The sequence below is a fragment of the Pseudomonas sp. KCJK9016 genome (assembly GCF_046231795.1).
GTDB classification, from domain to species: Bacteria; Pseudomonadota; Gammaproteobacteria; order Pseudomonadales; family Pseudomonadaceae; genus Aquipseudomonas; species Aquipseudomonas bananamidigenes.
Genome location: NZ_JBJJMM010000035.1, coordinates 1 through 55,852, shown reverse-complemented (window position 1 = coordinate 55,852; position 55,852 = coordinate 1). Strand labels below are relative to the sequence as shown.

Below are 55,852 nucleotides of genomic sequence, written 5' to 3'. Positions count from 1 at the left end.
CTCGTAGTCTCTTATGATTATTTGGAATTTTGGTTGTTCTGAATAAGTACTAAAAACTGTCTCCCCCTGGGGCAAGCAGCAAGTGCACATGATTGGTCATCAGGCAGTAGGCATAAACTTTTATATCTAAGGCTTTCTTGAGCTCGCGCAGGTCAGAGAGATAGCGTTCGAAATCCGCCGGTTCGGCGAACACAACCTGCCTGTTGTGGCTGCGCTGCACGATGTGATGCAGGTAGTGCGGTAGCAGGATGCGTCCCGTTCTGGGGCGGGATGTGTCAGAGAATGTATCCGCTTGAGCTGTAGCCTCTTATAGTTGTTTAGAATTTTGGTTGTTCAGAATAAGTATTAAAAACTGTTATTTCTATCAGGCGTGGCTGTGGGTTTTTGTGTTGATACTTTGCTTGTGGATGCACAGAAAATAAATCTTGGACCTGTCCCCTTTTGTTCCTTTTGTTCCTTTTGTTCCTTTTGTTCCAGTCCCCTTTTGTTCCAATTTTCAAGGAGAAGTCCCCATGAATTGGCACGTTGCGAGTGCAATCGTTGTGTCTGTCGTCACTCTAGGTACACCGCTATGTCTACAGGCGGCGTCAATCAGTTGCGATGGAGTTGAAGCACTTCTGACGACCCCCGATGTACCGACGGGGTCGTCCATTCAAGTTGAAGTGACGGTGCGTGACGATCTGCTGGGAAAGGTTGGTGGTGCGGTGCAGTTCGTTGGTGAACAGGGGCCAAGTTCAATACTCACCTCAACTTACCAGACGTTCTCGGCGCCGAAGACCACCCTGACGCTGAAAACGAAACCCACGACCGTTGTCAGTAACTACAAGGGCACACTTTTGGGCGTTGTAAATGGCGCTCAATGTGATGAAAGGGTGGTGGGGGCGTTGGATTTGTATGCGCCCTGACTTGCAAGGAATGAACAGAAAAAGTGACGCGGGATATGCCCGCGTCACTTTTTTGATTACTCCGTCGGAACAACTTTATCCAACACCCGATTGACCGCCAGCTCCGCCAGCATCACAACCTGCGCAATGCCTTGCGCGGTCTTGCGATGAGGTCCCTGAAGGAGGTCGGCGAAGTTGTTGAGCATGACGTTGGCCGAGCCGAGGGTTTCGACGGCGTCGACCAGCAGGGATTCGTTGTTGCTGGCCGGGTTGGTCTGGTAGAGGCGGTTGGGGGAGTAGGGCGCGGCCATCATGTGCGCTGATATCGGGCCGAGGTGGTAGTCGAGGGCGCGGTTGGCGGCTTCGTGGAACCGCTTGGAATCAGGGCATTCGTAGGGGGAGATTGGGTCGGTGATGCTGGCCGGTTCGGTGACCGGGGGATTTGGCGTTACCTTGAACATGGGATGTCATCCTTCTGTAAGGCCGCTTCCATTTCGCTGCTAAACGAAAGGGGTGGCGGCTGTGTGCGAGTTAGCAGACCGGTAGACATCCCCAAAACCCGGCGCACCCGGGGGTGCCACGCACACAGCCACCATCAAGTGCAGGCGACCGCCTGACTGATGAGACTCGTACAACCGGGGAATATCTGCCGGGCTGCTAAACCCGATCACTGCGAATCAGTGACCCGATCAAAATTACCGGCCGACCCCAAGGCGCACAAGCCGGCGGATTCTGGCTTAGCCGTAGGCGCCGGCGCAAGGATTTGTAGGCTTCGAGAAGTTTCCTTTCGTGCCTTTAAACATCCCTTGTTTTCAATGTTTATCGAGCGCGACAAGGCTCAAGAAACAGACTTCAGACTTCGGCACCGACTTGACGCTGTGGCGAGGGAGCTTGCTCCCGCCGGGGCGTGAGGCCCCCAAACAAAGAGGCCTGCTGCGCAGGTCAGCGGGAGCAAGCTCCCTCGCCACAAAAGGCGTCGATATCCCTTCCAGTGTCGGGTTTGGCACAACCCGCCGCCCTGTCTGTAAACTGGCCGCCCGAAACGGCGCACGATGGCGCCGTCCTTACTGCCAGCGAAGGACTTTCCCATGGCCAACCCAGACATCACCTACACCCCGGATCCGGATGCAGACTCGATCTCTTCGGACGTGACCGAATTCAACGGCATCCTGATGTCGACCCAGATCCCGACCCGTGCCGACGGCAGCCTGGAACTGGGCGACGTCACCGCGCAGAGCGAATGCACCTTGCAGGCGCTGAAAGTCGCGCTGGAAAAAGCCGGCAGCTCGATGGACCGCGTGCTGCACCTGACCATTTACCTGACCGACATGGCTGATCGCGCAGCCTTCAATGAGGTGTACAAGCGCTACTTCGCCAAGCCATGGCCGGTGCGTGCAGCGGTGGGCGTGGCGGCGCTGGCGGTTGAAGGGATGAAGGTGGAAGTGACTGCAATGGCTGCGAAGGCCTGATTTTTAGGATAGCGGCTGTTTCAGATGACAGCATGGCGGCATTGAGTATCAATCGAACGACTCGGGCCGCCATTTGTAATTCAGATTTGAGATTCAATTTTTGCGGAGTTAATCAAGTTTTTAAGTTCTATGGCAACTCCGTATTTTCTCTTCAGATACTCATCGTGAGTAACAATAATCAAACAAGGGATGTTGGCAGTCAGCCAGTCCATAATTCTTATAGCCGTTAATCTGTCCAGTGCCGAGGTGGGCTCATCCAGTATTATTGTGGTTTTCTCTCTTAAAATCGCTCGCCCTATGGCAATTCTTTGTCGTTCTCCGCCGCTAAGTCCTCCTCCTGAAATGTCTATGCTGGTGGAGAGCAACGCTTCAATGTCAGCGTTGGCTCTAGAAAATCCCAAAAGCTCAAGAACCAGAGTCAATTTTTGTGTACTGACACTTTCAGTTCCATAAAGAAGATTTTCTTTTAGTGTTCCGGGAACCAGTGCCGGATTTTGTGGTGCAACAGAAACTTCAGACAGTATGTGCTCAGTTAATGATTCATCTATTGGGTGTCCTTTGTAGCAGGCTGTACCTTCATAGTTGTCTTCAAATCCTAGCAGGGTGTTTATGAGTGTCGTTTTTCCAGTGCCGGTTCGGCCAGATATTATGTGTACGCCTGATCCGAATTTATAACTGACGCGGCTTAGGATGGTCTTGTTGTCTTTTATGAGTGACACATCATTCAGGGAGAATAGATGTGCGTCCTTGTGCTTTTTTGGATGGTACGGTTTATTGATGTTTTCTTCGATATATTTAATCCCGATGTTCAATGATACGAGATTTGCCTGAAGATTGATTAACGTTCCGGCCAGTATATGTAGCTGCATGGTGAACATGGTGATGTAGCCCACAATCATGACGAAGTCGCCGGCGGTAAGACGAGCATGGTTGTTCATCCCTGACAGTATGACAAAAAAGGTTAACGTGACGCCGATCGCCAACCCCTGCAAGCCAAGGCGCATCCCCATGTGAAGATTTGCCTTTCTGATTGTCTTTACATATTTTTCGAAGAAGGATCGACCCGAAAGAAGTTCTTTCGAAAGGCTATTGTTGAGCCTTATGTCATAAATTCTTCCGAGCCTTTGAATGGTGTAGCTGGAAAGCTCGTTGTCAGCCTCAAATATGGACTTGTGAATGTGTGAACTCGATTTTGCTACGTGGACGGCTATCAAAATCAAACCAATGCAAAAAGCAAAAAACAGGATTGCGTAGAAATAGCCCATGGTCGTAAGCAGAACGCTCATTGCAATAATCATTTCTATCGCAATGGGAACGATTGTCCAAAAGATGCCTATGGTGACCATGCTGAAGCTGCCTGCTGATCTGTTTATATCGGCGACGATGTATCCAGGATCAAGGGTTTGCTGCTTTCGATAGGAATATCTAAAAACTCTGGAAATTATTTCCTCGTAAAGAGTTGCATCGCATTTTGCCAATATCCACGCTGAAAATACTCCGCGAACATTGATGAGGATCTGCGATGCTGTCCACAGGACTGCATAGGCACCGGCAAAAAAAAGAAATTGAGTCTCTGCGCTCTGTATTTCATTAATGGTGTCGGCTGCCTTTTTCAACAAGACGGGGAGGGTCGAACTCAAGGCACTGCCTGCTATAAATATCGAGGATACCCCGATGAAGCCCGTCGAGAACCATCGATAGTTGCTCGATATGATCTTGAAAGTTTTTAAGTAGTAACTGATCCAATTCACATGTGACCCTTTATTTGTAAGCAACTGCTCGAGCGGGTGTACTGCAAGCCAGTATGCACTTGATTAATCGATCAGTTCTTTTTCGTGGCCAGGAACGGTAAGGAACTTGCTCTAAACTCTCAAGTCGGCGTATTCCGGTGTAGTTGTAGGTAGCGGCGCAAGATTCTGTAGCCGGATTTATAGCAGCCACCCGGCACCCCAAACGTGCCGCCCACGCGTTTCGCGGCTACAATGCGCGCCTCGACCGTGACCGCCTGACTAAAAAACATATGTCCTTGCCCAAACATCACCTGGAACTGCTCAGCCCCGCCCGTGACGTGGCCATCGCCCGTGAGGCCATCCTGCATGGCGCCGACGCGGTGTACATCGGCGGCCCGAGCTTCGGGGCGCGCCACAACGCGTGCAACGAGGTGAGCGAAATTGCCGAACTGGTGGAATTTGCCCGTCGCTACCATGCGCGTATCTTCACCACCCTCAACACCATCCTGCACGACAACGAACTGGAGCCGGCGCGCAAGCTGATCCATCAGTTGTACGACGCCGGCGTCGATGCGCTGATCGTCCAGGACCTGGGTGTGATGGAACTGGACATTCCGCCCATCGAGCTGCACGCCAGCACCCAGACCGACATCCGCACCCTTGAGCGGGCCAAGTTCCTCGATCAGGCCGGTTTTTCGCAACTGGTTCTGGCCCGTGAGCTGAACCTCAAGGAAATCCGCGCGATCGCCGATGAAACCGATGCCGCCATCGAGTTCTTCATCCACGGCGCGTTGTGCGTGGCGTTTTCCGGTCAGTGCAACATTTCCCACGCGCAGACCGGGCGCAGTGCCAACCGGGGCGACTGCTCCCAGGCCTGCCGTCTGCCGTACACCCTGAAAGACGAAAAGGGTGGCGTGATCGCCTACGAAAAACACCTGCTGTCGATGAAGGACAACAATCAGAGCGCCAACATCCGCGCACTGGTCGAGGCCGGTGTGCGTTCGTTCAAGATCGAAGGTCGCTACAAGGACATGGGCTATGTGAAGAACATCACCGCCTACTACCGCCAGCGCCTCGACGACGTGCTCAACGACCGCCCGGACCTGGCCCGCGCCTCCAGCGGCCGCACCGCGCATTTCTTCATGCCGGACCCGGAAAAGACCTTCCACCGTGGCAGCACCGACTACTTCGTCAGCGAGCGCAAGATTGACATCGGCGCCTTCGATTCGCCGACCTTCACCGGTCTGGCGGTGGGCACCGTCGAGAAAGTCGGCAAGCGTGACCTGCAGGTCATCACCCACGAGCCGCTGTCCAACGGCGACGGTCTCAACGTGCTGGTCAAGCGCGAAGTGGTGGGTTTCCGCGCCAACATCGCCGAAGCCAAGGGCGAGTTCGAGGAAGAAGGCGAGAAGCGCTACCGCTACCGCGTCGAGCCGAACGAAATGCCGGAAGGCCTGTACAAGCTGCGTCCGAACCATCCGCTGAACCGCAACCTCGACCACAACTGGCAGCAGGCCTTGCTCAAGACCTCCGCCGAGCGTCGTATCGGCGTGAGCTGGCTGGCGAAGCTGCGTGAAGAACGTCTGGAACTGACCGTGACCAGCGAAGAGGGCATCAGCGCCAGCGTCGCGCTGGACGGCCCGTTCGGTGTCGCCAACAAACCAGAGCAGGCGCTGGAGACCTTGCACGACCTGCTCGGCCAGCTCGGCACCACCGAGTACCACGCGACCTCGATCAAACTCGATGCGCCGCAAGCGTTCTTCATCCCGAACTCGCAGCTCAAGTCGTTGCGCCGCGAAGTGATCGAAGCGTTGACCGCCGCCCGTGTTGCCGCCCACCCACGCGGTTCGCGCAAGGCCGAGACCACGCCACCGCCGGTGTACCCGGAAGCTCATCTGTCGTTTTTGGCCAACGTCTACAACCAGAAGGCTCGCGACTTCTACCACCGCCACGGCGTGAAGCTGATCGACGCAGCCTACGAGGCCCACGAAGAGGCGGGCGAAGTGCCGGTGATGATCACCAAGCACTGCTTGCGGTTCTCCTTCAACCTGTGCCCGAAACAGGCCAAAGGCGTGACCGGCGTGAAGACCAAAGTCGCACCGATGCAGCTGATTCACGGCGATGAAGTGCTGACGCTGAAGTTCGACTGCAAGCCGTGCGAGATGCACGTGATCGGCAAGATGAAGGGCCACATCCTGAACATGCCGCAGCCGGGCAGTGTGGTGGGGCATATCAGCCCTGAAGACTTGATGAAGACCATTCCTCGGGCGCCGCACTGATTCAGAGGCTGCTGTGTGATAAATAAAAAAACCGGTGACGAAAGTCACCGGTTTTTTTATGCCTGCCAGAAACTCAACTGGCTTCGTAGCGCGATCCCGTTGGCGGCGCCGCTTCGCCGCTCAACGCATCGACCATCGGCGGATGTTCCTGGGCCGCTTGACGCAAGTCTTCGGTCACCCGTAGCTCTGCGCCAGTTGGCGAGAATGTCGCTGCTGCCGCAAACGGCGCCGGGTTGGCCGGCACCGGACGCTTGCCACGACGCCAGAAGAAGAACGTCACCATGCTCAGGTTGACCAGCGCGAAGGCCCAGAACAGGCCGGTTTCGCCGTGGGCGTTCATCGCCGGGGAGATCAGCAGCGGGCTCATGGCCGAGCCCAGCGAGTTGATCAGCAGCATGCCCTGAATCATCGGCACCAGGGTTTCGACCGGCGCACGGTCGGCAGCATGGCTGACGGCCACCGGGTACAGCGCGAACACGCCACCACCCAACAGGAACAGCATCGCCGCGAGCATGGCCGAGGACAGCGGTACCAGCACGATCACCAGCGACAGCACGGTGCACGCGGCGCACAGCACGGTCAGCACTTGCAGGCGATCCTTGCGGTCAGACCAGCGCCCGACCGGGTATTGCAGCAGCATTGCGCCGAGGACCGTCCAGGCCATCATGCTGCCGACTTCGCCGACGTTCAGGCCGATACGTTGCAGGTACAGCGGCAGCAGGGTGTAGATTGCCGCGATGGTGACGCCGGAGCCGAAGCAGCCGACCAGTCCGGTGGGCGATACGCCCAGCAAGGCCCGTGGCTTGAGTGGTTCGACCTGTTCCAGCAACGGCGACACCCGCGGCAGGATAACGATCGGCAGCACCGACAGGGTCGCCAACATGCCGGCGACCATGAACGGCGCGGTGTCGCCCAGCCCGGTGATTTTCCCCAAAAATGCCTGACCCAGCACCCCGGCGCCGTAGAGGACGATCATGTACAGCGCCAGCAGACGGCCGCGAATCTTCGCGTCACCGGCCAGCAGCAGCCAGCTCTCGATCACCAGAAACACGCCGACCGTGGCCCAGCCGTTGATCAGGCGCAGCACGACCCACCCCCAGGTGTCATAAAACAGCCCTTGCAGCAGGATGGTTGCGGCGATCAGCGAGGCGAAACTGCTGTAAGCGCGGATGTGGCCGATGCGCAGGATCAGCCGGTCGTTGAAGATCGCGCCCAGCGTCAGGCCGATGAAATAGGCCGAGGACACGATGCCGATCATCGTCGCCGATTCGCCGGCAGCGCCCAGGCGCAAGGTGGTCAAAGAAGACAGAAAGCCGTTGCCCAGGGCAACGATGAACAGCCCGAGCAGGGGCGCCAGCGCCATGGCCAGCAAACGCGGTGTCATAAAAACCTCAAGTGATCGAACAGCGGAACGTGCGCCTCTGCGCAGGCGAGTGCCAAGCCGAAGTGTGTTGAAGACAAACGACCGCCGAACGGGCAGGACGATTGGGCCTGGCGCACTGGGTGAAAGTGGCCGGCTGTTCAAACCTGAGGGTTGTCATGGCTGCGGGCAGGCGCCGGTCTGGCGACTGCAAGAGGAGGCGCGATTTTAAGCCTTGTGCGGCGTTTGCCAAGGTGCCGGGGCTGCGACGTTGGGACGCAGGCTTGGGTCAAGTACGCTCGTTCAGGTTGGGGCTGATTGCACGCATGACCGAGTAATTTGCCGTCCCGGCGGTTAGCATGGCTGCATAACAAGTAACTGATGGACCGCATCTTGATCGAACGACGTCAATTCAGCGGTGGCATGAAGGGCAAGAACCTGCGCTACCTGAACGAGCCTTCCTCCGGGGCGGGGCGCATGACCCGTACCGGGTTCGTGTTGCTGGAGCATTTTTCCCTGCCGGCCTTCACCCAGGCGCTGGACACCCTTGTCACGGCCAATCTGCTGCGCCCCGATCTGTTTTCCACCCGCACCTTCGGCCTGAGCGACGGCGAGGTGATCAGCGATCTGGGGCTGGTGATCCGCCCGGATTCACGGCTTGAGGCGAGTGTGTTGCAGGAACTGGATCTGCTGGTGATCTGCGGCGGTTACCGCACGGAATTGAAGGCCAGCGACGAGTTCATCAGTCTGTTGAAAATGGCCGCCGAGGCCGGCGTGCTGCTGGCCGGGTTGTGGAATGGCGCCTGGTTTCTGGGGCGGGCAGGGGTGCTGGAAGGGTATCGCTGTGCGATTCACCCGGAGCATCGCCCGGCGCTGGCGGAAATCTCCAAGGCCACCCAGGTCAGCAGTGAGCCCTATGTGATCGACCGTGATCGCTTGACGGCATCGAGCCCGTCCGGGGCGTTCCACATGGCGCTGGACTGGATCAAGAGCCTGCACGACAAGGCGCTGGTGGAAGGTATCGAAGACATTCTGGCGTTCGAGGAATCGCGCTACCGGCGGATCAAACCCACGGAGAACATCAGCGTCAGCGCGCCGTTGCGCGAAGTGGTGAAGCTGATGGACGCCAACCTCGAAGAACCGCTGGAGCTGGAACAACTGGCGGTGTACGCCGGGCGTTCCCGGCGACAACTGGAGCGGCTGTTCAAGGAACAACTGGGCACCACACCGCAGCGTTATTACATGGAACTGCGCATTACCGAAGCCCGGCGTCTGCTGCAGCACACTGAGCTGTCCCAAGTGGATGTACTGGTGGCTTGCGGGTTCGTCTCGCCGAGCCATTTCAGCAAGTGCTACAGCGCCTATTTCGGTTATCGACCGTCCAAGGAAAAACGGCTCGTCAAATGACGAGCCGTTTTCAGGTGCGACTTCAGAGGTGGTCAGCGTCAATGATCGCCTTGGCGAAGGTCTGCGGGCTTTCCTGTGGCAGGTTGTGGCCGATACCGCCGCTGATCAGGCGGAACTCGTATTTGCCGGTGAAGCGCTTGGCGTAATCTTCGGGCGCCGGGTGCGGGGCGCCGTTGGCATCGCCTTCCAGAGTGATGGTCGGCACACTGATCGACGGCGCGGTGGCGAGTTTCTGCTCCAGCGCTTCATATTGGCTTTCACCCTGCACCAGCCCCAGGCGCCAGCGGTAGTTGAACACGGTGATGGCGACGTGATCGGGGTTTTCCAGGGCCTTGGCGCTGCGGTCGAACGTGGCGTCGTCGAGGGCCCATTTCGGTGAGGCGGTCTGCCAGATCAGCCTGGCGAAATCGTGGGTGTTTTTGGCGTAACCGGCGGCACCACGCTCGGTGGCGAAGTAGAACTGATACCACCATTGCAGCTCGGCCTTGGGCGGCAGCGGGTTTTTGCCGGCGGCCTGATTACCGATCAGGTAACCGCTGACCGACACCAGCGCCTTCACCCGCTCAGGCCACAATGCCGAGACGATGTCCGCCGAGCGCGCGCCCCAGTCATAGCCGCCGAGCACGGCCTGTTTGATTTTCAGTGCATCCATGAAGTCGATCACGTCACTGGCGAGCGCCGCCGGCTGACCGTTGCGCACAGTCTTGTCGGAAAGGAAATGCGTGTCGCCATAACCCCGGGCGTACGGCATCAATACCCGATAACCCTTGGCCGCCAGAATCGGTGCGACTTCGTCGTAGCTATGAATGTCGTAGGGCCAGCCGTGCAGCAGAATCACCACCGGTCCATCGGCCGGGCCGGTTTCGGCGTAGGCCACGTCCAGCACGCCGGCCTTCACATGTTTCAGCGCGCCGAAGGGCAGGTCGGCCTTCACACTGGCAGCTTCGGTTTTGACCGGCTCCGGCGCAGCCGATTGCGCGTTGGCGAATGCGCCGAATTGCATCAGGGCGGTGGCGAGAATCGACAGGCCCAGCAGGCGACGGGTTTTGCCGGCAGCGGTGGTGTGCAGTGCAGGTTTCATGGGGCGGCTCCTTTTGCAATCGACGGGGATGGGGTTCTGGGGGAACCCTTCTGAACTGGAGTCCAGTAAAGCCTGTCGGTGTATCCGTGCTGTTTCGGTTTGGCTCCCGAATTAGGCATGTGTGTATCCGCAGGCATTGCGTACACAGTGCGATACAAACCCGCCATCCATGAAAAAGCCCCGACTGATCGGGGCCCGGTTTATTGCATGCTTGGTGAGATCAGGTCTGGGTGACGTGCTTCGGCCCGGCCAGCGCCCAGGCGATCAGGCCCAGCAACGGCACGAACACGATCAGTACGATCCAGACGCCCTTGTTGCTCGATTTCCCTTCGCTCTTGCGCACCCGGTTGATTGCCCACAGTTCCACGAGCAAAAGAATGATGGCCAGCACGATCCACGTGGTTTCGATTTGCATGAGCTACCTCCTGATGGTCATTCGGTTAGGCGGCTGGTGAAACCGTGGGTTCATTAAATTTGCGTTTCGCCTGCGCGGGAGAACCTGCACAAATCTTCTAAACGCATCGACGTGAAGCGCGGTAACTTAGCCGTTGAACCCATTTCTGCGGAGTGTCGCGTGGACAAGCGCAACTGGATTGACCTGTCCCAGGATGCCGACACCGGCATCGAGTCGATCCGTGCCCATTTCCAGGGTCATGCCTACGATCCGCACTGGCATGACAGCTTTCTGGTGGGCGTCACCGAGCAAGGGGTGCAGCAGTTCGATTGCCGACGCGTGCGGCATTTCAGTACGCCGGGCAAGGCGATCATGCTGGAGCCGGGAGAGATCCACGACGGGCATGCGCCGACCGAAGAGGGTTTCACTTACTCGATGCTCTACTTCGATCCGAACTGGCTGGAACGCGAGTTGCTGGCGCTGTTCGAGCAGGCACCGGATAACTGTCAGCTCGGCTTCGCCGACACCCTGAGCCAGGACCAGCGCCTGGCCACGTCCATCAATCAGGCCTTTCACGCGCTGCATCACGGTGACTTGCGTATCGTCCGGCAGAGTGCGATCGACACTTTGCTCGGATCACTGACCGCTCATCTCGACTGGCGCAAGCGTCAGGCCTTCGATCCACGCCTGCCGCGCGTGGCGCAAGTTGCGCGGGACTATCTGCATGCCCATGCCTTCGAGGACATCGGTCTGGATGATCTGGCCCGGGTCTGCGGGGTGGACCGTTTTCGTCTGACCCGCGCCTTCAAGTCGGCCTTCGGGCTGGCGCCTCATGGCTACCTGATCCAATTGCGACTGGCCCGGGCCCGGCAAATGCTGGCGCGAGGCGAAACGCCCGCCAACGTCGCCAGCGCACTGGGCTTTGCCGATCAAAGCCATCTCGGCCGCTGGTTTCGCCGCGCCTATCACCTGACCCCGGCGGATTACCGCAAGCGCTGCTCAAACCTTCCAGACTGAACCTCGCGCAACCGCGACCATGGGCTCCTGTCCTGATCCGGAGTCCATGCCATGGAATCGCTGTTGCCTTTTTTGCTGTTTTCCTTCGTCGCCTCGATCACCCCAGGGCCGACCAATATTCTGGTGATGAGCCACAGCTCAAGGCGCGGAATGCTGGCCACGCTGCCGATCATCTTCGGTGCCTGTCTGTCGGCGGCACTGGTGGTGCTGGTGGTCGGGCTTGGTGTGGGCGAAACGCTGCTGCGCTATCCCCGGGTGCAGCAGGCGATGGCCTGGACCGGGGTGCTGTGGCTGAGCTGGCTGGCGTGGCAGATCTTTCGCAGTACGCCGCCGTCGTTGGACTCGACAGAGGCAAGTGATGGCGGCTTCAGTGTGTTTGGTGCTGCCGGCCTGCAACTGATCAACCCGAAGGTGTGGATGATGGCCGTGGCGGTGGTCAGTGTGTTTGGCGGGAGCGGCGATGAACAAACGCGGATGCTGTTGCTGGCCTTCGTGTTTCTGCTGGTCTGCCTGCCGTGCATGACGGTGTGGGCAGTGCTGGGCGTGGGCAGTGCGCGGCTCTTTGGCTCGCCACGGGCATTCGGGCGCATGAATGCCGGGCTGGCGTTTTTGTTGTTGCTGTCGGCCTGGTTGACGGTGTTGGTGTAGCCCCCCAGAATCGCGCCCCGATCCGGCCACAGGTGCCGGGCGTTGAAAGTAAAAGAGGTTGCGGTTGAACGAACAGACATTGTCCAGGCGCCTGGAACGGGTGGCGGCCCACGTGCCCGTCGGAGCGCGGCTGGCCGATATCGGCTCGGATCACGGCTATCTGCCGGTGGCGTTGATGCGTCGCGGCGCCATTGAAGCAGCAGTGGCGGGGGAGATGGCCCTGACGCCGTTTCGCTCGGCTGAACGCACCGTGCGTGAGAACGATCTGGGCGAACAGATGACTGTGCGCCTGGCTGATGGCTTGATGGCCATCGAGCCGGAAGATGCAATCACCGCAATCAGCCTCTGTGGCATGGGCGGCGAAACCATCCGTGACATTCTCGACGCCGGCAAGGCCCGCCTGAGCGGTCGCGAACGCCTGATCCTGCAACCCAACGGTGGCGAGCAGCCGCTGCGCCAATGGCTGATGGACAACGACTACCGGATCCTCTGCGAAGAAGTCCTGCGGGAAAATCGCTTCGACTACGAAATCATCGTCGCCGAGCGTGGCGAGCCGGTGAGGTACTCCGCCAAGGAACTCTACTTTGGCCCGGTGCATTTGCAGACGCGTTGTCCGGCATTCATTGGCAAATGGCAGCATCGCCTGCGCCATAAACAACAGACCCTGCATCACTTCGGGCGAGCGCGGCACGGGGTTTGTGAGCACAAGGTGCAAGATCTGGTCCGTCAGGTGCGGTGGATTACCGACGTGCTGGCTTGAGACCGGGCCAAGGCTGATATCATCCACCCATTTTCAAGCAGGGCAGAACCATGAACCGTCAGAAGAAACTGCAACAGCTCTTCAAGGAAAAAACCAGAAAGGCCAACGCCAAACTGGCGCCGAAAAGCAACAAGCCCAAGTACATCAGCAAGGCCGACCGCTTGAAGATGGAAATGGAAGCCGCACCCGAAGCAAATGTTGAGGGCTGCCCGGTTCCGTGACCGCTGCGGCGCTTACGGAACCGGATGCAGGCGGTTATTCCAACTCGATTGTCTTGATGACGGCTTCGCCCTCGGTACCCCCCGGCCAGCAAAGATCGACGCTGATCGAATCACCGTTTTTCACATGGAAAATGGCGAAGTTCTTGTCTTCCGAGTGGCTGAACAGGTGCTCGAACTGGACATTTTCATTACCACTCAACGTACCGGATTTGGCTATTCCGGCAAAGACAGCCAGCCCGGCGGGCATTCGCGAAATTGCACTCGAGGTAATCTGGTAAACGTTGGCCTGGCGATGGATTTTGTGTTGCAACCTGAAGGCGGCAGCACAATGAACATCGCCGCTCAAGAACACCAACGTTCGGCCCTGGGCATCGAAGGCCGCAAATATTTTTTCCAGCAGCAGGTTTCTTTCTACGTGATTGGACTCATGATCCCATTCATCCATGAAATCGTCCTTGAGACTGTTCATCAAAGTACCCGCCGTCAGCACGATGGATCGCCAGTGAACAACCGGAACGGAACTGACCACAAACACGATTTTTGATCTTTTGACAGGCGGCGTATCCAGCCAGCCTAGAAAGCGGGCAACCTGATCATCTCCAAGCAGCTTGTTCCGGGCTCTTTCCACATCATGATGCCCGCGCAGGTCGAGCACATAGAATGGGGTCGTGCCCTTTATGAAGCTGTAGTCCCAGACGCATTTTTCGGGTGTTTTCAGTAACGACCTGACAATGTTGGTGGGAGGGTTATGGCTATGGCCATATTCGAAATAGGCTGTTCTTGCCGCATTCCACATCGAGTCGATAAGTTGCTGGTCGATTTCAGGGTCGTCTTTCTTGAAATACCTTGAGAGAATTTCCAGGCGCTCCTCGTTGGTTCGCGATCCCCAGCCATCCATGATTTCATGGTCATCCCAAATCATGTATTGAGGCGTTTTCGAAAAGATCTCCTGCATTTGGGGGAAATTCCAGTACACGCGGTAGTACCAGCGGTAGAGACTCAGGAGGTAAGCATCAAGGCCCGCGGTGAGCAGTTTTCCGTCTTTTGTGAACGCCGCGATCAGATCGTCCTTGTTGTTCTGCAGCCATTCCCAGATGTCCGGAAAGTATTTGTTTTCCTGGCAGTCCACATAGACCTGATCGCCACCGCCAATCACGAATCTGACTTTCGCGTTATTGGCTCTGTTGAGAAACAAGGGCCACGCACCATTGCTGTTATTGGCGTTGAACGGGTCATGGCAGCTATAGAATCCGAAGCTGAAATCGGGCATGGATTGCGCCATGGTGGTAAAGGAATAGACCTTCTGATATCCGATTTCTGTCCTGCGCCACATACTCCTGGACGCTGGCTTCTGGCTCATCAAGTAATAGTAGTAAGTGGTGTTCGGTTTCAGATGGGTAATATCGAAGGTGTTGGTCAGGTCCGAGTCCTCACCGAACTTGTACGACAGGATGTTTTTCGGGTCACACCCCTGACCTTCGAGAAACAGCTCAATGGGTTTGTCATCAAGCGTGAACAGGTCCCCGACCAACGCTTTTTCGGACCAGACCAGCGCCCATTCTCCTGCCTTATAGACACGAACCCAGATTCGGGCACTGTCAGTGCTCACGTGACCGACGATGCTGGCAGTGCCCAGTTTTTTCACGTCGTATTCGTTGTTCCGCGGATCGACCAAGGCCATGACGTTCTCCATTTTCACTTGGGTTGTCAGGGGAACTGGAGTTCTGATCGAACACGGCCAACAGCGAACTTCTGACGAATTCCCATGAGTTGAGCGATGTGACTATAGATGGTATCGGGTCATTGGGCTGAAGGGCCTCAGCCGCTCGGCTGCGGTGGCTTGGCCAGCTCAATCCCTGCCGCCCCCAATTGCTTGAGAATCTCGAACAACAGATCACTCTTGGTCTTGCCGACAATCCGCGGGCTGTCGACATAACCGGTCACGGTCAGGGTGATGCCATCGGGCGAAAGCTTGCTGAAACGCACGAACGGCGCCGGTTTGCCGAGGATGGTTTCGTGTTCTTTGTAGGTATCGAGCAGCAGGCTTTTGACTTGTTCGGGGTCGATGTCCAGCGGGAACATCAGCTCCAGTGTCGCCACGCCCTGGGCACTTCCGCCGAGGGTGACGTTGCGCAGGTTCTGCGAGATCAGTTGCGAGTTGGGCACGATCACGATCGAGCGGTCACTGAGCTGGATCTCGGTGGCGCGCACGTTGATCCGCCGGATGTCGCCCTCGACGCCGCTGATGCTGATCAGATCGCCGACCTTCACCGGACGCTCGGTGAGCAGGATCAGCCCGGAAACGAAGTTCTTCACGATCTCCTGCAAACCGAAACCGATCCCCACCGACAGGGCGCTGACGATCCAGGCCAGATTGGTCCATTGCACGCCCAGCGACGACAGCGTCAACAGAATCACCACCGCGTAGCCGATGTTGGAGAACAGCGTACTGAGCGACGCACACATGCCCGGGTCCATGTCGGTCTTGGGCAGGAACTCGTTGTCCAGCCAGCGGCGCAGGGCGCGGATCAGGTAGATGCCGATCAACAGCGCCAGCGCCGCATTGAGCAGGTGCCCGGGAACAATGTGCAGTTTGCGCAGGCCGGCACCGCCGAGAATCGTACCGATGCTGGCGGCCAATTGGCCCAGCGTGGTACCGATGCCGCCGACGAACAAGGTGATCCCCGCCAGCAGCAACAGCGCGGCGCGGCCCACGCCGGCCAACAGGGTCGAGGCCTGTTCGAGGCGTCGGTCGCCGACACCCAGCAGTTGCTTCAAGGCCTTGCCGCTGGAGTGGCGGGGCGAGAAAAAATACTCGCAGCTGTCCTTGAGCAACTGCATCAACAGGTAGAAGCCGGACAGCACGATAAACGCCCACACCAGTTCATAGGTGATGAACCGCGCCAGCGAGACATAACCGGTGAGCAATGCACCCAGGGAAATGACCATCGCCAATGTGGTGAGGCTGTAAATCACACCGGCCAGGGTGTTGCCCGTCACTTGCGCGTCCCCGGCCGCCGCCAGCGCCTTGCGCACCTTGCCGACGCGCATCAGCAGCACGGTGACAATGGCCAATACCACCAGCGCGATCACGCCACGACCGGTGATCACGATCTGGCTGCTCATGCCGGACGAATTGCCGACCTGCACCGCGGTCACCAGCACCAGCAGCGTCGCGGCGAGGAGCCATGCGAAGGGCTTGAGCGCAAGGGCCACCGGTTCGGCAATCACCGGCAGTCGCCACGACGGATGTTCAGTGGACAGCAACGCCCGGCTCAGGCCGGTGATCATCACGCAGGCGTACACCACTTTCTGGAACTCGTCGGAAAAGGTTTCCAGCATCGGCGGCAGCGGCACATGCCGGGTGCAGGCGTAATACAGCAGTTCCAGGGCGATCGCAGTGGTTGCCAGTGTCGCCAGCGCCGAGGCGAATGCCAGCGAGCTGCGCCGCAGCCGGCCTTCGGGCATGCGATGAATGCAAACCCACGCCAGCCAGCGGTCGGCGAGACGCCGGCCCAGCGTCCAGATGACGAAAGACAACACCACCAGCACGGCGGTGTAGAACCGTTGCCCGGACTGCCAGGCCTCGGTGCCGGTTTCCTTGATCTGATCGACGAACTCCTGCAGGCGCTGGCGATCCTCGGGGGCGGGATCGACCACGGGCGACCAGAAATCCGGGCTCAGCACGCTGTCGGTGCGCAGGGTCAGTTCGCTTTCAAGCAACGTGCGGCGAATGCCGGCGATCTGGGTGATCAGCTCTGTGGCGCTTTGCTTGAGCGTGGCCAGATTCTTCAGGGCGGTGTCGACCTTGTTTTTCTGCTCGATCAACGTCGCCCGTTGCGCGGCGATATCGGCCTGTTCGGCGGCGACTGTTTCCGTCGGCGCCGCACCCAGCACGCCCAGTTGCACGGTCAGTTGCGCCTGTTGCGGCAACAGTGAGGCCGACAGCCGATCGATGTCGAGAATGAACGCCTGCACCCGATCCTGCGGACCTTCGAGCTGGTTGTAATTGTTGGCGGACGAGATCTGTTGCTTGAGGCCGTCGAGGCGTAGCTGCAAGGCTTGCAGATCACTTTGCGTGACACCGGGAAGCGGGGCACCTGTGTCGGTGACACCCGGCAGGTCGGTCGCCGACACCATGGTCAGGCCCGGGCCGAGCAGGATCAGGACGACCAACATCAATGACTTCAAGGCAGGGCGCATGGGGCTGACGGATTCCGGTTGAACACACAAACACTCAGGTTAGGTGATCGTTCGAGCGTTGCATGATTTTCCGTGGCTAATCCTGGCTTAATGTTCATCCGCTGATATCGCCGGCACTTGATTGTGAATCCCTTTTTTCGCCACTAGACTCACGGCCATGAAACGCTATCTGCGGTTTTGTCTTGTCTTCCTGATCAGCCTGGCGCTTCCCCTCAGCGGGATGGCGGGCGTGCAGGCACCGACGGAACCCTGCCCGATGCAGGCCATGGGCATGGCGATGATGGATGGCATGGGCATGGATTGCTGCAAGGACATGAAAAGCCCCACCGATCACGGCGCGCCTTGCAAGCCAGGCCAGGAGTGCAAGACCGGCGGCCTGCTGCAAGTCGCGATTCTCAAGCCCCCCGTCACCGTGTTCAGCCCCGTTGCGCACTCTTTCTTCAAGGATTCCCAGCCCGTAGCGACCCCGTCCGGGGTCTGGCGACCGCCCCGCGTCTGATTCCTGTCCCCCTTGAGAACTCATTCCGTTTCGGCGGAGTGGATTGGCTGTGCGCGTGTTTTACGCCGCGTGCAGCGGACGATCACAGGAATCGTAAACATGAAATTCAAGTGCACAGGTTGGCCACTCGTGGCCGGCCTTGCGGCAAGTGTGCTCGCGTGGTCGGGTTTCGCCGCCGCGCTGACACTCGATGAAGCGCTGCGGCTGGCGGAAACCAACGCGCCGTCGCTGAACGCTCAAGATGCAAAAATCCAGGCCGCCAGCAGCGCCGCCATTCCGGCGGGGGAATTGCCCGATCCGAAACTGGTGCTGGGTGTGCAGAACTATCCCGTTGGCGGGCCGGATCGCTATAGCCTCGACAAGGACTTCATGACCATGCAAATGGTCGGCTGGCGTCAGGACATGCCCAACGGCGACAAGCGCAAGGCGCGTATCGAAGTCGCCGAGGCGGGCGTCGAGCGGGCGGCGGCGGAACGTCGTGTTGAACGCCTCAAAGTCCGGCAAGCCACGGCGCTGGCGTGGATCGGCAGCTATTCGGTGGAGCGCAAACTGGCGCTGCTTCAGGACTTCTACAAGGAAAACCGACTGCTGACCGATACCGTGCGGGCGCAGATCGCCGGTGGCCGTGCGCAACCTGCCGACGCCGTGACGCCGAAGCAGGAAGCCGCCCGACTGGCGGAGCAAGAAGACAACCTGACGCTGGAACGCACCCAGGCCCAAGCGGCCCTCAAACGCTGGATCGGTTCTGCTGCCAATGACAAGCCCGAAGGCGGCCTGCCGCAGTGGCCGGTCGACCCTGCGAACTTCAATCATCAACTGCAACACCACCCCGAACTGGCCGCATTTGCGCCCATGGCTCGCGAAGCGCAGGCGAAGGTGCAGGAAGCCGTGTCCGAGAAAAAGTCCGACTGGAGCTGGGAAGTGGATTACCAGCATCGTGGTCGCGAGTTCGGCGACATGGTCAGCGTGCAGTTTTCCTGGGATTTGCCGCTGTTTCCCGAAACGCGACAGAACCCGAAGATTGCCGCCCGCCAGGCTGAACTCAGCCAGATCGAAGCACAGCGCGAAGCCCTGTCCCGGGAGCACACCGAGCAACTGGAGAGCGAACTGGCCGAATACGCGCGCCTCGACCGGGCGATGCTGCGCAACCAGCAAAGCCTGGTGCCGCTGGCCAAAGAGAAGGTCGGGTTGAGCCTCGCCAGTTATCGCGCCGGCAAGAGCGATCTGAACGCTGTCGTCAGCGCCCGCCGTGAACTCATCGAGGCGCGCCTCAAACAGATCGACGTGGAAGAGCAGCGCGCACTGAGCGCTGCGCGTCTGCATTTCGCTTATGGGGAGAACAGCCTGTGAATTTTCAAAAACGCAACAGCTTGTGGCTGGCCGGCCTCGCCCTTGCCGTGGGGATTGCTGGGGGCTACGGCGTGGCTTATCAGCGCATGCCCGGCGCAACCGGAGCGACGGCGGAGCAGGGCCCCGAACCCAAGGCCCTGTACTGGTATGACCCGATGTATCCGCAGCAGAAATTCGACAAACCCGGAAAGTCGCCCTTCATGGACATGCAACTGGTGCCGCGATACGCCAGCGAAGGCGCAGGCAATTCGACGGTGAGCATCGATCCGGGCCTGAGCCAGAATCTCGGGCTGCGCACGGCAACGGTTGTGCGCGGGCGGTTTTCCTCCAGCCTCGACGTGGCCGGCGTATTGAGCTTCAACGAGCGTGACGTGGCAGTGGTCCAGTCCCGCACCGGCGGTTTTGTCGAACGGGTCTATGACCGGGCACCGGGGGATGTACTGGCGGCGGGGGCTCCGCTGGCAGACATTCTCGTACCTGACTGGGCGGCGGCCCAGACCGAGTTTCTGGCCCTCAAGCGCAGTGGCGACCGCGACCTGATCGCAGCGGCACGCCAACGCCTGCAACTGACCGGCATGCCGTCGAGCCTGATCGCACAGATGGAACGCAGCAGCAAGGTTCAGTCGAACCTCACCGTCACCAGCCCGGTGGGTGGCGTGTTGCAGGAACTCAACGTACGCACGGGCATGACCGTGGCGGTCGGTGAGACGCTGGCGCGGGTCAACGGGTTGGGCAGTGTCTGGCTCGCCGTGGCGGTGCCGGAAGCGCAGACGGGCGCCATCAGTGAAGGGCAAGCCATCGAGGCGCGGCTGTCGGCGTTTCCCGGCACGGTGTTCAACGGCAAGGTCAGCGCGATTCTGCCGGACACCAACCCCGACAGCCGTACCCTGCGCGTGCGGGTCGAACTGGCCAACGCCGAAGGTCGCTTGCGGCCGGGGATGACCGCACAGGTAAGGCTGAACAGCTCGACTGGCCAGGACAGCCTGTGGGTGCCGAGTGAGGCGGTGATCCGCACCGGCAAGCGGGCCCTGGTCATGCTGGCCGAAGACGCGGGGCACTATCGCCCGGTGGAGGTACGGTCCGGACAGGAAAGCGACGGCAAGACGCTGATCCTCCAGGGGCTGGAAGAAGGGCAGAAAGTCGTCACCTCCGGCCAGTTCCTGCTCGACTCCGAGGCCAGCCTGAAAGGCATCGCTGTCGCGCCGCTGGAGACGGAAAATGAAGCCTCGGGGAGCCAGCCATGATCGCCGCGCTGATTCGCTGGTCCGTGGCCAACCGCTTTCTGGTGCTGTTGGCGGCATTGTTTGTGACGGCGTGGGGAGTTTGGTCGGTGCAGAACACACCGATCGATGCGCTGCCGGATCTGTCCGATGTGCAGGTGATCATCCGCACGCCGTACCCCGGACAGGCGCCGCAAATCGTCGAGAACCAGGTGACCTATCCGCTGACCACCACCATGCTTTCGGTGCCGGGGGCGAAAACCGTGCGTGGTTATTCGTTCTTCGGTGACAGTTTCGTGTACGTGCTGTTCGAGGACGGTACCGATCAGTACTGGGCGCGTTCGCGGGTGCTGGAGTACCTGAGCCAGATCCAGAGTCGTCTGCCGGCCAGTGCCAAACCGGCGTTGGGTCCGGATGCCACCGGGGTCGGCTGGATTTACCAGTACGCGCTGGTGGACCGCACGGGGCAGCATGATCTGGCGCAGTTGCGGGCGTTGCAGGACTGGTTCCTCAAGTTCGAGCTCAAGACGCTGCCCAACGTCGCCGAAGTCGCCACCCTCGGCGGCATGGTCAAGCAGTATCAGGTGCAGCCCGATCCCGTGCGTCTGGCCAGCCTCGGCATCACCTTGGCGCAGGTGCGCGAAGCCATCGGCAAGGCCAATCAGGAGACCGGCGGTGCAGTGCTGGAAATGGCCGAAACCGAGTTCATCGTGCGCGCGTCCGGCTATCTGAAATCCCTCGATGATTTCCGGGCGATCCCGCTCAAACTGGGCGCCGACGGGGTGCCGGTGACCCTGGGTGATGTCGCCACGGTACAGAACGGACCGGACATGCGCCGGGGCATCACTGAACTGGACGGCCAGGGTGAAACCGTCGGCGGCGTGGTGGTTTTGCGCAGCGGCAAGAACGCCCGGGAGACCATCGCGGCGGTCAAGGCCAAACTTGACGACATGAAAAGCAGCCTGCCGCCGGGCGTAGAGATCGTCTCCACCTACGATCGCAGCAAGCTGATCGACCGTGCCGTGGACAATCTCAGCCACAAGCTGCTCGAAGAGTTCATCGTAGTGGCGTTGGTCTGCGGGATCTTCCTCTGGCATCTGCGCTCGTCACTGGTGGCGATCATCTCGTTGCCGGTGGGGGTGCTGATCGCGTTCATCGTCATGCGTCATCAGGGGCTGAACGCCAACATCATGTCGCTGGGCGGGATCGCCATCGCCATTGGTGCGATGGTCGATGCGGCCGTGGTGATGATCGAGAACGCCCACAAGAAAATCGAAGCGTGGCATGCCGCCAATCCCGGGCAGGCACTCAAGGGCGAACGTCATTGGCAGGTGATGACCAATGCGGCGGCGGAGGTGGGGCCGGCGCTGTTTTTCTGCCTGCTGATCATCACGCTGTCGTTCATCCCGGTGTTTACCTTGCAGGCCCAGGAAGGGCGTTTGTTCGGGCCGCTGGCGTTTACCAAGACCTATGCCATGGCGGCGGCAGCGGGACTGTCGGTGACGTTGGTGCCGGTGTTGATGGGCTACTGGATACGCGGTCGGATTCCGGATGAGCGCCACAATCCGCTCAACCGCTGGCTGATCCGGATCTACCAGCCAGCGCTGGATGCAGTGTTGCGTCGTCCGAAACTCACCCTGCTGTTGGCGCTGCTGGTGTTCATCAGTGCGGCGTGGCCGTTGTCGCGCCTGGGAGGGGAGTTTCTGCCGCCGCTGGACGAAGGCGATCTGCTGTACATGCCTTCGGCCTTGCCGGGATTATCAGCGCAAAAAGCTGCGCAATTGCTGCAACAGACCGACCGCCTGATCAAGACCGTGCCCGAGGTCGAGCATGTGTTCGGCAAGGCCGGTCGCGCCGAAACCGCTACCGATCCGGCACCGCTGGAGATGTTCGAAACCACCATCCAGTTCAAGCCCCACGAACAATGGCGTCCGGGCATGACCCCGGAAAAACTCGTGGAAGAACTGGACCGCGTGGTGAAAGTACCGGGGCTGACCAACATCTGGATCCCGCCGATCCGCAACCGCATCGACATGCTCGCCACCGGGATCAAAAGTCCCATCGGGGTAAAAGTCGCCGGCAACGACCTGGCGCAGATCGATGCGGTGACCCAGGCCGTCGAACGCGTGGCCAAAGACGTGCCCGGCGTCAGTTCGGCGCTGGCCGAGCGCCTCACAGGTGGCCGCTACATCGACGTCGATATCGACCGCACCGCTGCCGGGCGCTACGGGCTCAATATCAGCGATGTGCAATCCATCGTCGCTGGCGCCATCGGTGGAGAAACCGTCGGGGAAACCATCGAGGGGCTGGCGCGGTTCCCGATCAACATCCGTTATCCGCGAGAGTGGCGCGACTCGCCCGGTGCTCTGCAGCAACTGCCGATCTACACGCCTTCGGGCAGTCAGGTCACCCTTGGCATGCTGGCGAAAATCCGGGTCACGGATGGTGCGCCGATGCTCAAGAGCGAAAACGCCCGACCGTCCGGCTGGGTGTACATCGACGTGCGAGGCCGGGACATCGCTTCGGTGGTGACTGACCTGCGTCGTGTGGTCAGCGAACAGGTGAAGTTGCAGCCTGGCATGAGCCTGAGTTACTCGGGGCAGTTCGAGTTTCTCGAACGGGCCAACGCTCGGCTGAAACTGGTGGTGCCCGCCACGTTATTGATCATCTTTGTGCTGCTCTACCTGACCTTCGCCCGTTTCGACGAAGCACTGCTGATCATGGCCACGTTGCCGTTCGCACTGAGTGGCGGCGCCTGGTTTCTTTATCTGTTGGGCTACAACCTGTCGGTGGCCACCGGGGTCGGGTTCATCGCATTGGCCGGGGTCTCCGCTGAGTTCGGCGTGATCATGCTGCTGTACCTGAAAAACGCCTGGGCCGAACGCGAAGACGGCGGCGACCGCACCGAGTTCGGGCTGACCGAGGCGATTCGCGAAGGCGCCGTGCAGCGCGTACGCCCCAAAGCCATGACCGTGGCCGTGATCATCGCCGGCCTGTTGCCGATTCTGCTGGGCAGCGGCACCGGCAGCGAAGTCATGAGCCGCATCGCCGCGCCCATGGTCGGCGGCATGGTCACGGCGCCCCTGTTGTCCCTGTTCGTCATTCCGGCGGCGTATCGGTTGATGCGCCGACGTCATTTGTCCATTGAGAACACGTCACCCGAAGGCGATGGTGCTTCCATTCAGCCGTAAACCGATGACGAAAAAGCCGGTGCGAAGGACCGCACCGGCTTTTGTTCGGGATATCAGATCGAACGCTGGTTGACCCGCTGCATCAATTCCTCCGCCGATTCCTTGCGCTCTGAATAGCGATCCACCAGATCCGGGCGATCACGCAACAACAGCGTGAACTTCACCAATTCCTCCATCACATCCACCACTCGGTCGTACAGCGCCGAAGGCTTCATGCGATTGCTTTCGTCGAATTCCAGATATGCCTTGGGCACCGAGGATTGATTGGGGATGGTGAACATGCGCATCCAGCGGCCCAGCACCCGCAGTTGATTGACCACGTTGAACGATTGCGAACCACCGCAGACCTGCATCACCGCCAGGGTCTTGCCCTGGGTCGGGCGCACGGCGCCGAGGGCGAGCGGCACCCAGTCGATCTGCGCCTTGAACACCGCCGACATCGCGCCGTGACGTTCGGGCGAGCACCAGACCTGGCCTTCGGACCATTGCATCAGCGCAAGCAACTCCTGGACTTTCGGGTGATCGCCGGGCGCATCGTCCGGCAGCGGCAGACCCGACGGATTGAAGATCCGTGTTTCGGCGCCGAAGTGCTCCAGCAGCCGGGCGGCTTCCTCCACCAGCAAACGGCTGAAGGAGCGCGGGCGGGTCGAGCCGTAGAGCAACAGGATGCGCGGCTTGTGCGCGCCATCGTTGCGGGTGGTTTTCTGAATCAGTGACAGGTCGAGATTGGGCAGGTCGGTCATGACGACTCCGGTCATAGCAGGCTGATGCGGTCGAGCTCGCGCTTGAGGGCATCACGGTCGAGTTCGGCGAAGGGCAGGGCGAGGAAGGCCCGGCAGCGGGTTTCGATCCGGGCGAGGGTGGCGTGGAAGGCTGCGTTGACAGTGGTCTCATCGCCACGCACTTCCGACGGATCCTCCAACCCCCAATGGGCCTTCAAGGCGGGCCCGAAATAGACGGGGCAGGCTTCACCGGCGGCCTTGTCGCACACGGTGATGACAATGTCCGGCGGATTGTCTTCGAAGGCGTCGTTGCCCTTGCTGCTCAAACCGGCGGTGGAAATGCCGGCCTCCTGCAACGTGGTCAGGCTGCGTGGCAACACTTGGCCCTTGGGGAAACTGCCGGCGCTGACCGCCTCGAAACCTTGCGGCGCCAGGTGATTGAACATCGCTTCGGACAGAATGCTGCGGCAGCTGTTGGCGGTACACATGAATAGAACGCGCATGATCGGTCCTCAGCAGCAGGCGGTTGTATTGAGCGGGCGATCGCCCATGGCCGCGAGTCGTGCACTGTTTTCTTCCAGCCACGCGGTATTGGCGGCGAGGGTGCTCTGCAGCAACTCGCGTACCCATTCGGGCAACTGCGGATTCAGTCGGTAATACACCCACTGGCCCTGACGACGATCCAGCAACAGACCGCAGGTACGCAGTTGTGCCAGATGACGAGAGATTTTCGGCTGGCTGTCGTCCAGTGCGCAGACCAGTTCGCAGACGCACAACTCGCCTTCTCGGGTAATCAGCAATGTGGCCCGGGTGCGGGTTTCGTCGGCGAGGCATTTGAAAACGGAGACAGGGTCAAGCATGGGAACACCCTTGCATATACGGAAAACCGAATATACGGATTTCCATATGTTTCAAGCAAGGGCCGGGGTCGATAAAACTACATGCGTCGATAGAAGGCGTTGGACGATTCAGCGCTTACTGAAGGCCAACCGCGCCGCAAACAGCACGAAAATCATGCCGGTGGTGCGATCCATCCAGCGAATCACCTGCTCCCGGCGCAGAAAACCCGACAACGGTTGCGTCGCGCCAATCAGCACCAGCGACCAGATCAGTCCCAGCACCACATGAATGCTCACCAGACCGAACGTCCACGGCACCAGTGGCTGCCCTTGCGGAATGAACTGCGGCAGGAACGACACGTAGAAAATCCCCACTTTAGGATTGAGCACATTGCCCAACATGCCCTTCAAGAACCAGTTGCTCCCCGGTTTGCCGGTGGATTCGGCAGGCGCCAGCGAGCGGCGAGGGCGCAGCAGCATGTTCAAGCCGAGCCACGCCAGATACGCCGCGCCGCAATACTTCAACAGGTTGTAGGCCAGCTCCGAAACGGCAATCAACGCCCCCAGGCCGAACGCCACCGCCGCGCCCCACAACAGGCAACCGGCATTGATGCCCAGTGCAGCACGCAAGGCCTGGTGCTTGCCCTCGACGGTGGCCGTTCGCAGGACCAGCGCGGTGTCGAGGCCAGGCGTCAGGGTCAGCAGCGTGGCGGCGAAGGTGAAGGCGAGAAGGTTGTCGACGATGGACATGGCAAGTGGGATCCCTGTTCTGAAGGGGGAACGGTAGCGGTTTCAGGCGGGGGGATCCAGCAGGGAGATCAGGCGCGGTTCGATGTTGGCGGGTTGTATCTCGAGAATCGCCAGCGTGACCGGCAACTTGAAACGCCGCGGGCCGGCGCTGCCCGGGTTGACGTAGAGCCGGTCGTCACGCCATTCGACAAGCGGCTTGTGGGAGTGGCCGGTGATGATGAGCCTGATCTGCGGGTCGAGAGCGGCCGGCACATCGGCGATGTCATGGACCAGCAGGGCTTGCCAGCCATTCAGGTCGAAGGTCAGGAGATCGGGAATGTCGCTGGCCCACGGACTGTTCAGATCGTTGTTGCCCCGCACGGCTTGCACAGGCGCGATGTCGGCCAATCGGGCAAGGATGTCCGGGTTGCCGATATCGCCGGCGTGGATGATCCGGTCGCAACCTTCGAGCGCAGTCAGCGCTTGTGGACGCAGGAGGTTGTGGGTGTCTGAGATGATGCCGGTTTTCATGGCGAACGCTGCGTCGATGTTTGAGGCATGAGGAGCATCTTCGGGCTGATGGAGGCCATTTTCAGCTTATGAGTCAGGCACAAGCAGGAATCGACAATGTCGCTCGCGTACCGCCCTGCGCCCGGTTTACCAGTGCAATTCGCCCGCCCAACCGGGTTGCGATGATGTATACGATCGCCAGTCCCAGCCCGGCACCTTCGGGATTGCCTCGGCTGTAAAAACGCTCGAACAACCGCATCCGGTCTGTTTCGTCGATCCCCGGTCCCTGATCTTCGACGATCAAATGGCAGAATCCCTCGCTCTGGCTGATCAGTACGGTAATGACGCCGCCTTGTGGAGTGAAGTTGGCGGCGTTGGTGACCAGGTTGTTCAATGCGATATCGATGGCGGCGGGGCTGGCCATGATGTGCAACGGCCGGGCACTGTCTTCAAAGTCCAGCTCCAGTTGTCTGCTCAACAGCCATGGTGTCAGTTGCGCCAGACTGCTGCGCACGGTCGCGCCGAGGTCGATACGCTGCAGTTCGGGTGGATCGGATTTGGGCTCCAGGCGCGCCATGGTCAGTAACTGGTTGACCAGCCGGCTGGCGCGGTCGACGCCGGAAATCAAAAATTGCAAAGACTCGCGGCGTTCCTGTTCGGTGCCGGCTTCCAGCAGGTTCTGCGCATGCACCCGCAGCACCGCCAGTGGCGTACGCATTTCGTGGGCGGCGTCGGCAATGAAGCGACGTTCGCGTCCGAGCACCTCCTGAATCTGCGCAAGCATACGATTGAGCGCGGCTTGCATCGGCTCCAGTTCGCTGGGCAAAGGCGCCAGTTGCAAGGGTTCAAGCGAGCCAGAGTGCCGGGCGCGCAGGGTGGATGCCATGTTCGCCAGTGGTTTGAGCCCCCAGCCAATGGCCAGCCAGACCATGGCCGCGAGGATCAGGCTGCCGATTACGTTTGGCCATAAGGTATGACGCACGATCCGGTCGACCAGGTCGGCGCGCACGTCTTCGCGTTCACCCACCCAGATGTGCAGGCCGTTTTGCGGGTCTTCCAGCAGAAAAGCGCGCCAGTGGCGGTTCTCCAGATCCACGACGTCACTGAAGCCCGGCTGGGTCGGTAGTGTACGGAAGGAGGGTGCACTCGCGGTGTGTACGAGTATCTCGCCCGTCGGTTTCCACACTTGAAAAGCGATCTTCCCTTCGTACGGGTGGCCATCGCCCCGGGATACGGCTTCACCCAGCGCGCTATTGAAAGCCCGGTACAACGCGGCTTGCTGCCTGCTCTCCATCGGCATGCGCATGACGCCTTGCAGAAGACGGGCGTTCTGCGCCAACTGGGCGTCGTACACCTCGGCAATCTCGTGGTTGCTGTCGTGTAAGTTGAAGACGCTGATGACCGAGATGCCTGCGAGCAACAAGCCGATCATCAGCGTCAAGGTGCGACGGCGAATCGAGGTCATCGGCGTTCTTCCACCAGATACCCCACCCCACGGACAGTACGGATCAGATCGTTGGAGAACTTCTTGCGCAGGTGGTGAATGTGCACTTCCAGCGTGTTGCTTTCCGCTTCTTCGTTCCAGCCGTAGAGCAACTGGATCAGTTGGTCGCGGGTCATCACCCGTCCCGGGGGCGAAAGCAACTCATGCAGCAACTGGTATTCCTTGGGTGTAAGTGCCACCGGCTGGCCCTGATAGCTGACTTGCTGGGTGCCGGGGTTGAGGCTGATGCCGGCATGTTCAATCAACGCCTGCGCGCGACCGGCGCTGCGACGTAACAAGGCTCGCAGGCGTGCCTTGAGTTCGGCGAGATCGAACGGCTTGATCAGGTAATCATCGGCACCTGCGTCCAGTCCGGCGATCCGGTCTTCGGTGGCATCGCGTGCGGTGAGAATCAGTACCGGCACATTCGAACCGGCATCGCGCAGGCGGCGCAGCACTTCTAGGCCATCCATGCGCGGAAGCCCCAGGTCGAGCACCGCCACGTCGAAGGTCTCGCTGAGCAGCGCATGCAATGCGCTGCCGCCGTCCTTGAGCCAGTCAGTGGTGTAACCCTCGCGCGTCAGCGCCTGATGAATGCCTTCACCCAGGGCGATGTCATCCTCAATCAGTAATAAACGCACGCGGACTCCTGTCAGTCGAGTTTCTTGCTCACGTTCACCGACAGCGCGGCGATCTCTTTGCGGCGCCCCGCATCTGCGGTTTCCCGGCCAGGACGTTGGGGCGGTTTTTTGTGCCTTTGAGCAGTGCAGCCCTGGCTTCAGCGTACTGCTTCTGACGGTAGAGGTGATCGCCGCAAAAGTACAGGCTGTCGATGCCGTCCGGATCAAGGTTTTGGCGTCTCGTTGTCGGGTTTTTCACTGAAGCGACGAATCAGCGGCAACTGTTTGCGCAGGCCTCGATCCACCAGATGCGGCAGCAGATTGTTCAGGCGCACGAAGAAGCGCTCCGGCCAGCCCAGATACAGGTCACGGCGGTCACCGGCGATTGCGTGAAGCACCGCCGAGGCAACGGTTTGCGGGTCATCGACATTGGATTTGAGCGCCTCGTTCAAGGCCTGCGCCTGCGCGCTGTTCATTGTGGTGCGGGTTGCGCGGGGCGCGACATACAGCACGTTGACCCGGGTGTCGGCCAGTTCCCGGCGCAGCGCTTCGGAGAACCCGCGCAGGGCGAACTTGGTCGCGCAATAACTGGCATAACCGGCATAGCCGATCGAACCATAGGTGGAACCCACGTTCACCACCATCGCGCTATCGGCCCCTTTGAGCAGCGGCAACAGCAGTCTGGTCAGGCAGATCGGCGCACTGATGTTCACCGCGAGCATCGCGTTGATGTCGCTGTCATCAAGCTGTTCAAGCATGGCGAAGTGGTTGATCCCGGCAGCGTTGATCAGCAGGTTGATGCCGCCGACGGTTTCTGCGGCCGCCAGCACTTTGCGCCGGTCACTGAGCACAGTCAGGTCGGCGGCGACCCAGCACAGGGTGTCCGGGTAACGCGTGAGCAACGGTGTCAGCGCCTGCCCATGCCGCGCCACCGCCAGCACCCTGGCACCGGCGGTACACAAGGCCTCGGTGATCGCCAGGCCGATGCCGCCACTGGCACCGGTCAGCACCACGCGCGCATCACGCAGCTGCATGTTGAGTCTCCGTGTCACGCGGCAGCCCGCGAAACATGTCGGCGTACAGGCGATAGACGACTTTCGAGGCATGGATCACCGCGGCCTGATCGTCCGGATCTTCCAGCTGGTTCATCAAGCGGCGATAGGTCTGCATATGCTCGATGTCCAGCGAGCCGTGCGAATTCAGGTAGCTGAACGCGGTGTCCGGCAATGCCAGACGCTCGCCAATGCTGCCTGCTGCATGAGTGGCCAGGGCGATGCTGGTGCCTTCGAGCACATTGACCATACCGAACAGTCCCACCGGATTGCCGCGGGCGATCAGGTCGTAAAGAAAACTCACCATCAGTTCGATCGGCAGCGAGGGCTGGCCGTCGCGTACCGCATCGCGGTCACCGCCACACACGGCGATATCGTTCAGCACCCACTGTTCATGACCGTATTCATCTTCGATGTATTCGGTCACCGCTTTACGCAACCACTCCAGGCGCATCGGCAGGCGCGCGCCGCAGGCCATCATCAACGGCACGGTATGGCGCACGTGGTAATACGCCTGAGTCAGAAATGCCCGATAGCTTTCCAGACTGACCTTGCCTTGCAAGGCATCGAGAATGATCGGCAGGTTGAACAGCTCGTGACGTTCCTTATGCGTGGCTTCTTGCAGGGTGTCGAAAAAATTCATGGCGCGGAATCCTCGGAAACGGCGAGTTCAGAAAGCAGGTGGCGGTACTGCGTGACGATCGCTTCACGGCGCGGGCGGCCGTTGGCGGTGAGCAAACCATTGGTGGCGCTGAACGGTTGCGTCAGGCGTGTCCAGCGATGCACCTGGGCGTAATCGGGCAAGGCTTCGTTGGCTTCGGCAACCGCCGCCGCCAGCTCCGCTTCGCTGCAATCGGCACGGTGCGGCCAGAGCAGGGCGTGGTTGTGCGGCAGCGCCTCGCCATAGACGAAGGCCTGGGCGATGTGGCTGCGCTGGGTCAGTTCGGATTCAATCCATTCGGGGTTGACGTTGCGTCCGAAGCTGGTGACGAACTGGTGCTTCTTGCGGCCCTTGAGGTACAGAAAACCTTCGGGGTCGAATTCGCCCAGATCGCCGCTCGGCCACCACTCATCGGTGTACGGCGCGTCCCCCAGATAACCGAGCGGGGCAGCGCCCTTGATCAGCACTTCGCCGTCTTCGGCCAGGCGCACTTCAACGTGCGGCAATGGCTGGCCCACGCTGCCCGGACGCCGTGCACCGGGGCGATTGAGGCACACCACCGAGGCGCATTCGGACAAACCATAGCCTTCGAAAACCGGCAGGCCGACACGTTGCGCGCGTTGCAGCAGATCCGCCGTTACCCGTGCGCCACCGACGGCGGCGAAACGCAGTTGTTGTGGGTCAAAGGCTTTCTGTTCGGCAGCGCTGACCAGCATCAGCAACAGTTGCGGCACCAGAATCAGACTCTGCGGTGCTCGCCTGGCCAGGCAGCCCAGCAAGAGCGGTACATCGACGCCACTGGCGCCCTGTATGCCCAGGGTTTTCTGGCTCGGCAGGCTCAGTGTCGCACCGGCGTGCAGCGCGGCATAACAGCCGATGTTTTCCAGCAGAATCGCCAGCGGCAAAAGTGCCAGATGATGCTTTGGAGCCGTGGATTTGCTTGCCTGTTCCAGCTCCCGTGCCACCCTCAACAGTCTGTCGGTGCTCAGGCATACGCCTTTGGGCGTGCCGGTGGTGCCGGAGGTGAAGGTCAGTTTCGCGGTGCCTGCCGGCAGGCGACTCGGGCCACTGAACGTGCGACACCAGAATTCGCCGTGTTTCTCATAACCGGCCGCGAGCAGTTCATCTTCCAGCTCCGGCTCGGCAATCACCCGCTCGGCCTGACTTTGCTCCAGGCAATGAGCGCGTTGCGCCGGGCTGAAAAACGGGGGCAGCGTCACGCACGTCAAGCCTTCGAACAACACGGCCAGATCCCACATCAAGGCATCGACACCGTTATCCAAAGCCAGGGCAATGACTTGCGCCTGCTCATGACGCAGGCGTTCCCGGCGATAGAGCACCTCGGCATAAACCGTGGCGTAATCGAGCTTCAGCGTGTCCCCCCACAGCGCGATGCGGTTGTCATTGCGTCGGGCATGGTCGCGCAGGGCTTCCTGAAAGCGTTGCATTTCAAGCGACATCGCAGGCTCCTTCAATCGAGGTCGGCAAACCCAGGCGGGTAAACAGGCCGATGTTGCGCAAATGAACGAAGCCGGCGCGGATGTTGCCGACGTGCACCCAGGGTTTGCTTTCGTAATAACTGCCCCAATGTTGACGCTCGTCACCCAATCGCTCCGGGTCGGCGGCGCACAATGTCACTGGTTTCAGGCCGAGGCGATGGAAGCTGTTGACCAGCCCGATATTGCCGGTGAATGTCACCCATTCCAGGCCACCCATGGCCAGCAGGTAGGTAATGGCGATGATGCTCAGCCGCGCACTGCCGGTGTCGCTGGCGGCAAGGTTGCCGACCTCGACGATTGCGCTGCGCTCGACCGGACGATCCGCCGCCGCGCTGATCAAGGGCTCGATCGGTTCATCCAGATAGCGTTCGAGAAACAGCGGGGCTTGATGGGCAAGACGTACTCCGGTCACCGCACACAGTCGGCCGTCGCCGTTGCGCATGCCGAACAGCTCGGGCATAAAGTGCCGGATATCGGCGCCATGGGCTTTGCGAAAGCGTTCCTGGACGAAGGCTTCGAACGTCTCTCGCAACGTGCTGCCGGGCCGGGCACCGGTCAATGTCATCAGGGGCGTTTCGGCTGGGCCGAAGTGCAGAGGAAGGGGGATGTTCCAGTCGAAAGCGGGCATGGGCAGAACGCCTCCCCTCAATGGTTTGAGCCGAGTATCGGAGGCATTTCTTAACGAAATCTGAAGGTGAAAAAAGGTTAATCAAACGGGCAATCTTCAGATTGTCTTAAGACTGCAAAGGCAGGGTGGCACCGGCGGCTTGCCTTGCAGCCGTATCGAGACGGTCGAATGAACCAGACCGTCGCTCACGACAATTACGAGGCGCGTCTTATGACCCGTGACATCGCTGTAACCCGTTATGGAAAACTCTCAATCGCTCTGCATTGGCTGATGCTGGCATTGTTCGTCGGCGTGTATGCGTGCGTCGAAATCAAAGGTTTCATGCCCAAGGGCAGCGAAGCCCGTGGCATGTTGATGGGCTGGCACGGGATTTTCGGCGCAAGCATCTTTGCCCTGGTGTGGATACGCCTGATCGGCCGACTGAGCCCGCGCCCGCCAATCAGCCCGCAGCCGCCGGCCTGGCAGACCGGCATCTCGCACCTGATGCACCTGGCGCTGTATGGGCTGATGATCGCAACCCCGATCCTGGCCTGGCTGATGCTGGCCGCTGCCGACAAACCATTCCCGTACTTCGGCTTCCATGTCCCGGCACCGGTGAACATCGATCCTGATTTCGCCAAACGACTCAAGTACTGGCATGAACTGTTGGGGAGCACCGGTTACTGGCTGATCGGTCTGCACGCGGCCGCAGGGCTGTTTCACCACTACTGGGTTCGTGACAACACACTGACCCGGATGTGGATCGGCCGAAACCATTCCTGACGCGCAGCTCGCGGCCATTGGCCCCGAGCTGCCACACAAGGTGTCAGCTCGGGGCGATGCTCATTGCTTCTGTCGCTGCCTGCTGTCCGGTCGCCACAGAGGGGCGGGTTTCATGTCGTCAGTTGCGCAATACTTGAGCGTTCGACGTCGGAATCAGGTTCACAACTCAATCGCCCATGTCTGACTCACCAGATCCTTCCCGAAGCTGTGAATCGGCTCTTCCTCCACCAACTCAAAACCCGCCCTCTGATACAACTTGCGTGCATCGACCAGATTGCCGGTCGTCCACAGAATCATCTTTTTGTAGCCGACGTCCCGGGCGAAGCGCAGGCATTCCTCGACCAGCCGATTGCCGATCCCCAGCCCCCGAGCACTGGCGTCCACGTACAGCATGCGCAGTTTTGCCGTAGTTTCGTCGTGCCGGATGACGAATACCGAGCCCACCACCGTGCCATCCTTTTCCGCGATCCAGCAGCGTTCGCAGGCAGGGTCGAACTCGCGCAGGTAGTTGGCCACGACCTCGGCCACCAGCGCTTCGAACTCCGAGTTCCAGCCATATTCGCGGGTATAGATCACGGTCTGTTGTTGCACCACCAGCCCCATGTCACCCGGTTGCGGATCGCGCAGCAGCCAGGTGGAGGATTTGCCGCCCTCGAGCAAGGTCTGGATCCGTTTCATGGCGGCGATCAGTTCCAGTTGCTGCGGCTCGGCGAGGCGTTCGAGCAGCGTGATGACTTCCTGCCGCGAAGCCTGTTCCAGCGGGGCGAGGATGGCGCGGCCCAGATCGGTGATGTGCAACAGGCTGGCGCGGGCGTCGGTGGCGCAAGGGACTTTCTGGATCAGGCCTTTTTTGTCGAAGCCGCTGATGATCCGGCTCATGTAACCCGCGTCCAGGCCCAGCATCTGCCGCAGGTCGGCGCTGGTCAGATCGCCGCCTGAGGCCAGTTCGTAGAGGATGCGCAGCTCGGTCAGCGAGTAGTCGCTATGCAACAGGTGTTCCTGCAGAACGCCGATCTGATGGGTGTAGAAACGATTGAACTGGCGGACGGTGTCGGCGCGTTCGATGAGCGTGGGCATGGACATGGCGGATACTCAAATGGTTGCCTAAGGCAACTATATAGTTGCCTTAGGCAATCAAGTCAAATGAATTGTCCGGGATTCGCCAAGGCAAACTCCGCAGGGTCGAACCGTTCGCTGGTGTCCATCCGAATGCTCCTGAGGCGCACCGTTTCCAGGTGTGATGCGTAGAGCGCTTGCGAAAAATAAGTGATCAGCAGTGTGCGGCGGCGAGCACCGGTGGGGTTCAGGCTGCCGGCGTGGATCAGATCAGCATCGAAAATCAGGATGTCGCCCGCGTTGCCGGTCAATTGCAAGGATCGGGACTCGTCGGTGGCATCGAACGGAGGCTCGCCCGATGCCGGGCGATGACTACCGGGGACGAGGCGGGTGGCGCCGTTCTCCGGGCCGTAGTCATCGAGGTAGACCAGTGCGATGGCCGTGTCACCTGGACGCTGCACCGACAGGTCGCGGTGCAGTTGCTGGTGGCCGCCATTGGCGAGAGGTTCGCGGCCCTCGACCTGAGAGAGAAAGAAGCGCTCATCGATCAACTGACCCACCACCGCCAGCAATGGCGGCAGCCGGCATACGGCCTGTACGGTCAAATCGGTGTCCAGCAGCGAATGGCGCCAGTCGCTGCCACGGGGTACGGGCCATTCGCTTGAGGGTTTTACGCCGGTGTCGAATGTGTACCGAAGCCCGGTCAGCCATGCAGCCGGGGTTGCCTGGCGCAGCAGGGCATAGCCGTTTTCGTGAAGTTGTCTAGCGCAGGGCGTAGACCCAGGCATCCATTGCCGTTCCGTCATCCAGAGTCACCTTGGTCAGAACCCGCTGATATTCGGCGCCTTCAAATTCATCGAGCGCCGTCCAGTGCAGGTGAAAGTTTTCTGACGAGAAAATATAGCCTTCGATGACATCACCCTCTTCAGCAATCACCAGCCCGGGAAAACCCATCGCTGCACCCCAGCCGGCCTGCGACAAACGCCCCTTCAACGAAGCGGCCTGCCACGTACCACCGATGTTGAGCATCACATGCTCGTTCGGACGGCCAGGCCCCAGGGTTCCATAAACGAAGAGTCGTTCCACGATTGCTCCTGATGATCAAAAAAGGAGGGATCCTGACCTATCACGAATGCACAGGCAACACCGTCATCAGTGGGGAAGTGACCGGGTCAGAAACCCGTCGATCAACGCCACCACCTGTTGCTGGATCACCTCACGCGAACGACCGCCGCCATCCCCGCAAATCATGCCGTCGCCTGGAGAGTCTTCTTCAAGCAACGCCACTGCACCGGGCTTGCACGCTGCCATGAAGCTGAAATGGCTGGAGTCGCTGATCTCGACATATTGCGATGTGGCCGAAGGCAGGCGCTTGGCGAGATTGGCCGATTCCAGTTTGGCGGGCAGTTCTTCCGACGGCACGCCAGCGCCAATCACCAGTGTCGGGACCGCCAACGCGGCGAGGCTTGCATCGGTCATGCCGCGTGACAGGCCCAGGTCCAGTGACACGATGGCGCTGACGCGTTTGTCGCTCAGGTCCGCGCTGATCCGGTTCTTCGATTCCGGCGTGTCGGCGACGTTGATCGTCTTGTAGACCGAGCAACTGGCGAGTTTTTGATGGGCTGCGCAGTCCTTCGCGAAGCGTTCGGGATCGAAACGTGAGCCAGCGATTTCGAGGGCGGTCCAGCCGCCCAGTGAATGGCCGGCGACTGCAATTCGACGCGTCGAAACAGCCCCCAGCTGCTCGGGCCGAGCGGTGACCGCATCAATGACGCGGCTGATGTCGGCAGGTCGTTGCCACAACTGGGCAGCCGCTTGCGGACTGCGGTCATGGGTCGTGGTGCCGGGATGGTTGACCGCCGCCACGATGTAACCCTGACGGGCCAAGGCTGTGGCCAGCCATGCCTGGTTGCTCCAGTTCCCTCGGTAACCATGGGAGAGCACCAATAACGGATGCTCACCGGCAGTCGGTGGCGCATCGCGCACGGCGGAAGTCCCGACGAACACGATATCGTCGGCAATCAGTTGTGGGGTGGCGGTGGTTCTGGCGGGATACCAGACGACCATTTCCAGAGGACGCTCGTTGTTTGCGTCCGGCAGTGTAGAGGTCCGGAAACCGATGGGGGTTTCGTCAGCGTGTACGCTGGCCGAAAGGCAGATCGATAGCAGAATTGCGAAGGTCTTTTTCATTGTTTTGTCTTCCTTGAACAGAAAAAGCCAATGTGGGAAGCACAGAGGGTCAAGTGGCGAGGTAGGGGTTCACCAATTCCTCAAGAAGATCTACCAGCTCGGGATCCATGTACTGATAGTCATCCGGAATGTCCAACGAGTAAATCCGCTTGTGTTCCATCAGCCGTGCGTACTCGGCCCGCAGGCGATTCAGGTGCTTTTTTTCCATCACAAAAATGAAATCGGCCCAGCGAATATCCGCCGGGCCGATGGTTTTGCGTGCATTGGGGCTGGTGCCCGCTGAACGGGCATTGAAACCGGGGCGACGACGCCAGACTTCTTCCGCTGTCGGGCTGCGCCATTGGTTACGACTGCAAATGAACAGTAGATTCGTCACTCTTGATCCAGCAGTTGGCGGGTGGAGCGAATGGGATAGCTCATGCCGAGTTGGCGAGCCCTGACCAGCTTGGTGGACCGGATGTACATCAACTTCCAGTTCTTTTCCGGCTTGAAAGTTTGCGGGCGAACCGCTTTATCACTGCCGTGTTTACGGGCCAGGGAACGTCTCCAGGCGCGGGTTCTGTTCATGTTCTTTCCTCGTGAATACCGGGTTCAGCAGCCGCGGTAATACGAGTTGGGCGTATGGTAAACGCGAGTGGGGGGAGGTGGCCAGCGTGTTTTATGGCTTGGTGCAGACAGCAGCAAAGAGAGGGGCGTTTCTGTACGGCAGGAGTTAAATGGGAGCCACATTTTTCACCGCAAAGTGATTATGACGTTGAAACTGCGTTTGTTTTTCTTCTTCAGAAAACGCTCGCGGTGACGACAACTATCCCGGTCCTGAAAAAGGTAAATCGCTCCAGGTTCAAGGAAATGAAGTACATGGTCACTGAAAAAAACGGGTGCACACGGATGAAGTCTCCTTCGCGCGTGCGGCGATTTGCAAAACCGTTTGTGTTACTCGCTTTGGCCAGTGTGCTGGTCGCTGGCTGTTCCAGCCATAAACCGACTCCATTCCCGGTCGCGCGCGATCAATGCCTGGATGCGGGCCCGGTCGGGAGTGCCGGGTATGGCAACTGCGTAAAAGATCAGGAAATCAGAAAAGCAGATGCGCTTGCAGAGCTTCTTGATGACGATCTCCCTGAAAGGCAAATGGTACTCGCCGAAGGCGAGGACAAGTACCAGGAGACTGATTTTCCGGAAACTCCCTTCCCCGGAAGTTTCAAAGTTGTGGATTCTGTATCGGCAACTGAAAAACGGACGTTGCCGTTCAAGGCCCGTATCACCTGGAAATACTCCTCTAAAACGCTCACACCGGAGTATCGCGTTGCCAGACGCATGAAAGACATGGAGAAACTGATCGTGCCTGCCCTGGAAGACAAAGGCCTGGCCAAGTGGATCTGCACGGTGACAGGAGGGCAGCAGCGCGAATGGATCTTCTATACCCAAAGCGAAGAGGCGTTTATTGCTAAAACCCGGGCGATTCTCTTGCAGACCGGGCCATACCCGATTGAGTTGAGCGCAAAGCGGGAACCGGAATCGAGTACGCAAAGCCTGACGGAAAATATCAACATGACGCCCAAAAAATGCGTTGAATGACAATGCAGCGGCAGCTCCACCGGCAACCTGCTTGATCGGGGCAGTGCGTCAAGGACTTAATGTCCTGAGTCGCTCTGCCAACTCCAGCGCCACTCGGCCACTGCCCACCGTCGGCAACAGCTGCGTAAACGGAATATCGATCATCCGGTTCTCACGCACGGCCCGCAGGGTCGAGAGCACCGGATCCTGCATCAACAGCTGACGCTTGCGACGGGCTGGCGACCATTGCGCGTCGGCCAGCAGGATCACATCGGGGTCGCTGGCAAGCAGGGTTTCGCGGCTGACGGTCACCCGGTACTGGTTGATGTCGGCGAACAGGTTTCGCGCACCGGCAGCGGCCAGCAGGGGGGTAACGAAACCCCGTCGACCTTCACTGTCCAGACCGTTGACCTCACTGTCGAGATAGAACACGGACAGCGGTTTTCCCGAACGGGTTGAAGCCTTGGCCCGTGCCAGATCTGTATCCATCGCATCGCTCAGTTCCCGAGCGCGTTGTTGTCTGTGCAGCAATGCACCGAGGGTCGCGAGGTCATTGCGGATGTGTTCGAAGTAGTCCAGTGAGTGCCCATTGCAGGCCGATTCGAGCAAATACGAAGCCACGCCGTTGCGCCCCAATCCGCTGCGCGATGTCACGCCGTTGCCAAAGGCCGAGGCGAACCCGCCGACCACCAGATCCGGTTTCTGCGCGTACAGAACTTCGCTGGAAGGGTACAGGCGTGAAATCACAGGCGCGCCGAAGTACTCGGTCTGAGGTGCACCGGTATCATCCAAATAGGCCACGCCCACCAGCGCCGGGCCTGCACTCAACGCCAGCACCAGATCGGCCGCATGCTGATTGAGGGCAACGATCCGCGACGGGGGGGAGGCCGGCAGGTGCCAGGTCTCGCCACAGTTGCGGTAGTCATCTGCCAGAACCGGAGACGCGCAAAGCAGGGCGCCGGCCAGCAAGAACAGCCTTCTCACGAGCGCTCCTTGATCAGCAGATCCCCGACCACTTCACCGCCCACCAGATGCGCTTCGACCAATCGCTGCGCATCCTCGTGACTGCGCACGCCGTACCAACACGTCTCCGGGTACACCGTCAGCACCGGGCCGAGGTTGCACGGGAACTGACAATGCGTGCGGGTCAGCAAGACCCCGCCGGGTGTCTCGATCCTGTCATGGGCCAGCAAGTGCCGACGCAGGGTTTTCCATAGCTGCAACGCGCCGCGCTGGGTGCAGCGCGGACCGGTGCAGAGGAACACGTGGCGTGCATGGTCGGGAACATGCGACCAGTCCGGATGCGTGTCGATACCGTCGACGGTTTTGATCTCGGCCATCAGAAGCGGTACGTGTAGCGGACTTCGGAGGTGAAGGGCCGTCCGAGGTTGTCGACGTTGCTCGAACGGCTGGTGATGTAATCGCGGTCGAACAGGTTTTCCACCAGCAAGCTCAGGCGATGCTGACGGGCGCCGTCGAGGTAGCGATAAGCATCGGCGTCCACCACCGAATAATGGCCGTACTCGACCTGTTTCGAGCTGATCACATCGCGGATGTAGCGGATTGCGCCACCGGCGCCCCACATCCGGTCAACCGACTCGTAACCGATGCGCGAGCGGGCGAAGAAGCTTGGCACATCGTTGATCGTCACTCCTGCTCGGGACTCGGTAAGGTTGCGGGTCATGTCCGCCTGCAGGCTCCATTGCTCGTTGAGTGCCAGTTTCGCGTCCGCCTCGAAACCACGCATCCGGACCCGCCCCTGGCCGTTGACCCACTGAATGTCATCGAGGGTAATCAGATCGTCGATCTTGCGCTTGAACAGGGTGACACTGGCGCTGAACTCACGGTCGATCAGCAGGCCTTTGTAGTCGAGGCCAAGTTCGGCGTTGTGGCTTTTCTCCGGCTTCAGGTTGCGGTTGCCCAGTTCATCGCCCGGCTCGTTGACGAACAATTGCTCGGCGTTCGGCAGTTTGTAGGCGGTGCCGTATTGGCCGCGCAGGGCCCAGTTTTCGTTGAGGTCATACAGCGAAGTGAGCATGCCGACGGTGGCACTGTCGCCGCCGCTCATGGCTTCGTGGCGGATGCCGATGCTCGGATGCCAGTCGGGCAGGGCATCGATCTTCGGGCGTAATTGGGTATAGAAGGCGTGGGCTTCGGCCTTGTCATTGTCGATGATCAGCACATCGTCCTGGCCCTTGAACCACTGGTTGTCCGTACCGAACACCAGCACATGGCCGCCGGGCAATTCGGCCTTGCCTTCGGCCTGTACACCCCAGTCTGTGAAGCCCCAGTAGTCGTTGTGGTTGATGGTTTTTACACCGCCATCGGACGTGTTGTTGATGCGCGTGTAGCGGGTGTCCCAGTCGTTGATGTGGCCTTTGACGAAGTAGCTCAGGCGTTCGTTGACGTTCTGCTCGAAAGTCGCCGTGGCGATCTGCTGGATGCGATCGTTGGTGGTTTTGTGGTTGTCGACCGGGCGGGCGAAATCGAGGTTGGCGTCGGCGTATTGGTAGAACAGTTCCAGGCGAGCGTCATCGCCAAAGGACTGAATCGCCTTGCCGCCGAACGTCGTGACTTCGTAGGCGCGGTTCTTTTCGCTGCTGTTTCTGATGTCGCGATTGCGGAAGGGCTGATAGCCGTCAGAGACGTTATGGCTGACGTAGGCCAGCAGGCCAAGGTCGCCGAAACCGTTGGTGAAGATGTTTTCGACCCGCGCATCCTCGCTGGTGCCGCCAAAGGTATCCACGCCCATGTTCACTTCGCCGGAGGCTTTGCGGCTCTGCGGGCTGCGGGTGACGATGTTTATAACGCCCGACACCGCCTGGGTGCCGAACAGCAGACTTTGCCCGCCCTTGAGCACTTCGATGCGTTCGATGGCGTTGGCCGGCAGGGTGTCCAGGTACAGGCCGCCGTACAGGCGATTGTTCAGGCGCACGCCGTCGAGCAGGATCAGCGTGTCGTCGTTGCGCCCGCCCAGCAGCGAATAGGTGCCGTAGTCGAACGGGCCGTTTTTCGGCGCGACGTACAGGCCGGGAATGAACATCTGCATCACGCGGCTGACATCGGCACCGGGGCCGGCGCGTTCGATCTGTTCGCGGGTGACGATCTCGACCTTGCTGCCGAATTGCGCCATGTCGGCGACGGTGGTGGATTCCACGGACGGCGCGGAAATGATTTGCTCAGAGAGTTGCAGCGGCGTGTCATCGGCCAGCAGCAGCGGGCTGAACAGGCAGCCGAGCAACAGGGATGGAGCCTTGGTGTTGAAAGGATTGATCATTGTCTTCTCGAAAGGATCTTCGCAGAAGAGCATGCAGGAGAAGGCATCGCGCACGCGCCGACACCGGCCCATGCCCGCCCACCGCAGGAGTTTGCCAAAAGCATTTCAGGCCGGTCTCCGGGCTCGCGCGTCTGGAGGCTTTCACCTTCCCATGGCCGTGTGGCCACAGTGGTCTGTCGAAAGCATCACGCGCCTACCGTTGCGGGGGCAGCACCGGACTTGTTCGAAAGGAACGTACCGGTTTCCCGTTTCACCCCATGCACGGCGGCATGGGACACCTGAAACAGGGCGGCATCTGAACATCCGGATGACCGCTCGTCAACTTTTCGGCTTTCCTGAGCGTTTGTCAGAAGGGGGCCGGCGTCACGGCGAGATAAACCCGCGAATCGCCCGGATCGTCTCCACCGGCGCTTCCTCCATCAGCCAATGCCCTGCGCCGGCGATCACCCGTTCGGTCACATTGTCGGCGGCATTGCGCATCACGATGGCTTCGTTGTTGCCGAAGGATTTTTCACCGCCGACGGCCAGTACAGGCATCGTCAGTTTCGTTTTCATCGACACCTCATTGTCCGCAGCGTCCTGACGAATTGCGCGGAACTGGGCGAACGCCGCGTGCATGGCGCCGGGGCGGGCATAGAGTGTGGCGTAGTGCTGCCGGGTGGCTTCGTCGAGCTTTTTCGGGTTGCCGGCAAATTCGTTCCAGAAACGATCGAGGTAAATGCGCTCGCGCCCGGCGACCAGCCGCTCCATGTCCGGGCCACCGAAGTCGAAATGCCAGAGCATCGGCGAACGGACGATCTCGTTCCACGGCGGGATGCCCGGAACGGGTGCGTCCATTACCACCAGACGATCGGTCTGTTGCGGGTATCGCGAGGCATAGGCGAAGGCGACCATGGTCCCGATGTCGTGACCGATGACGACCGAATGCTCAATGCCCAGCGCAGCCAGCACCGCACGAATGTCGCCGGCCTGGGTTTTCTTGTCGTAGCCGTCGGCCGGGATCGACGACAGCCCCATGCCACGCAAATCCGGCACCACCACAGTGTGGTCCCTGGCCAGATCGGCAGCCAGCGGCGCCCACATGTCCCCGGTATCGCCGAAGCCATGCAGCAGCACCACCGCCGGGCCTTTGCCGCCGACGCGTGTGTGAATCTTCACCCCGTCCACAGCGATGTCCTGAGTCCGGAAGGATGCGGGGAAGGGCGTGACACCGGCATGGGCCGGAATACTCAGGGCTATCAGCAGGGCAGCGGACAACAGGGCGCGGATCATGGGGGTCACTCCAGCGTGTCGGGTGGATGGAGCGTAGACCGCTTTGCGATGTTCTGTCGGGCTGCAGGCGCAATTCCTCAGCCGGATGTGTTCTGCTGCACAAACCGCTCGATCAGCCAGCGCGCCGCCGGGCCCGGCGGCACATCGGTGCGGTAGATCGCGTCGAAGGTGTATTGCCCGCTGCGGTATTCCGGCAGGTCCAGTTTCACCAGTCGGCCGCTGTCCAGGTCTTCCTGGATCATCGGCCTCGGCATGTTGCCCCAGCCGATGCCTTCGCGCAGCAGCATGTGTTTGGCGCCCAGGTCTGCCAGACGCCAGGTGCGGCTGCTGAGGACGGCGAAATCCTTGTCCCTGGTCAGCTCTGAGCGATCCGACAGCACCAGTTGCGTGTGCTCGCGACCGGCACCGGGAATATTGGCTTCGGCGCATGCCAAAGGATGATTCGGCGCCGCCACGGGGATCAGCTCCACGCTGCCGATGCCGATTCTTTCGAGGCCGTTGATGCCATCGTTCATCGGCCCGCTGACGCCGACCACCGCGCCGCGGTTGATCACCAGCTCGGTCACGGCGCCGAGTGCTTCCATGTGCAGGTGCAGGGCGACGGTGGGGAATGCCTCGCGAAAGGATTTCAGCGCGTCCACCACGCGCTCGGCGGGTAACATCACGTCGAGCACCACATGCACTTCGGCCTCCAGCCCTTGCAGCAGGCCTTTGACCTTGGCACGCAAACCGTGCACGCCGTTGGCGATGGTCCGGGCTTCGGCCAGCACGGTGCGGCCGGCGTCGGTGAGCTGCGGCTTGCGGGTGGTTTCCCGGTCGAAGAGGGTGACGCCCAGCTGCATTTCGAGATTGGCAATCGAGTAGCTGATGACCGACGTCGCCCGGTGAAGCTTGCGCGCAGCCCCCGCAAAACTGCCGACTTCGACGACGGTCAGGAATACGCGAAGCTGATCGAGAGTCGGAGTGCCCGGGTCGGAGATCATGCCGGTGTCCTTGAATGGTCGTGACTGGGTGAGCAGCTTACCTATTTTTTCGAACGTAACGATCTAAATTAGTCGGCTATTCAGATGAGCTGCCGAGGCGCAACATTTCTTCATCCGGACGGTTCAAGTCGAACCGGACCCCAATTGAAGGAAAGACTCCCATGGCTACTTCTGTACACATCGCTCAAGCAGCTCCTGTAAATAACGCTTCCGACACCAGGCAAGCCTCGGTTGCCTTGATCGGCCGCGTCCTGCTCAGTGTGATTTTCATCCTCTCCGGTTTCTCCAAACTGGCCGCTCCGGCCATGATGATCGGCTACATCAGCTCAGTCGGATTGCCTCTGCCACAAGTGGCGCTGGCACTGGCCGTCATCGTCGAAATCGGTGGTGGCCTGGCACTGATCGCCGGCTACCGCACCCGTACCGTCGCCGCTGTGCTGGCCGCGTTCAGCGTGTTCACCGCACTGGCCTTCCACAATTCGCTGGGTGATCAGAACCAGTTCATCCACTTCTTCAAGAACATCGCCATGGCCGGCGGCCTGCTGCAAGTCGTGGCCTTCGGTGCCGGTCGCTTCAGCCTCGACGCTCGCCGCCGCTGAAAAACGAACGCCGCAAGGGACGGGAGTCCCTTGCGGCGTTTTGTTGTTTGTTGGCTGCGCTCGGCACCAATCCAATAAGCATCGTGACGGCTCAGCAGCACCCTTTGAGACCGAGTCCGCAAACTCGCTACTTTTGAAACAAAAACGCCCAAGGGTTTGGCACATCCTGGATGGCTAGGACGGCTTACTGCCTTGGGCGGGTTTAGTAGAACACTGCAATGAACACTGGTGAGAAAGTTATAGCCTGCGGACCGACCCGGCAAGTTAGCGTTTTCCCAAGCATTCGTAGGCTTTTGCGCAAGCTCTTGTAGCCTGAAGACTGCCGTGGTGGAACGGCCGACGGCGTATCGACAGCCTTACCTGGCGTCGAGAGACGCCACATAGGCGCAAAACATGTCCGCCATCGCCTCGGCGCGTGCCGTGATGGCTTCGTCGGTGCGCGGGGTGAGTGAGAAGTCCTTTCCTACCGAACTGAGCGTGGCCAGGATCAGATCACAGGCCTGAACGCGGCTGGGCTCGCTGGCCTGGGGCAACAACTCAACCATGAATGTTTCAAAGGTGCGCTTGCCCGCCGCCCGTACTTCGTGGGCCTCTGGCGCATCGCGATACAGCGGTGCCGCATCACTCAACGCGCCACGCATCTGCGCCTCTTCGCACTCCGAACGAATGAATGCATGCACCAACGTGCGCAGGCGTTCCAGCGGCGGCTCTTCATGATTTTCTAGAATCCGCTGCAGCATCCCGGTGGTCTGCAACCACTCATCACTCTGCAACCGAAACAGAATCGCTGCCTTGTTCGGGAAATACTGATACAGCGACCCGACACTCACCCCGGCCTTCTCCGCGACCCGCGCCGTGGTGAAACGGGCCGCGCCTTCCTTGGCCAAAACCTGAACAGCCGCTTGAAGAATCGCCGCCACCAGCTCGGTGGAGCGAGCCTGTTGCGGCTGTTTGCGTGAGGAAATACGGGCGGTCTGGCGGTCGGTCATGGTCGGCTCAGGCGTGAAGAGGGAATGCGAATAGCGAATCGGGCCATTCGCTCGCATCATTTAAACGCGACGAATCATTCGCATTTTAGCCCTCAACCGACGGAAAACCACCATGACTACTTTGACCGCAGAGCCTCTGGCCACCCTGATCGAACGCCTTTACACCCAGGCCAGCGCCGCCACCAGCCCGGTTTTGAATTCCGTATCCAACGAAGAACGCGAGCGCCTGATGCACAGCAAAACCGAGTACCGCGAGCTGTACGGCATGCTCAAAGACCTGTGGCTGCCCGTCTCCCGCGACACCGGAAAACTGCTGTACATGCTCGCCCGCAGCATCAAGGCCAAAGCCATCGTCGAGTTCGGCACCTCGTTCGGCCTGTCTACCCTGCACCTGGCGGCGGCCCTTCGGGACAACGGCGGAGGTGTGTTGATCGGCAGTGAATTCGAACCGTCGAAAGTCGAACTGGCGCGGCATCACTTTATTGAGGGTGGCGTCAGTGATTTGATTGAAATTCGCGAAGGGGACGCGTTGGTGACCTTGGCGAGCGACCTGCCGGACACGGTCGATCTGTTGCTGCTCGATGGCGCCAAGGCGTTGTATGGCGACGTGTTGAAGCTGGTTGAAAAGCACCTGCGACCTGGCGCGCTGGTGATCGCCGACAACACCGACTACTGCCCGGAATACCTGGCTCACGTGCGCTCGCCCAAGAACGGCTACCTGAGCGTGCCGTTTGCCGACGACATCGAAGTGTCGATGCGCCTGGGCTGACAACGTTCGCGGCGAAGGTGCGCCCGGATCCAGACGCGCACCTTCGAGGTCTTTTTCGGTTCGGTCTTCCGTGCGTTCGACAGGATTGGTCTATCGTTTGAATAGTCCTCACAAGGTCGCGATCAAGGAGCTGATCATGAATCGTCAGGAAGACCTCAACATCATCTGGCAGCGCATATTCTGGCTGTTCATCGCCTTGCTGGCGCTGGCGATTGCCGTCACTTACAGCCTGCCTGACTACAAGGTGCCGTTTATCGTCTGTATCGCCGGGAATATCGGGGGCTATGTAGGGTTTCACAGGCGATTGTCAGCACTCACCGACCCGGAAATCGAAAACCTCTCCCGCTCGTGGTTCGCGTTGATACTGCCTTCGTTCATCGGCGGGATTCTGGCAGGGCTCCTGTATTTGTTGTTCCTTTCCGGCGTTATCCGAGGCGATCTGTTTCCGGTGATCACTCCGGATAAAGATCCTCAGTGTCTGAAGCAAATCTTCAACGATATTTTTTGCCAACACGCGGAAGGGTATGCGGCCTACGCCAAGTTGCTGTTCTGGTCATTCGTGGCGGGCTTCAATCAGGACTACGTGGTTGACCTGATTGAAAACATAAAGGGCAGCGATAAAAACGCCGACGAACGCTAAAGGGGAGTGCTGCCCGACTTAGTGCTGCTTTCTTGAAATGACATCGTTCATGTACTGATTCAAATCGCGAAAATCGCTGACGCTCCAGGCGTGCGGCGGGATTTTCACGCCATTCTCGCGCAAGGTTCTTGGAATCAGGTCGCCGTTCGGGCGAAGGATGATCGAGGACACGATCACGCCCGGGTAGTCACTCAATCGTTTCTTGAAGGCGGGTGTTGTCAGGTCGGGAGTAGGGGGATTGCTTTTTTTGGCCAACGGGCCTGTTCCCTTGATATCGGGTCCGTGGCATACGGCGCATCTTTGAACGTAGAGGTTCTTGCCGTTGGTGTTATCGGCGCAGACGTGTGTTGTCTGAGTTGATAGAGCGACAGTCATCAAGACAATGAGAGATGTTTTCATTGTGGAATCAGCTTTCGTCCGTTTTGAATGCTGGAAAACTCGCCGCCATACTATCCATATTGCTTGTTGCTGTCGTCATTGGGCATGGCGGGGTTTCAGGTACATGCCATTCGGTGAATACCGGCAACGTCTATACGTTTTCGGCAGCTCAACGTGTCAGAAAATGCCTCGTAGTCGATGAGGGGATCGACTTGGACAGTCCTGGATCAACGCTTTGGCAGCGGTGTATTTCGCTGCATTTTTTTCGCGTCAACTGATCGCACGTTGACACCATCCAGCCATCTCCTATCGTTCTCCGCAGACCGCATCCAGGGACCGGATGAGCCGGACAGCCTTTGCGGGCGCGGTCGTCATGCCATTCCAACAAGGAGCAGGAACATGTCCAGTTCGACCAATACCTATGACGTACTCGTCAATATCGATGCCGATTACCTGATCGCCCATCCCAACGATGTCGGCGGTGCGATTTCCATGCTGGTGACGCGCGATGCCGTCGATTCGCATGCCAGCGGCAACACCGGCGAAGGTGGCAACGAGTTGTGGATCGATGTCAAAACCGGCGACAACATCCGCTGGCGCGCCACCACGCTGTCGCGCAACTTCGACCGCATTGCACAGATCAAGAACGTCCAGCCCGGCGACCCTCACCAGGGCGGTGATTACAAAGGCACCATCTCGATGCCGGTCTCTTTCAACGTGCCCGGTGTGGTCATCTATCTGAACAAGGGTGCGCCCGGTGGTATTTCCAAAACCGATGTGACGTACTCCCTATGGCAGGCCACTGCTCTGAATCCAGGCAAACTCTGGTACACCATCACGTTTGCGCTGTACGACCGTGACCTGAACCAGATCGGCACAGACCACACCTGGGACCCGTACATCACCGTCAATAACCAGTAACTGAACGGCAAAAAGCCCGGCCCGATATTCTTCGTCAGTGAAGAGGGTCTGGCCGGGCTTTTTATTGACTTTCATCCATCTCGTTCAGGGAATGTTGGGGCGCGAAATGCTTGAATAGTACCCTTCGTGGGCTAGTCTCAAATTCAACTTTCCGGTAATGGGGCGATCAGTCCCGGAGCGACCGGAGTGAAAGGATTTCAGCCAAAAAGAACAACTTCATTAAAGGGTTACCGATGGATCGATTTGATGCCCCGCTTGTTGTAACGCGCACTTGGCGGGAAGGCACGTTGAAAGGACTGATTGCCAGAAATCCGTGCCTGAGCATTTTCTTCATGACACTGGCCGTGTTCATGGTGTTGCAGTACAAACCCGCTGTCCTCAACTACACCACGCGCTTTGTCGACTTCGCCGAATACATGTTGCTGCACGGCGTCACACTGTTCCCGATTGCCGACGATCTCAAACCCTATCCCGACTACACCGTCCTCAACACCTTGCTGGTGTATCTGGTGTCCTTGCCGTTTGGCCAGGTGTCCATTCTGTCCATGGGGTTTCCGTCCTGCGTGGCGGCGTCCCTGATGCTGGTGTTCATTTATCGGCTGGGGGCGCTGCACAGCAAGCGGTGGGGCGCCTACGGCGTGCTGTTCAGCCTGCTGACCTGGGCTTTTCTCGACGGCGTGAACTCGCTGGCGCTGGATATCTACCCGGCGCTGTTTACGGTGATGTGCTTCTACGTGGCGTATTCCGCCGAAATGAAAAAAGACCCGCGTCGCCTGGCGTTTCTGTACGTCGGGCTGGCGCTGGGCTTTGCATTTCGCGGGCCGATCGGTTTGATCGGGCCGGCCTGTGTCATCGGGGCTTATTACTTCTTCAGCCGCCAATGGCGCCTGTTGCTGGTGTTTTCATTCCTGTCGGGCGTGATTCTGGCCGCCGGAGTGGTGCTGCTGGCCTGGGCGGCCTACCTGCAAGGCGGGCAAGCCTTCCTCGACGATGTGCTGAACATGCAGGGCATCGGACGCTTCGGCTCCGACCACGCGCCGCGCTATTACTTCTACTTCTCCGCCGGCCTGTTCACCTACGGCTTCACGGTGTTTTACGCCATCAACGTAATTCTGAAGAAATACAAACTGTTCTTCAGTTCGACCCGCGACAAAGACATCGACCTGCTGCTCTACCTCACCGGGTGGCTGTTGGTGTTGCTGGTGCTGTTCACCATTCCCAGCTCCAAGAAAGCGCGCTACATCCTGGCAATCACCCCGGCCATTTCCCTGCTGGCTGCGTACTTGTTCGTCAGCCAGGAAACCGCCTTCGTGCGCGCCAAAAACGGCTTGCTGAAGTTCTGCCTGAAGCTACCGCTGCTGGGGTTGGGGATGCTGGCGTCGGTGTGCGTCTACAACCTCTTTGCCGAAGTCCCGCTACAGCCCAACTATTTGGGTGCAGGCCTGGGGTTGATTGCGCTGTTGAGCTTCTACCACGCCAAGCGCGAGTATTTCGCCGAGCATCCGTATCGCGAGTTCATGACGCTGTCGTTCGGGGTCGGGGCGTTTTTGATTCTGGATATGTTCTTCTTCAACCCGATCACCTATCACCTGGAACTGATGATCGAGCCTACGCCGAAGTTTTTGCCGTATTGGTTTTGGTGAACGGCTGAAGAGGCAGCCAATCTCTTGCAATAAAATTGTACATTTGCGTGTTCTTGTACAAGAATTCAGGCTCTCGCTTGTTGAAAGCCGTTCAGTGGATCAACGCTATGCAGTCAGCCTGAACGCCCCCATCAACCGGAACCTGATTGATGAACACGACTCGCCGATTGTGCCTCGTCCTGGGCGACCAGTTATCGTTCGACCTCGCCTCCCTGCAGGCGCTGGATCAACACAGCGATACGGTGCTGCTGGTCGAGGTGATGGAGGAGGCCAGCCATGTTCCTCATCATCCGCAAAAGATCGCACTCATATTCAGCGCCATGCGCCACTTCGCCGAAGCCTTGCGGCAGAGGGGCTTCAAGGTGCAGTACGTAACGCTCAATGACCCGGAAAATACCGGGTCCGTGCCGAGCGAATTGCACCGCTGGCAATCACGTCTGCAGCCGGATGAACTGCACATGACAGAGTGCGGTGACTGGCGGCTGGAGCATTCGCTCAGGGACTGTGGCCTGGCGATCAACTGGCATTGCGACAGTCGCTTTCTTTGCTCACGTGCCGAGTTCGCTCATTGGGCGCAGGGCAAAAAACAGCTGCGCATGGAGTTCTTTTATCGAGAGATGCGCCGCAAGAGCACGTTGTTACTCAACGGCGACGGCAGCCCGGTCGGAGGCGCCTGGAACTTTGATGAACAAAACCGCAAAGCCCTGCCCAAAGGCGTCAGGCCACCTTCGCCAGCCCGTTTTACGCCAGATGCAATTACCCGTGAGGTGCTTGCGTTAGTTGCCGACAACTTTTCCGGCCACTACGGCGCCCTCGACACGTTCGACTATCCGGTCACCCACGCCGAAGCGCAGGCCCTGTGGGCGTACTTTCTCGATTGGGGGCTGGCAGCCTTCGGCGACTATCAAGACGCCATGGCCAGCGATGAGCCGTTTCTGTTTCATGCGCGTATCAGCGCGGCACTGAATATCGGCTTGCTGGATCTTCGTAAGCTTTGCAGCGATGTGGAATCTGCCTATTGGTCCGGCAGCATTGCACTCAACGCCGCCGAAGGCTTTATTCGGCAACTGATCGGCTGGCGGGAGTATGTCCGGGGCGTCTACTGGTTGAAGATGCCGGACTATGCCCATGGCAATGCCTTTGGCAATACGCGGTCGCTTCCAGAGTTCTACTGGACGGGGCAAACCCAGATGAACTGCATGCGCCAGGCCATCAACCAGAGCCTGGAACATGCCTACGCTCACCACATCCAACGATTGATGGTGACCGGCAATTTCGCACTGCTCGCCGGCATCGCGCCGAAGGACATCTGTGAGTGGTATCTGGCGATCTACATGGACGCCTTCGACTGGGTGGAACTGCCCAATACCCTGGGCATGGTCATGCACGCCGATGGCGGTTATCTCGGTTCCAAACCCTATTGTGCGAGCGGCCAGTACATCAAACGCATGTCCGACTATTGCCGTGGCTGCGTGTACAAGGTCAGTGAAAGCACCACAGACGACGCTTGCCCCTTCAATTCGCTTTACTGGCATTTTCTGATGCGTCACGGCGACCGCCTGCGCGGCAATCAACGCATGAGCATCATTTATAAAAATTTCGACCGCATGCCTGTGCCCAGACAACAGGCGCTTTGGCAGCGCGGCGAGTGGTTGCTCAACCAATTGGACGAGGGTGAGCCGTTGTGAAAAAAAGTGAGCTGCCCGTCAAAACCTGCGCGACCTGCGGCCTTCCATTCACATGGAGAAAGAAATGGGCTCGTTGCTGGGAGGACGTGCGCTATTGCTCCGAGCGTTGCCGACGTAGTAAATCCAGTGTGGATGGCGGTGCGGGATTGCCGCAGAAACTCAATGGCTAAACAGCCACATGGACGGTGCCTCGGGAATGACCAACCAACCCTCTGCGCAAGCCTCCCGCGCCGAGTATGCGCGGCGGATCAATCGCGTACTGAACTACATCGACGCGCACATTGATGAACCTTTGGACGGCGCGCATCTGGCCGATATCGCCAATTTCTCGCGTTTTCACTTTCATCGCATTTTCGCCGCATGGATGGGAGAAACGCTGGGCAGTTATGCGCAGCGTCGACGGCTTGAGAAGGCAGCATTGCGGCTGTCCTGTGGCAGCCGGGAAACCGTGCTTGAAATCGCGTTGGCCACAGGCTTTCAGTCGGGCGAGGCGTTTGCGCGGGCCTTCAAACTCAAGTTCGGCTGCACGCCCTCGGCCTGGCGCGCCACGACGCCTCAGCGGCTGAAGGCTCAGGCGGCCGTGATCAGGCAGCCAGCGGGCAGCCACGAGAGCAATCCTGATCAGGTCTTCGGCAATCGCCATCAGGCGGCCGAGTGGCCGTTCGCCGAAGCTGACGGCTCTAATCGGCTATCGGAAGGCATTGCCATGGAAGTACGCATTATTGAATTGCCCAAAGCACGCGTCGCGTATCAACGTTTGATCGGGCCTTACGGGCCGGCCATCGGCGAATTCTGGCGCAGCACCATCACGCCGTGGATGTATTCCCATGGCCTCGGTGACCGGACGTGTTACGGCATCGGTCATGACGACCCTTCGATCACGCCGCCCGACAAATGCCGCTATGACGCCTGCGTCGACGTGCCGGCGGATTTCGTCGCCAGCGGCCAGGTGGATACGCAAGCGCTGCCGGGTGGGCGGTATGCCGTCGCCAGTTTCAAAGGGAAAGCCGAAGGCATGGCCAACGCGTGGACATGGCTGATCCGCGAATGGATGCCGTCCAGCGGCCTGCAATGCGACGACCGCCCATTCTTCGAGCGGTTTACGGCGTCCACCGTTTTCGATCCGCGCACCGGTGAAATGAGCTGTGACATCTGCATTCCGGTGCGGGCGCTGTAGGGCAGGGGGCGGGTCATTGGCCCTGAAGGAAAAGCACCTGGCGCGATGCCAGGTGCTCAAGGCTGTTTTTAGCGACAGCCGCTTACGCCACTTCGACGTGATCCAGCGCCTGATTCACCGCCAACCCGGCCACCATCACCACCTGCGCAATCCCCAACGCCGTCTTGCGGTGCGAGGGATCGAGCGTGGACGCAAAGTTGTTCAACATTTCGTTGGCCGAACCCAGGCTTTCGCTGGCATTGGCCAACAGGGCTTCGGTGTTGTACTTGGGATTGGCCCGGAACATCGGCTCGGGATCGATGCAGCACGACATCACCCGGGAGGACGGGGAGAGGTAATGGTCCAGCGCACGCTCGGCGGCGTCGTGGAATTTCTTTGAATCGGGAAATTCGTAAGGGGAGGTCGGGTCGGTTTCGGGTGGGTTGGGTGTTGGTTTGATCATGGTGTAACTCCTACGTCGTCAATGGGAGCCGTCACGTTTCGCTACCAAACGAAGGGTGGCGGCCATGCTCAGGTTGGTAGACCGGGACATAGGAAACCGGCGCGCCCGAAGACGCCCTGTGCATGACCACCATAACGCGGAGTCTTTCAGACACTGCACATCATGATGCTTATGCAACCTACGATACCCGGGGCTACCAAACCCCATCACTGTTTTTCAGTGACCGGGAAACGATAAAAGCCGCGACGTAGACGCACAAGCCGGCGGATTCTGGCGTAGTCGTAGGCAATGACGCAAGGCGTTGTAGCCCGGGTGAGCATTACGATGGATAGCGTTAAACATAGGTGTTTAAGCATCCCCATCACCTTATGCCGTTAGTGGACAGGCTAATGGCAAAGCGATAGCCTGCCGTTAGAGATGGCTCGAAAGATCGGGTCGCCTGTGTCAAGTCTGATTACGACTTATCATGCCCTCTGATTTTATTTGTGGAATGTTAAAACAATACATGGATGAAAAATGATCGACCTCGGATCGACAGATTTTTATATCGACGTACCAAGCCTGCCCCGGCATAAGTTTGAGGAATACTCGACAAAACTTTTCGACGAATGGGAGGCCTATGTCGAAAAATTTCTAAAAATTCCTGATTACTCGCTTTCGCTGGAAGTCGAAGAAGGTTCGATTAAGGGGGGAGCTAAAGTTGCGGCAACTCTCTACGCTCTTTATATAGGAGTGGGGCAGTACGGATCGTTCATGTCTGGCATTCAAACCATACAGGGTCAATTAAGCTCAGCGGGTGATTTTCTTGTTGGTCACGCAACTGAACCCTTCTCCGATAAAAATGTAAAGCCAAGAGTCAAAAAAAACAGCGGATCTTTAGGTGAATTGCATCGGCTGTTTTTAAAAGTTCAAAGCGGAAAGATTACGACCGAGCAGGCAATGCTGCAGGTAAAATTTATGTTTGGCGAGGAAAGTGAATCTGAGCCGGATTTTATGAGTGACGTGAAAAAGTCATTTGAAAATATCCCTTTGCTAGCACAGCAGTTGGATTTACCCCTTAGTGCTTTCGAGCAGGAGGCAATTTTTAAAACTGACCGCAAGATGAATTTGCCGCGGCCGTCGCGACCTAAACCAGAGCCACCATTAGGCCAGCAATTTCGTGTGGAAGTATGGCGGGACTCAAAAAAAGAAAAAAGAAAAGTGCGTGTACTACAGTTGTAGGCATTGAGACTTAGCAACTGGCAAGGATGTAAAAAGGGTGGGGAAGGTGGACAGACTTGCTATTGAAAAAATCAATTTTCCTTCTCTGTCCGTTGTTGATCGCTGCTTGGTATTTAACATGTTTAGTCTGTTTTCGTGGAGGCATTATGACTATTGCTGCCGTATGGGTCCGTACACTCAGTAATGGGGCAGAGGAGCTAGTCTTCTGCTCGGATAGTCGACTAAGTAATGGCAAGCGATTTGATCATTGCCAGAAGACATTCTGTTTTTCGCGAACAGATGCGGCCATATGTTTTGCCGGTAGAACTGATTGGGCATATCCGATGATTATCGCGGCGATTAAAGCTGCTAACCTCCATGTGCCATCTCAAACAAGAGCGCTTGGACTTACTAAGCTTAAGAGCCATTTAGTTGATATTCTTAATCAGATGCAGCGAGAGGTTCACAGTTATGCCAGAGGTGAAAATATCCCAGAAGTGACCTTTATTATTGGTGGTTATGACTGGTTTGATAAAGCTTTCCGAGTTTGGCGTATACAGTTCGAGTCCTCTATCAACGAATTCATAGCTCACGAGCGTAAGGATAGCAACCGCTTTGGTGGGTTAGGAAAGATAGAAATTGCTGGTGACCCAGAGTGGGTGTACGAAGTCAGAACACGCCTTAAAGCGTTGGCTCAAGAGCAGTATGGTCTAGACATGCGGCAGCCGGAAAATGCCCGATTTAATATGGAGCCATTTGGAGTTATTCGCGATCTACTTAGAGAATCCAACGCCGGTGACAGTATTGGTGGTGCTCCTCAAGCGGTGAAGGTATATCAGTATGCAAATTCGACTGATGTAGGTATTTTCTGGCCAACAGTGGCGAATGGGCGACTGTTTATTTCTGGTCGTCCACTTCTCGGGTATGAGCGCGCTACAATAAATTCCGTAATTGATCCGGACACCCTGAACTCGAGTTGGTGCAGCGGGAATACAGTTGTTGCAATAGCGCAAATTGAAAAAGCTAACATGACGGATCAGACTATGATTTCTGAGGAAAACATGGATGAACTAGAGTGAATTGGTAACACCCTTGCTCTGAGTGTTGGTAACTCCTAGTTTGTGCATAGAAGTTGACGGATTGTTTAGAGAAATAAATCCCTCAGCTTTGTCAGTTCGCTACGACCTAAATCAGAGCAGCCATTAGGCCAATAATTTTGCGTGGAGGTACTGTCCACTTATGGATGTTAGCTATTGAAATGAATGGGGACAGATTTATTTTCCAAAAAAAATAAATCTGTCCCCATTCACTTTGTAGTGCACTTTTCCGCATAGAGCAAATTAACTGCCAATCTGTAAGGCAGAATTCTTAAGCGTGGTGATATTCAACTGGCAGAATGTGAGACTTGGTCGCCACTGAGATGCGGACACTGAAGATGGCATTCTTTAACGACGCAATGAAAAAATACCGTGTGCGAGCGAAAAGAGGAGAGTCGGACGCCGCCCTTTTGCTGATGGTCAGTTGGAGCAGCAATCGGCCAGAAGCGAACTGAAAACTCATAAAATCCCCCGGCTAAGCCGGGGTACTTCTTGAGATTTGATCGTGTGATGCGGTCATCGGAAACCTTCTGTTACTACTAAAAGATCGGTTAAACGAAATGGAACCTTGCTTGCACGAAGTTGGACAGTAAGTGTCGCGTCGTCTTCATTCCGAAGAGGCGCAAGAGGTCTCTCTTCGGTGCGATCCAGAAACCCCTTGGTGAGATATTGCATGAGTTGGCGAGGCAGCGGGTGGGCCAAAAAGATAGGCGAAGAACTATAATAAGTCCTAAATATGGAGCTTATTTTTTATAGTTA

The 55,852-nt window shown here is 58.9% G+C and carries 56 protein-coding genes, 2 pseudogenes and 1 riboswitch; of the genes and pseudogenes, 24 read left to right on the top strand and 34 right to left on the bottom strand.

Features of this window, described 5'->3' with window-relative positions; translation table 11 throughout:
* Positions 1-64 precede the first annotated feature (64 nt).
* Positions 65-250 (bottom strand): annotated as a pseudogene (locus ACK6BI_RS25315) (transposase); the annotation flags it as partial.
* 262 nt (positions 251-512) lie between these two features.
* Here ACK6BI_RS25315 and ACK6BI_RS25310 point away from each other — a divergent pair.
* On the top strand, positions 513-905 hold the full coding sequence (locus ACK6BI_RS25310) for a hypothetical protein (protein ID WP_409319232.1): 393 nt from the start codon (positions 513-515) through the stop codon (positions 903-905).
* A gap of 56 nt (positions 906-961) precedes the next feature.
* Here ACK6BI_RS25310 and ACK6BI_RS25305 read toward each other — a convergent pair whose 3' ends face one another.
* Complete coding sequence (locus ACK6BI_RS25305) at positions 962-1,345, bottom strand: DUF6124 family protein (protein ID WP_409319231.1); 384 nt, start codon at positions 1,343-1,345, stop codon at positions 962-964.
* Positions 1,346-1,972: 627 nt separating this feature from the next.
* Between ACK6BI_RS25305 and ACK6BI_RS25300 the strand changes: the two genes are divergently transcribed.
* The gene (locus tag ACK6BI_RS25300) at positions 1,973-2,353 is read left to right on the top strand and encodes a RidA family protein (protein ID WP_409319230.1); all 381 of its coding nucleotides are present in this window, start codon (positions 1,973-1,975) and stop codon (positions 2,351-2,353) included.
* A gap of 80 nt (positions 2,354-2,433) precedes the next feature.
* On the opposite strand, the gene ACK6BI_RS25295 is transcribed toward ACK6BI_RS25300, so the two are convergent.
* Entirely contained in the window at positions 2,434-3,993 is a 1,560-nt protein-coding gene (locus ACK6BI_RS25295; RefSeq protein ID WP_409319229.1) for an ATP-binding cassette domain-containing protein, read from the bottom strand.
* 380 nt (positions 3,994-4,373) lie between these two features.
* Between ACK6BI_RS25295 and ACK6BI_RS25290 the strand changes: the two genes are divergently transcribed.
* A complete protein-coding gene (locus ACK6BI_RS25290; RefSeq protein ID WP_409319228.1) occupies positions 4,374-6,362 on the top strand; it encodes a peptidase U32 family protein in 1,989 nt (662 codons plus the stop codon).
* A 73-nt stretch (positions 6,363-6,435) separates the two neighbouring features.
* On the opposite strand, the gene ACK6BI_RS25285 is transcribed toward ACK6BI_RS25290, so the two are convergent.
* Positions 6,436-7,746, bottom strand: a complete 1,311-nt coding sequence (locus ACK6BI_RS25285; RefSeq protein ID WP_409319227.1) for an MFS transporter — start codon at positions 7,744-7,746, stop codon at positions 6,436-6,438.
* Between the two features lie 357 nt (positions 7,747-8,103).
* Between ACK6BI_RS25285 and ACK6BI_RS25280 the strand changes: the two genes are divergently transcribed.
* Positions 8,104-9,129, top strand: a complete 1,026-nt coding sequence (locus ACK6BI_RS25280) for a GlxA family transcriptional regulator (RefSeq protein ID WP_409319226.1) — start codon at positions 8,104-8,106, stop codon at positions 9,127-9,129.
* A 22-nt stretch (positions 9,130-9,151) separates the two neighbouring features.
* On the opposite strand, the gene ACK6BI_RS25275 is transcribed toward ACK6BI_RS25280, so the two are convergent.
* Together ACK6BI_RS25275 and ACK6BI_RS25270 are read right to left on the bottom strand one after the other, a co-directional pair.
* The gene (locus tag ACK6BI_RS25275; protein ID WP_409319225.1) at positions 9,152-10,210 is read right to left on the bottom strand and encodes an alpha/beta fold hydrolase; all 1,059 of its coding nucleotides are present in this window, start codon (positions 10,208-10,210) and stop codon (positions 9,152-9,154) included.
* A 220-nt stretch (positions 10,211-10,430) separates the two neighbouring features.
* Complete coding sequence (locus ACK6BI_RS25270; RefSeq protein WP_065260008.1) at positions 10,431-10,625, bottom strand: PLDc N-terminal domain-containing protein; 195 nt, start codon at positions 10,623-10,625, stop codon at positions 10,431-10,433.
* 159 nt (positions 10,626-10,784) lie between these two features.
* On the opposite strand from ACK6BI_RS25270, the gene ACK6BI_RS25265 reads away from it, so the two are divergent.
* From ACK6BI_RS25265 to ACK6BI_RS25250, 4 genes are all read left to right on the top strand, one after another.
* Positions 10,785-11,621, top strand: coding sequence for an AraC family ligand binding domain-containing protein (locus ACK6BI_RS25265; protein WP_409319224.1), 837 nt, complete (start codon positions 10,785-10,787; stop codon positions 11,619-11,621).
* A 51-nt stretch (positions 11,622-11,672) separates the two neighbouring features.
* Positions 11,673-12,269, top strand: coding sequence for a LysE family translocator (locus ACK6BI_RS25260; RefSeq protein ID WP_409319223.1), 597 nt, complete (start codon positions 11,673-11,675; stop codon positions 12,267-12,269).
* Positions 12,270-12,333: 64 nt separating this feature from the next.
* The gene (locus ACK6BI_RS25255; protein WP_409319222.1) at positions 12,334-13,029 is read left to right on the top strand and encodes a tRNA (adenine(22)-N(1))-methyltransferase; all 696 of its coding nucleotides are present in this window, start codon (positions 12,334-12,336) and stop codon (positions 13,027-13,029) included.
* 50 nt (positions 13,030-13,079) lie between these two features.
* Positions 13,080-13,250 carry a DUF2986 domain-containing protein gene (locus ACK6BI_RS25250; RefSeq protein WP_409319221.1) on the top strand — a complete coding sequence of 57 codons (171 nt, stop codon included), beginning with the start codon at positions 13,080-13,082 and terminating at the stop codon, positions 13,248-13,250.
* 34 nt (positions 13,251-13,284) lie between these two features.
* Here the strand turns inward: ACK6BI_RS25250 and ACK6BI_RS25245 are convergent, their stop codons facing one another.
* A complete protein-coding gene (locus tag ACK6BI_RS25245) occupies positions 13,285-14,931 on the bottom strand; it encodes an alkaline phosphatase D family protein (RefSeq protein WP_409319220.1) in 1,647 nt (548 codons plus the stop codon).
* A 137-nt stretch (positions 14,932-15,068) separates the two neighbouring features.
* A complete protein-coding gene (locus tag ACK6BI_RS25240) occupies positions 15,069-17,453 on the bottom strand; it encodes a DUF3772 domain-containing protein (RefSeq protein WP_409319219.1) in 2,385 nt (794 codons plus the stop codon).
* 157 nt (positions 17,454-17,610) lie between these two features.
* Between ACK6BI_RS25240 and ACK6BI_RS25235 the strand changes: the two genes are divergently transcribed.
* The 4 genes from ACK6BI_RS25235 (at position 17,611) to ACK6BI_RS25220 (ending at position 23,713) form a co-directional block, all read left to right on the top strand.
* On the top strand, positions 17,611-17,952 hold the full coding sequence (locus ACK6BI_RS25235) for a hypothetical protein (protein ID WP_409319218.1): 342 nt from the start codon (positions 17,611-17,613) through the stop codon (positions 17,950-17,952).
* Positions 17,953-18,051: 99 nt separating this feature from the next.
* Positions 18,052-19,302, top strand: a complete 1,251-nt coding sequence (locus ACK6BI_RS25230; protein ID WP_409319217.1) for a TolC family protein — start codon at positions 18,052-18,054, stop codon at positions 19,300-19,302.
* Entirely contained in the window at positions 19,299-20,546 is a 1,248-nt protein-coding gene (locus ACK6BI_RS25225) for an efflux RND transporter periplasmic adaptor subunit (protein WP_409319216.1), read from the top strand. The genes ACK6BI_RS25230 and ACK6BI_RS25225 overlap by 4 nt, the downstream gene beginning before the upstream one ends.
* On the top strand, positions 20,543-23,713 hold the full coding sequence (locus tag ACK6BI_RS25220; protein ID WP_409319215.1) for an efflux RND transporter permease subunit: 3,171 nt from the start codon (positions 20,543-20,545) through the stop codon (positions 23,711-23,713). The genes ACK6BI_RS25225 and ACK6BI_RS25220 overlap by 4 nt, the downstream gene beginning before the upstream one ends.
* Before the next feature lie 53 nt (positions 23,714-23,766).
* Here ACK6BI_RS25220 and arsH read toward each other — a convergent pair whose 3' ends face one another.
* From arsH to ACK6BI_RS25160, 12 genes and pseudogenes are all read right to left on the bottom strand, one after another.
* Positions 23,767-24,456: an arsenical resistance protein ArsH gene (gene arsH, locus ACK6BI_RS25215; protein ID WP_409319214.1), complete on the bottom strand. Its 690-nt coding sequence runs from the start codon at positions 24,454-24,456 to the stop codon at positions 23,767-23,769.
* Between the two features lie 11 nt (positions 24,457-24,467).
* Positions 24,468-24,938 carry an arsenate reductase ArsC gene (locus ACK6BI_RS25210; protein WP_409319213.1) on the bottom strand — a complete coding sequence of 157 codons (471 nt, stop codon included), beginning with the start codon at positions 24,936-24,938 and terminating at the stop codon, positions 24,468-24,470.
* 9 nt (positions 24,939-24,947) lie between these two features.
* Complete coding sequence (locus tag ACK6BI_RS25205; protein ID WP_409319212.1) at positions 24,948-25,295, bottom strand: metalloregulator ArsR/SmtB family transcription factor; 348 nt, start codon at positions 25,293-25,295, stop codon at positions 24,948-24,950.
* A gap of 108 nt (positions 25,296-25,403) precedes the next feature.
* On the bottom strand, positions 25,404-26,024 hold the full coding sequence (locus ACK6BI_RS25200) for a LysE family translocator (protein ID WP_409319211.1): 621 nt from the start codon (positions 26,022-26,024) through the stop codon (positions 25,404-25,406).
* Between the two features lie 42 nt (positions 26,025-26,066).
* On the bottom strand, positions 26,067-26,534 hold the full coding sequence (locus tag ACK6BI_RS25195; protein ID WP_409319210.1) for a metallophosphoesterase family protein: 468 nt from the start codon (positions 26,532-26,534) through the stop codon (positions 26,067-26,069).
* Positions 26,535-26,607: 73 nt separating this feature from the next.
* Complete coding sequence (locus tag ACK6BI_RS25190; protein ID WP_409319209.1) at positions 26,608-27,978, bottom strand: ATP-binding protein; 1,371 nt, start codon at positions 27,976-27,978, stop codon at positions 26,608-26,610.
* The gene (locus tag ACK6BI_RS25185; RefSeq protein WP_409319208.1) at positions 27,975-28,637 is read right to left on the bottom strand and encodes a response regulator; all 663 of its coding nucleotides are present in this window, start codon (positions 28,635-28,637) and stop codon (positions 27,975-27,977) included. The genes ACK6BI_RS25190 and ACK6BI_RS25185 overlap by 4 nt, the downstream gene beginning before the upstream one ends.
* A gap of 11 nt (positions 28,638-28,648) precedes the next feature.
* Positions 28,649-28,845, bottom strand: a pseudogene (locus ACK6BI_RS25180) (hypothetical protein); the annotation flags it as partial.
* Positions 28,841-29,650, bottom strand: a complete 810-nt coding sequence (locus tag ACK6BI_RS25175; protein ID WP_409319207.1) for an SDR family oxidoreductase — start codon at positions 29,648-29,650, stop codon at positions 28,841-28,843. The gene ACK6BI_RS25175 and the pseudogene ACK6BI_RS25180, both read right to left, overlap by 5 nt.
* Positions 29,637-30,311: a TenA family transcriptional regulator gene (locus ACK6BI_RS25170; RefSeq protein ID WP_409319206.1), complete on the bottom strand. Its 675-nt coding sequence runs from the start codon at positions 30,309-30,311 to the stop codon at positions 29,637-29,639. The genes ACK6BI_RS25175 and ACK6BI_RS25170 overlap by 14 nt, the downstream gene beginning before the upstream one ends.
* Positions 30,308-31,789, bottom strand: coding sequence for an AMP-binding protein (locus tag ACK6BI_RS25165; RefSeq protein ID WP_409319205.1), 1,482 nt, complete (start codon positions 31,787-31,789; stop codon positions 30,308-30,310). Before ACK6BI_RS25165 ends, ACK6BI_RS25170 begins: the two co-directional genes overlap by 4 nt.
* Positions 31,779-32,456, bottom strand: a complete 678-nt coding sequence (locus tag ACK6BI_RS25160) for a thermostable hemolysin (RefSeq protein WP_409319204.1) — start codon at positions 32,454-32,456, stop codon at positions 31,779-31,781. Before ACK6BI_RS25160 ends, ACK6BI_RS25165 begins: the two co-directional genes overlap by 11 nt.
* 210 nt (positions 32,457-32,666) lie before the next feature.
* Here ACK6BI_RS25160 and ACK6BI_RS25155 point away from each other — a divergent pair, with 210 nt between their 5' ends.
* On the top strand, positions 32,667-33,218 hold the full coding sequence (locus ACK6BI_RS25155; protein ID WP_409319234.1) for a cytochrome b: 552 nt from the start codon (positions 32,667-32,669) through the stop codon (positions 33,216-33,218).
* A gap of 159 nt (positions 33,219-33,377) precedes the next feature.
* Here the strand turns inward: ACK6BI_RS25155 and ACK6BI_RS25150 are convergent, their stop codons facing one another.
* The 6 genes from ACK6BI_RS25150 to ACK6BI_RS25125 all read right to left on the bottom strand — a co-directional run bounded on the left by ACK6BI_RS25150 (position 33,378) and on the right by ACK6BI_RS25125 (position 37,031).
* Positions 33,378-34,301 carry a GNAT family N-acetyltransferase gene (locus tag ACK6BI_RS25150; RefSeq protein WP_409319203.1) on the bottom strand — a complete coding sequence of 308 codons (924 nt, stop codon included), beginning with the start codon at positions 34,299-34,301 and terminating at the stop codon, positions 33,378-33,380.
* A 56-nt stretch (positions 34,302-34,357) separates the two neighbouring features.
* Positions 34,358-35,080, bottom strand: coding sequence for a phytanoyl-CoA dioxygenase family protein (locus ACK6BI_RS25145; protein WP_409319202.1), 723 nt, complete (start codon positions 35,078-35,080; stop codon positions 34,358-34,360).
* Positions 35,037-35,360, bottom strand: coding sequence for a gamma-glutamylcyclotransferase (locus tag ACK6BI_RS25140; RefSeq protein ID WP_409319201.1), 324 nt, complete (start codon positions 35,358-35,360; stop codon positions 35,037-35,039). The genes ACK6BI_RS25145 and ACK6BI_RS25140 overlap by 44 nt, the downstream gene beginning before the upstream one ends.
* 66 nt (positions 35,361-35,426) lie before the next feature.
* On the bottom strand, positions 35,427-36,464 hold the full coding sequence (locus tag ACK6BI_RS25135) for an alpha/beta hydrolase family protein (protein WP_409319200.1): 1,038 nt from the start codon (positions 36,462-36,464) through the stop codon (positions 35,427-35,429).
* A 49-nt stretch (positions 36,465-36,513) separates the two neighbouring features.
* Complete coding sequence (locus tag ACK6BI_RS25130) at positions 36,514-36,840, bottom strand: low molecular weight protein tyrosine phosphatase family protein (protein WP_409319199.1); 327 nt, start codon at positions 36,838-36,840, stop codon at positions 36,514-36,516.
* Positions 36,837-37,031, bottom strand: coding sequence for a hypothetical protein (locus ACK6BI_RS25125; RefSeq protein WP_409319198.1), 195 nt, complete (start codon positions 37,029-37,031; stop codon positions 36,837-36,839). Before ACK6BI_RS25125 ends, ACK6BI_RS25130 begins: the two co-directional genes overlap by 4 nt.
* 282 nt (positions 37,032-37,313) lie before the next feature.
* On the opposite strand from ACK6BI_RS25125, the gene ACK6BI_RS25120 reads away from it, so the two are divergent.
* Positions 37,314-38,039, top strand: coding sequence for a DUF695 domain-containing protein (locus tag ACK6BI_RS25120; RefSeq protein WP_409319197.1), 726 nt, complete (start codon positions 37,314-37,316; stop codon positions 38,037-38,039).
* Positions 38,040-38,087: 48 nt separating this feature from the next.
* Here ACK6BI_RS25120 and ACK6BI_RS25115 read toward each other — a convergent pair whose 3' ends face one another.
* From ACK6BI_RS25115 to ACK6BI_RS25095, 5 genes are all read right to left on the bottom strand, one after another.
* A complete protein-coding gene (locus tag ACK6BI_RS25115; protein ID WP_409319196.1) occupies positions 38,088-39,002 on the bottom strand; it encodes an ABC transporter substrate-binding protein in 915 nt (304 codons plus the stop codon).
* The gene (locus ACK6BI_RS25110; protein WP_409319195.1) at positions 38,999-39,358 is read right to left on the bottom strand and encodes a (2Fe-2S) ferredoxin domain-containing protein; all 360 of its coding nucleotides are present in this window, start codon (positions 39,356-39,358) and stop codon (positions 38,999-39,001) included. The genes ACK6BI_RS25115 and ACK6BI_RS25110 overlap by 4 nt, the downstream gene beginning before the upstream one ends.
* Positions 39,358-41,295 (bottom strand): TonB-dependent receptor plug domain-containing protein, encoded by a 1,938-nt coding sequence (locus ACK6BI_RS25105; protein ID WP_409319194.1) that lies wholly within the window; start codon positions 41,293-41,295, stop codon positions 39,358-39,360. The genes ACK6BI_RS25110 and ACK6BI_RS25105 overlap by 1 nt, the downstream gene beginning before the upstream one ends.
* A gap of 90 nt (positions 41,296-41,385) precedes the next feature.
* A riboswitch (cobalamin riboswitch) is annotated at positions 41,386-41,592 on the bottom strand.
* A 66-nt stretch (positions 41,593-41,658) separates the two neighbouring features.
* On the bottom strand, positions 41,659-42,567 hold the full coding sequence (locus tag ACK6BI_RS25100) for an alpha/beta fold hydrolase (RefSeq protein ID WP_409319193.1): 909 nt from the start codon (positions 42,565-42,567) through the stop codon (positions 41,659-41,661).
* Positions 42,568-42,644: 77 nt separating this feature from the next.
* Positions 42,645-43,550, bottom strand: a complete 906-nt coding sequence (locus ACK6BI_RS25095; protein ID WP_409319192.1) for a LysR family transcriptional regulator — start codon at positions 43,548-43,550, stop codon at positions 42,645-42,647.
* Between the two features lie 161 nt (positions 43,551-43,711).
* Here ACK6BI_RS25095 and ACK6BI_RS25090 point away from each other — a divergent pair, with 161 nt between their 5' ends.
* The gene (locus tag ACK6BI_RS25090; protein ID WP_409319191.1) at positions 43,712-44,149 is read left to right on the top strand and encodes a DoxX family protein; all 438 of its coding nucleotides are present in this window, start codon (positions 43,712-43,714) and stop codon (positions 44,147-44,149) included.
* 356 nt (positions 44,150-44,505) lie between these two features.
* Here the strand turns inward: ACK6BI_RS25090 and ACK6BI_RS25085 are convergent, their stop codons facing one another.
* On the bottom strand, positions 44,506-45,138 hold the full coding sequence (locus ACK6BI_RS25085; protein ID WP_409319190.1) for a TetR family transcriptional regulator: 633 nt from the start codon (positions 45,136-45,138) through the stop codon (positions 44,506-44,508).
* 112 nt (positions 45,139-45,250) lie between these two features.
* Here ACK6BI_RS25085 and ACK6BI_RS25080 point away from each other — a divergent pair, with 112 nt between their 5' ends.
* Positions 45,251-45,907, top strand: a complete 657-nt coding sequence (locus tag ACK6BI_RS25080) for an O-methyltransferase (RefSeq protein WP_409319189.1) — start codon at positions 45,251-45,253, stop codon at positions 45,905-45,907.
* A gap of 136 nt (positions 45,908-46,043) precedes the next feature.
* Positions 46,044-46,547, top strand: a complete 504-nt coding sequence (locus tag ACK6BI_RS25075) for a hypothetical protein (RefSeq protein ID WP_409319188.1) — start codon at positions 46,044-46,046, stop codon at positions 46,545-46,547.
* Between the two features lie 18 nt (positions 46,548-46,565).
* Here ACK6BI_RS25075 and ACK6BI_RS25070 read toward each other — a convergent pair whose 3' ends face one another.
* On the bottom strand, positions 46,566-46,946 hold the full coding sequence (locus ACK6BI_RS25070; RefSeq protein ID WP_409319187.1) for a c-type cytochrome: 381 nt from the start codon (positions 46,944-46,946) through the stop codon (positions 46,566-46,568).
* 378 nt (positions 46,947-47,324) lie between these two features.
* Here ACK6BI_RS25070 and ACK6BI_RS25065 point away from each other — a divergent pair, with 378 nt between their 5' ends.
* The 5 genes from ACK6BI_RS25065 to ACK6BI_RS25045 all read left to right on the top strand — a co-directional run bounded on the left by ACK6BI_RS25065 (position 47,325) and on the right by ACK6BI_RS25045 (position 52,354).
* A complete protein-coding gene (locus tag ACK6BI_RS25065; protein ID WP_409319186.1) occupies positions 47,325-47,846 on the top strand; it encodes an AidA/PixA family protein in 522 nt (173 codons plus the stop codon).
* A gap of 332 nt (positions 47,847-48,178) precedes the next feature.
* Positions 48,179-49,489 (top strand): ArnT family glycosyltransferase, encoded by a 1,311-nt coding sequence (locus ACK6BI_RS25060; protein ID WP_409319233.1) that lies wholly within the window; start codon positions 48,179-48,181, stop codon positions 49,487-49,489.
* 149 nt (positions 49,490-49,638) lie between these two features.
* Positions 49,639-51,177: a cryptochrome/photolyase family protein gene (locus tag ACK6BI_RS25055; protein ID WP_409319185.1), complete on the top strand. Its 1,539-nt coding sequence runs from the start codon at positions 49,639-49,641 to the stop codon at positions 51,175-51,177.
* Complete coding sequence (locus tag ACK6BI_RS25050; RefSeq protein ID WP_082302423.1) at positions 51,174-51,347, top strand: DUF2256 domain-containing protein; 174 nt, start codon at positions 51,174-51,176, stop codon at positions 51,345-51,347. Before ACK6BI_RS25055 ends, ACK6BI_RS25050 begins: the two co-directional genes overlap by 4 nt.
* A gap of 26 nt (positions 51,348-51,373) precedes the next feature.
* Positions 51,374-52,354, top strand: a complete 981-nt coding sequence (locus ACK6BI_RS25045) for a GyrI-like domain-containing protein (RefSeq protein WP_409319184.1) — start codon at positions 51,374-51,376, stop codon at positions 52,352-52,354.
* A gap of 82 nt (positions 52,355-52,436) precedes the next feature.
* Here ACK6BI_RS25045 and ACK6BI_RS25040 read toward each other — a convergent pair whose 3' ends face one another.
* The gene (locus tag ACK6BI_RS25040) at positions 52,437-52,796 is read right to left on the bottom strand and encodes a DUF6124 family protein (RefSeq protein ID WP_260523309.1); all 360 of its coding nucleotides are present in this window, start codon (positions 52,794-52,796) and stop codon (positions 52,437-52,439) included.
* Between the two features lie 516 nt (positions 52,797-53,312).
* On the opposite strand from ACK6BI_RS25040, the gene ACK6BI_RS25035 reads away from it, so the two are divergent.
* Positions 53,313-54,017 (top strand): hypothetical protein, encoded by a 705-nt coding sequence (locus ACK6BI_RS25035; protein WP_409319183.1) that lies wholly within the window; start codon positions 53,313-53,315, stop codon positions 54,015-54,017.
* A 146-nt stretch (positions 54,018-54,163) separates the two neighbouring features.
* Positions 54,164-55,075, top strand: a complete 912-nt coding sequence (locus tag ACK6BI_RS25030) for a hypothetical protein (RefSeq protein WP_409319182.1) — start codon at positions 54,164-54,166, stop codon at positions 55,073-55,075.
* Positions 55,076-55,852: the final 777 nt, after the last annotated feature.

Coding starts and splice junctions, on each gene's coding strand:
- ACK6BI_RS25310 (WP_409319232.1), top strand. CDS start 513: ATGAATTGGCACGTTGCGAGTGCAATCGTTGTGTCTGTCGTCACTCTA.
- ACK6BI_RS25305 (WP_409319231.1), bottom strand. CDS start 1,345: ATGTTCAAGGTAACGCCAAATCCCCCGGTCACCGAACCGGCCAGCATC.
- ACK6BI_RS25300 (WP_409319230.1), top strand. CDS start 1,973: ATGGCCAACCCAGACATCACCTACACCCCGGATCCGGATGCAGACTCG.
- ACK6BI_RS25290 (WP_409319228.1), top strand. CDS start 4,374: ATGTCCTTGCCCAAACATCACCTGGAACTGCTCAGCCCCGCCCGTGAC.
- ACK6BI_RS25285 (WP_409319227.1), bottom strand. CDS start 7,746: ATGACACCGCGTTTGCTGGCCATGGCGCTGGCGCCCCTGCTCGGGCTG.
- ACK6BI_RS25280 (WP_409319226.1), top strand. CDS start 8,104: ATGGACCGCATCTTGATCGAACGACGTCAATTCAGCGGTGGCATGAAG.
- ACK6BI_RS25275 (WP_409319225.1), bottom strand. CDS start 10,210: ATGAAACCTGCACTGCACACCACCGCTGCCGGCAAAACCCGTCGCCTG.
- ACK6BI_RS25270 (WP_065260008.1), bottom strand. CDS start 10,625: ATGCAAATCGAAACCACGTGGATCGTGCTGGCCATCATTCTTTTGCTC.
- ACK6BI_RS25260 (WP_409319223.1), top strand. CDS start 11,673: ATGGAATCGCTGTTGCCTTTTTTGCTGTTTTCCTTCGTCGCCTCGATC.
- ACK6BI_RS25250 (WP_409319221.1), top strand. CDS start 13,080: ATGAACCGTCAGAAGAAACTGCAACAGCTCTTCAAGGAAAAAACCAGA.
- ACK6BI_RS25245 (WP_409319220.1), bottom strand. CDS start 14,931: ATGGCCTTGGTCGATCCGCGGAACAACGAATACGACGTGAAAAAACTG.
- ACK6BI_RS25240 (WP_409319219.1), bottom strand. CDS start 17,453: ATGCGCCCTGCCTTGAAGTCATTGATGTTGGTCGTCCTGATCCTGCTC.
- ACK6BI_RS25235 (WP_409319218.1), top strand. CDS start 17,611: ATGAAACGCTATCTGCGGTTTTGTCTTGTCTTCCTGATCAGCCTGGCG.
- ACK6BI_RS25230 (WP_409319217.1), top strand. CDS start 18,052: ATGAAATTCAAGTGCACAGGTTGGCCACTCGTGGCCGGCCTTGCGGCA.
- ACK6BI_RS25220 (WP_409319215.1), top strand. CDS start 20,543: ATGATCGCCGCGCTGATTCGCTGGTCCGTGGCCAACCGCTTTCTGGTG.
- arsH (WP_409319214.1), bottom strand. CDS start 24,456: ATGACCGACCTGCCCAATCTCGACCTGTCACTGATTCAGAAAACCACC.
- ACK6BI_RS25210 (WP_409319213.1), bottom strand. CDS start 24,938: ATGCGCGTTCTATTCATGTGTACCGCCAACAGCTGCCGCAGCATTCTG.
- ACK6BI_RS25205 (WP_409319212.1), bottom strand. CDS start 25,295: ATGCTTGACCCTGTCTCCGTTTTCAAATGCCTCGCCGACGAAACCCGC.
- ACK6BI_RS25200 (WP_409319211.1), bottom strand. CDS start 26,024: ATGTCCATCGTCGACAACCTTCTCGCCTTCACCTTCGCCGCCACGCTG.
- ACK6BI_RS25195 (WP_409319210.1), bottom strand. CDS start 26,534: ATGAAAACCGGCATCATCTCAGACACCCACAACCTCCTGCGTCCACAA.
- ACK6BI_RS25190 (WP_409319209.1), bottom strand. CDS start 27,978: ATGACCTCGATTCGCCGTCGCACCTTGACGCTGATGATCGGCTTGTTG.
- ACK6BI_RS25175 (WP_409319207.1), bottom strand. CDS start 29,650: ATGCAGCTGCGTGATGCGCGCGTGGTGCTGACCGGTGCCAGTGGCGGC.
- ACK6BI_RS25170 (WP_409319206.1), bottom strand. CDS start 30,311: ATGAATTTTTTCGACACCCTGCAAGAAGCCACGCATAAGGAACGTCAC.
- ACK6BI_RS25165 (WP_409319205.1), bottom strand. CDS start 31,789: ATGTCGCTTGAAATGCAACGCTTTCAGGAAGCCCTGCGCGACCATGCC.
- ACK6BI_RS25160 (WP_409319204.1), bottom strand. CDS start 32,456: ATGCCCGCTTTCGACTGGAACATCCCCCTTCCTCTGCACTTCGGCCCA.
- ACK6BI_RS25155 (WP_409319234.1), top strand. CDS start 32,667: ATGACCCGTGACATCGCTGTAACCCGTTATGGAAAACTCTCAATCGCT.
- ACK6BI_RS25150 (WP_409319203.1), bottom strand. CDS start 34,301: ATGTCCATGCCCACGCTCATCGAACGCGCCGACACCGTCCGCCAGTTC.
- ACK6BI_RS25145 (WP_409319202.1), bottom strand. CDS start 35,080: ATGACGGAACGGCAATGGATGCCTGGGTCTACGCCCTGCGCTAGACAA.
- ACK6BI_RS25135 (WP_409319200.1), bottom strand. CDS start 36,464: ATGAAAAAGACCTTCGCAATTCTGCTATCGATCTGCCTTTCGGCCAGC.
- ACK6BI_RS25125 (WP_409319198.1), bottom strand. CDS start 37,031: ATGAACAGAACCCGCGCCTGGAGACGTTCCCTGGCCCGTAAACACGGC.
- ACK6BI_RS25120 (WP_409319197.1), top strand. CDS start 37,314: ATGAAGTACATGGTCACTGAAAAAAACGGGTGCACACGGATGAAGTCT.
- ACK6BI_RS25110 (WP_409319195.1), bottom strand. CDS start 39,358: ATGGCCGAGATCAAAACCGTCGACGGTATCGACACGCATCCGGACTGG.
- ACK6BI_RS25105 (WP_409319194.1), bottom strand. CDS start 41,295: ATGATCAATCCTTTCAACACCAAGGCTCCATCCCTGTTGCTCGGCTGC.
- ACK6BI_RS25100 (WP_409319193.1), bottom strand. CDS start 42,567: ATGATCCGCGCCCTGTTGTCCGCTGCCCTGCTGATAGCCCTGAGTATT.
- ACK6BI_RS25095 (WP_409319192.1), bottom strand. CDS start 43,550: ATGATCTCCGACCCGGGCACTCCGACTCTCGATCAGCTTCGCGTATTC.
- ACK6BI_RS25090 (WP_409319191.1), top strand. CDS start 43,712: ATGGCTACTTCTGTACACATCGCTCAAGCAGCTCCTGTAAATAACGCT.
- ACK6BI_RS25085 (WP_409319190.1), bottom strand. CDS start 45,138: ATGACCGACCGCCAGACCGCCCGTATTTCCTCACGCAAACAGCCGCAA.
- ACK6BI_RS25080 (WP_409319189.1), top strand. CDS start 45,251: ATGACTACTTTGACCGCAGAGCCTCTGGCCACCCTGATCGAACGCCTT.
- ACK6BI_RS25075 (WP_409319188.1), top strand. CDS start 46,044: ATGAATCGTCAGGAAGACCTCAACATCATCTGGCAGCGCATATTCTGG.
- ACK6BI_RS25070 (WP_409319187.1), bottom strand. CDS start 46,946: ATGAAAACATCTCTCATTGTCTTGATGACTGTCGCTCTATCAACTCAG.
- ACK6BI_RS25065 (WP_409319186.1), top strand. CDS start 47,325: ATGTCCAGTTCGACCAATACCTATGACGTACTCGTCAATATCGATGCC.
- ACK6BI_RS25060 (WP_409319233.1), top strand. CDS start 48,179: ATGACACTGGCCGTGTTCATGGTGTTGCAGTACAAACCCGCTGTCCTC.
- ACK6BI_RS25055 (WP_409319185.1), top strand. CDS start 49,639: ATGAACACGACTCGCCGATTGTGCCTCGTCCTGGGCGACCAGTTATCG.
- ACK6BI_RS25045 (WP_409319184.1), top strand. CDS start 51,374: ATGACCAACCAACCCTCTGCGCAAGCCTCCCGCGCCGAGTATGCGCGG.
- ACK6BI_RS25040 (WP_260523309.1), bottom strand. CDS start 52,796: ATGATCAAACCAACACCCAACCCACCCGAAACCGACCCGACCTCCCCT.
- ACK6BI_RS25035 (WP_409319183.1), top strand. CDS start 53,313: ATGATCGACCTCGGATCGACAGATTTTTATATCGACGTACCAAGCCTG.
- ACK6BI_RS25030 (WP_409319182.1), top strand. CDS start 54,164: ATGACTATTGCTGCCGTATGGGTCCGTACACTCAGTAATGGGGCAGAG.